The sequence below is a fragment of the Sulfitobacter sp. SBS6 genome (assembly GCF_048285585.1).
GTDB lineage: Bacteria > Pseudomonadota > Alphaproteobacteria > Rhodobacterales > Rhodobacteraceae > Sulfitobacter > Sulfitobacter pontiacus.
The window spans coordinates 230,687-287,029 of sequence record NZ_JBLWBA010000006.1; the positions used below are offsets into that span (position 1 = coordinate 230,687).

At 58.7% G+C, this 56,343-nt stretch carries 51 protein-coding genes and 2 tRNA genes (2 of these 53 only partly in view); 21 read left to right on the forward strand and 32 right to left on the reverse strand.

The genetic code is table 11. The features are described 5' to 3' along the window. Positions 1-672, reverse strand: the 5' portion of a protein-coding gene (locus tag ACNQ62_RS09970) for a glycine--tRNA ligase subunit alpha (protein WP_005854198.1). 267 nt of this gene lie to the left of the window's left edge; 672 of the gene's 939 nt are visible here — the first part of the coding sequence; the start codon lies at positions 670-672; its stop codon lies beyond the left edge, outside the window. 157 nt (positions 673-829) lie between these two features. Between ACNQ62_RS09970 and ACNQ62_RS09975 the strand changes: the two genes are divergently transcribed. Then, entirely contained in the window at positions 830-2,659 is a 1,830-nt protein-coding gene (locus ACNQ62_RS09975; RefSeq protein ID WP_418094805.1) for a serine protease, read from the forward strand. Between the two features lie 271 nt (positions 2,660-2,930). Here the strand turns inward: ACNQ62_RS09975 and ACNQ62_RS09980 are convergent, their stop codons facing one another. The 7 genes from ACNQ62_RS09980 to ftsY form a co-directional block, all read right to left on the reverse strand. Continuing rightward, entirely contained in the window at positions 2,931-4,379 is a 1,449-nt protein-coding gene (locus ACNQ62_RS09980; RefSeq protein ID WP_037945061.1) for a TrkH family potassium uptake protein, read from the reverse strand. Between the two features lie 113 nt (positions 4,380-4,492). Next, complete coding sequence (locus ACNQ62_RS09985; RefSeq protein WP_005854202.1) at positions 4,493-4,729, reverse strand: hypothetical protein; 237 nt, start codon at positions 4,727-4,729, stop codon at positions 4,493-4,495. Positions 4,730-4,956: 227 nt separating this feature from the next. Beyond that, a complete protein-coding gene (gene folE2, locus ACNQ62_RS09990) occupies positions 4,957-6,045 on the reverse strand; it encodes a GTP cyclohydrolase FolE2 (RefSeq protein WP_418094806.1) in 1,089 nt (362 codons plus the stop codon). A gap of 93 nt (positions 6,046-6,138) precedes the next feature. After that, the gene (locus tag ACNQ62_RS09995; RefSeq protein WP_074634519.1) at positions 6,139-7,323 is read right to left on the reverse strand and encodes an aminotransferase class V-fold PLP-dependent enzyme; all 1,185 of its coding nucleotides are present in this window, start codon (positions 7,321-7,323) and stop codon (positions 6,139-6,141) included. A 263-nt stretch (positions 7,324-7,586) separates the two neighbouring features. Next, positions 7,587-8,192, reverse strand: coding sequence for an inner membrane-spanning protein YciB (locus tag ACNQ62_RS10000; RefSeq protein ID WP_418094807.1), 606 nt, complete (start codon positions 8,190-8,192; stop codon positions 7,587-7,589). A gap of 12 nt (positions 8,193-8,204) precedes the next feature. Further along, complete coding sequence (locus ACNQ62_RS10005; RefSeq protein ID WP_005854206.1) at positions 8,205-9,107, reverse strand: DMT family transporter; 903 nt, start codon at positions 9,105-9,107, stop codon at positions 8,205-8,207. Between the two features lie 22 nt (positions 9,108-9,129). Continuing rightward, the gene (gene ftsY, locus ACNQ62_RS10010) at positions 9,130-10,326 is read right to left on the reverse strand and encodes a signal recognition particle-docking protein FtsY (protein WP_418094808.1); all 1,197 of its coding nucleotides are present in this window, start codon (positions 10,324-10,326) and stop codon (positions 9,130-9,132) included. A 144-nt stretch (positions 10,327-10,470) separates the two neighbouring features. Between ftsY and ACNQ62_RS10015 the strand changes: the two genes are divergently transcribed. Beyond that, the gene (locus ACNQ62_RS10015) at positions 10,471-11,322 is read left to right on the forward strand and encodes a lytic transglycosylase domain-containing protein (RefSeq protein ID WP_418095010.1); all 852 of its coding nucleotides are present in this window, start codon (positions 10,471-10,473) and stop codon (positions 11,320-11,322) included. Positions 11,323-11,352: 30 nt separating this feature from the next. Here the strand turns inward: ACNQ62_RS10015 and ACNQ62_RS10020 are convergent, their stop codons facing one another. Continuing rightward, the gene (locus tag ACNQ62_RS10020) at positions 11,353-13,065 is read right to left on the reverse strand and encodes an NAD(P)H-dependent oxidoreductase subunit E (protein ID WP_418094809.1); all 1,713 of its coding nucleotides are present in this window, start codon (positions 13,063-13,065) and stop codon (positions 11,353-11,355) included. Positions 13,066-13,235: 170 nt separating this feature from the next. On the opposite strand from ACNQ62_RS10020, the gene ACNQ62_RS10025 reads away from it, so the two are divergent. Together ACNQ62_RS10025 and ACNQ62_RS10030 are read left to right on the forward strand one after the other, a co-directional pair. Further along, entirely contained in the window at positions 13,236-14,249 is a 1,014-nt protein-coding gene (locus ACNQ62_RS10025; protein ID WP_418094810.1) for an alkane 1-monooxygenase, read from the forward strand. Positions 14,250-14,281: 32 nt separating this feature from the next. Beyond that, on the forward strand, positions 14,282-14,677 hold the full coding sequence (locus ACNQ62_RS10030) for a hypothetical protein (protein ID WP_418094811.1): 396 nt from the start codon (positions 14,282-14,284) through the stop codon (positions 14,675-14,677). Positions 14,678-14,680: 3 nt separating this feature from the next. Here the strand turns inward: ACNQ62_RS10030 and xseA are convergent, their stop codons facing one another. Beyond that, a complete protein-coding gene (gene xseA / locus ACNQ62_RS10035) occupies positions 14,681-16,216 on the reverse strand; it encodes an exodeoxyribonuclease VII large subunit (RefSeq protein ID WP_418094812.1) in 1,536 nt (511 codons plus the stop codon). A gap of 84 nt (positions 16,217-16,300) precedes the next feature. Here xseA and purD point away from each other — a divergent pair, with 84 nt between their 5' ends. Further along, positions 16,301-17,566 (forward strand): phosphoribosylamine--glycine ligase, encoded by a 1,266-nt coding sequence (gene purD, locus ACNQ62_RS10040; protein ID WP_132997351.1) that lies wholly within the window; start codon positions 16,301-16,303, stop codon positions 17,564-17,566. A gap of 86 nt (positions 17,567-17,652) precedes the next feature. Here purD and ACNQ62_RS10045 read toward each other — a convergent pair whose 3' ends face one another. Both ACNQ62_RS10045 and ACNQ62_RS10050 read right to left on the reverse strand, forming a co-directional pair. After that, the gene (locus ACNQ62_RS10045; protein WP_184581735.1) at positions 17,653-18,405 is read right to left on the reverse strand and encodes an FG-GAP repeat domain-containing protein; all 753 of its coding nucleotides are present in this window, start codon (positions 18,403-18,405) and stop codon (positions 17,653-17,655) included. Next, positions 18,405-18,728 carry a 2Fe-2S iron-sulfur cluster-binding protein gene (locus ACNQ62_RS10050; protein WP_005854231.1) on the reverse strand — a complete coding sequence of 108 codons (324 nt, stop codon included), beginning with the start codon at positions 18,726-18,728 and terminating at the stop codon, positions 18,405-18,407. The genes ACNQ62_RS10045 and ACNQ62_RS10050 overlap by 1 nt, the downstream gene beginning before the upstream one ends. Positions 18,729-19,112: 384 nt before the next feature. On the opposite strand from ACNQ62_RS10050, the gene ACNQ62_RS10055 reads away from it, so the two are divergent. Next, positions 19,113-19,481, forward strand: coding sequence for a peptidoglycan-binding domain-containing protein (locus ACNQ62_RS10055; RefSeq protein ID WP_244268797.1), 369 nt, complete (start codon positions 19,113-19,115; stop codon positions 19,479-19,481). On the opposite strand, the gene ACNQ62_RS10060 is transcribed toward ACNQ62_RS10055, so the two are convergent. Further along, positions 19,478-20,236 carry an ABC transporter ATP-binding protein gene (locus tag ACNQ62_RS10060; RefSeq protein ID WP_418094813.1) on the reverse strand — a complete coding sequence of 253 codons (759 nt, stop codon included), beginning with the start codon at positions 20,234-20,236 and terminating at the stop codon, positions 19,478-19,480. The genes ACNQ62_RS10055 and ACNQ62_RS10060 overlap by 4 nt on opposite strands. Next, positions 20,233-21,225, reverse strand: coding sequence for a FecCD family ABC transporter permease (locus tag ACNQ62_RS10065; protein ID WP_418095011.1), 993 nt, complete (start codon positions 21,223-21,225; stop codon positions 20,233-20,235). Before ACNQ62_RS10065 ends, ACNQ62_RS10060 begins: the two co-directional genes overlap by 4 nt. A 248-nt stretch (positions 21,226-21,473) precedes the next feature. On the opposite strand from ACNQ62_RS10065, the gene ACNQ62_RS10070 reads away from it, so the two are divergent. After that, entirely contained in the window at positions 21,474-22,571 is a 1,098-nt protein-coding gene (locus ACNQ62_RS10070; RefSeq protein ID WP_005854243.1) for an AI-2E family transporter, read from the forward strand. Here the strand turns inward: ACNQ62_RS10070 and ACNQ62_RS10075 are convergent. From ACNQ62_RS10075 to dctP, 3 genes are all read right to left on the reverse strand, one after another. Further along, entirely contained in the window at positions 22,557-23,957 is a 1,401-nt protein-coding gene (locus tag ACNQ62_RS10075) for a TRAP transporter large permease (RefSeq protein WP_005854245.1), read from the reverse strand. The genes ACNQ62_RS10070 and ACNQ62_RS10075 overlap by 15 nt on opposite strands. A 2-nt stretch (positions 23,958-23,959) precedes the next feature. Continuing rightward, positions 23,960-24,589, reverse strand: a complete 630-nt coding sequence (locus tag ACNQ62_RS10080; protein WP_005854247.1) for a TRAP transporter small permease subunit — start codon at positions 24,587-24,589, stop codon at positions 23,960-23,962. Between the two features lie 81 nt (positions 24,590-24,670). Then, complete coding sequence (gene dctP / locus ACNQ62_RS10085; protein WP_005854249.1) at positions 24,671-25,687, reverse strand: TRAP transporter substrate-binding protein DctP; 1,017 nt, start codon at positions 25,685-25,687, stop codon at positions 24,671-24,673. A gap of 380 nt (positions 25,688-26,067) precedes the next feature. Between dctP and acs the strand changes: the two genes are divergently transcribed. Then, a complete protein-coding gene (gene acs, locus ACNQ62_RS10090) occupies positions 26,068-28,023 on the forward strand; it encodes an acetate--CoA ligase (RefSeq protein ID WP_418094814.1) in 1,956 nt (651 codons plus the stop codon). 64 nt (positions 28,024-28,087) lie between these two features. Here the strand turns inward: acs and ACNQ62_RS10095 are convergent, their stop codons facing one another. Continuing rightward, entirely contained in the window at positions 28,088-28,603 is a 516-nt protein-coding gene (locus tag ACNQ62_RS10095) for a DUF992 domain-containing protein (RefSeq protein WP_418094815.1), read from the reverse strand. Positions 28,604-28,884: 281 nt separating this feature from the next. Here ACNQ62_RS10095 and ACNQ62_RS10100 point away from each other — a divergent pair, with 281 nt between their 5' ends. Continuing rightward, positions 28,885-29,403: a flavin reductase family protein gene (locus ACNQ62_RS10100; RefSeq protein ID WP_051577585.1), complete on the forward strand. Its 519-nt coding sequence runs from the start codon at positions 28,885-28,887 to the stop codon at positions 29,401-29,403. Positions 29,404-29,512: 109 nt separating this feature from the next. Here ACNQ62_RS10100 and ACNQ62_RS10105 read toward each other — a convergent pair whose 3' ends face one another. The 3 genes from ACNQ62_RS10105 to acnA all read right to left on the reverse strand — a co-directional run bounded on the left by ACNQ62_RS10105 (position 29,513) and on the right by acnA (position 38,563). Further along, on the reverse strand, positions 29,513-33,670 hold the full coding sequence (locus tag ACNQ62_RS10105; RefSeq protein ID WP_418094816.1) for a translocation/assembly module TamB domain-containing protein: 4,158 nt from the start codon (positions 33,668-33,670) through the stop codon (positions 29,513-29,515). Beyond that, positions 33,667-35,490, reverse strand: a complete 1,824-nt coding sequence (locus ACNQ62_RS10110; RefSeq protein ID WP_064215629.1) for an autotransporter assembly complex protein TamA — start codon at positions 35,488-35,490, stop codon at positions 33,667-33,669. The genes ACNQ62_RS10105 and ACNQ62_RS10110 overlap by 4 nt, the downstream gene beginning before the upstream one ends. 298 nt (positions 35,491-35,788) lie before the next feature. Next, on the reverse strand, positions 35,789-38,563 hold the full coding sequence (acnA, locus tag ACNQ62_RS10115) for an aconitate hydratase AcnA (protein ID WP_037944577.1): 2,775 nt from the start codon (positions 38,561-38,563) through the stop codon (positions 35,789-35,791). Positions 38,564-38,797: 234 nt separating this feature from the next. On the opposite strand from acnA, the gene ACNQ62_RS10120 reads away from it, so the two are divergent. Continuing rightward, the gene (locus ACNQ62_RS10120) at positions 38,798-39,496 is read left to right on the forward strand and encodes a DUF1223 domain-containing protein (protein ID WP_037944578.1); all 699 of its coding nucleotides are present in this window, start codon (positions 38,798-38,800) and stop codon (positions 39,494-39,496) included. 28 nt (positions 39,497-39,524) lie between these two features. Here ACNQ62_RS10120 and ACNQ62_RS10125 read toward each other — a convergent pair whose 3' ends face one another. From ACNQ62_RS10125 to purB, 3 genes are all read right to left on the reverse strand, one after another. Next, positions 39,525-40,427 (reverse strand): lysophospholipid acyltransferase family protein, encoded by a 903-nt coding sequence (locus ACNQ62_RS10125; protein ID WP_306285024.1) that lies wholly within the window; start codon positions 40,425-40,427, stop codon positions 39,525-39,527. Positions 40,428-40,553: 126 nt separating this feature from the next. Further along, on the reverse strand, positions 40,554-41,078 hold the full coding sequence (locus tag ACNQ62_RS10130; RefSeq protein WP_243250452.1) for a tetratricopeptide repeat protein: 525 nt from the start codon (positions 41,076-41,078) through the stop codon (positions 40,554-40,556). A 178-nt stretch (positions 41,079-41,256) separates the two neighbouring features. Then, positions 41,257-42,561, reverse strand: coding sequence for an adenylosuccinate lyase (gene purB, locus ACNQ62_RS10135; protein ID WP_180827910.1), 1,305 nt, complete (start codon positions 42,559-42,561; stop codon positions 41,257-41,259). 254 nt (positions 42,562-42,815) lie between these two features. Here purB and ACNQ62_RS10140 point away from each other — a divergent pair, with 254 nt between their 5' ends. Further along, positions 42,816-43,964: a trans-sulfuration enzyme family protein gene (locus ACNQ62_RS10140; RefSeq protein ID WP_418094817.1), complete on the forward strand. Its 1,149-nt coding sequence runs from the start codon at positions 42,816-42,818 to the stop codon at positions 43,962-43,964. Positions 43,965-44,032: 68 nt separating this feature from the next. Here ACNQ62_RS10140 and ACNQ62_RS10145 read toward each other — a convergent pair. Beyond that, a tRNA-Leu gene (locus ACNQ62_RS10145) sits at positions 44,033-44,118 on the reverse strand. A gap of 173 nt (positions 44,119-44,291) precedes the next feature. Here ACNQ62_RS10145 and ACNQ62_RS10150 point away from each other — a divergent pair. From ACNQ62_RS10150 to ACNQ62_RS10165, 4 genes are all read left to right on the forward strand, one after another. Then, positions 44,292-44,963, forward strand: a complete 672-nt coding sequence (locus ACNQ62_RS10150; protein ID WP_418094818.1) for a DsbA family oxidoreductase — start codon at positions 44,292-44,294, stop codon at positions 44,961-44,963. A gap of 36 nt (positions 44,964-44,999) precedes the next feature. After that, positions 45,000-45,677 (forward strand): lipoyl(octanoyl) transferase LipB, encoded by a 678-nt coding sequence (gene lipB / locus ACNQ62_RS10155; RefSeq protein ID WP_418094819.1) that lies wholly within the window; start codon positions 45,000-45,002, stop codon positions 45,675-45,677. A gap of 298 nt (positions 45,678-45,975) precedes the next feature. After that, entirely contained in the window at positions 45,976-47,649 is a 1,674-nt protein-coding gene (gene ctaD / locus ACNQ62_RS10160; RefSeq protein WP_005854284.1) for a cytochrome c oxidase subunit I, read from the forward strand. 237 nt (positions 47,650-47,886) lie between these two features. Beyond that, positions 47,887-47,961 (forward strand) — tRNA-Gly (locus tag ACNQ62_RS10165). A 679-nt stretch (positions 47,962-48,640) separates the two neighbouring features. Here the strand turns inward: ACNQ62_RS10165 and ACNQ62_RS10170 are convergent. Next, positions 48,641-49,366 (reverse strand): hypothetical protein, encoded by a 726-nt coding sequence (locus tag ACNQ62_RS10170; RefSeq protein ID WP_037944583.1) that lies wholly within the window; start codon positions 49,364-49,366, stop codon positions 48,641-48,643. A 252-nt stretch (positions 49,367-49,618) separates the two neighbouring features. Here ACNQ62_RS10170 and ACNQ62_RS10175 point away from each other — a divergent pair, with 252 nt between their 5' ends. Continuing rightward, positions 49,619-50,563 (forward strand): response regulator, encoded by a 945-nt coding sequence (locus tag ACNQ62_RS10175; RefSeq protein ID WP_340269608.1) that lies wholly within the window; start codon positions 49,619-49,621, stop codon positions 50,561-50,563. Between the two features lie 2 nt (positions 50,564-50,565). Here the strand turns inward: ACNQ62_RS10175 and ACNQ62_RS10180 are convergent, their stop codons facing one another. Together ACNQ62_RS10180 and ACNQ62_RS10185 are read right to left on the reverse strand one after the other, a co-directional pair. Further along, positions 50,566-50,796, reverse strand: a complete 231-nt coding sequence (locus ACNQ62_RS10180; protein ID WP_340244058.1) for a hypothetical protein — start codon at positions 50,794-50,796, stop codon at positions 50,566-50,568. A gap of 101 nt (positions 50,797-50,897) precedes the next feature. After that, complete coding sequence (locus ACNQ62_RS10185) at positions 50,898-51,137, reverse strand: Lrp/AsnC ligand binding domain-containing protein (RefSeq protein ID WP_005854294.1); 240 nt, start codon at positions 51,135-51,137, stop codon at positions 50,898-50,900. 150 nt (positions 51,138-51,287) lie between these two features. Between ACNQ62_RS10185 and hisB the strand changes: the two genes are divergently transcribed. Then, positions 51,288-51,875, forward strand: a complete 588-nt coding sequence (gene hisB / locus ACNQ62_RS10190) for an imidazoleglycerol-phosphate dehydratase HisB (protein WP_005854296.1) — start codon at positions 51,288-51,290, stop codon at positions 51,873-51,875. A gap of 2 nt (positions 51,876-51,877) precedes the next feature. Further along, complete coding sequence (gene hisH, locus ACNQ62_RS10195; protein WP_418094820.1) at positions 51,878-52,516, forward strand: imidazole glycerol phosphate synthase subunit HisH; 639 nt, start codon at positions 51,878-51,880, stop codon at positions 52,514-52,516. Between the two features lie 15 nt (positions 52,517-52,531). Here hisH and ACNQ62_RS10200 read toward each other — a convergent pair whose 3' ends face one another. Both ACNQ62_RS10200 and ACNQ62_RS10205 read right to left on the reverse strand, forming a co-directional pair. Further along, positions 52,532-52,924, reverse strand: coding sequence for a DUF2147 domain-containing protein (locus ACNQ62_RS10200; protein ID WP_005854300.1), 393 nt, complete (start codon positions 52,922-52,924; stop codon positions 52,532-52,534). 130 nt (positions 52,925-53,054) lie between these two features. Beyond that, complete coding sequence (locus tag ACNQ62_RS10205; protein ID WP_005854302.1) at positions 53,055-53,444, reverse strand: DUF2147 domain-containing protein; 390 nt, start codon at positions 53,442-53,444, stop codon at positions 53,055-53,057. Between the two features lie 143 nt (positions 53,445-53,587). On the opposite strand from ACNQ62_RS10205, the gene hisA reads away from it, so the two are divergent. From hisA to ACNQ62_RS10220, 3 genes are all read left to right on the forward strand, one after another. Then, positions 53,588-54,304, forward strand: a complete 717-nt coding sequence (hisA, locus tag ACNQ62_RS10210; RefSeq protein WP_064215638.1) for a 1-(5-phosphoribosyl)-5-[(5-phosphoribosylamino)methylideneamino]imidazole-4-carboxamide isomerase — start codon at positions 53,588-53,590, stop codon at positions 54,302-54,304. Positions 54,305-54,394: 90 nt separating this feature from the next. After that, complete coding sequence (hisF, locus tag ACNQ62_RS10215) at positions 54,395-55,156, forward strand: imidazole glycerol phosphate synthase subunit HisF (RefSeq protein ID WP_064215639.1); 762 nt, start codon at positions 54,395-54,397, stop codon at positions 55,154-55,156. Continuing rightward, on the forward strand, positions 55,153-55,458 hold the full coding sequence (locus ACNQ62_RS10220) for a phosphoribosyl-ATP diphosphatase (RefSeq protein WP_037944588.1): 306 nt from the start codon (positions 55,153-55,155) through the stop codon (positions 55,456-55,458). Before hisF ends, ACNQ62_RS10220 begins: the two co-directional genes overlap by 4 nt. 50 nt (positions 55,459-55,508) lie before the next feature. Here the strand turns inward: ACNQ62_RS10220 and ACNQ62_RS10225 are convergent, their stop codons facing one another. Continuing rightward, positions 55,509-55,976, reverse strand: a complete 468-nt coding sequence (locus ACNQ62_RS10225; protein WP_037944589.1) for a CoA-binding protein — start codon at positions 55,974-55,976, stop codon at positions 55,509-55,511. 231 nt (positions 55,977-56,207) lie between these two features. Continuing rightward, positions 56,208-56,343, reverse strand: partial view of a hypothetical protein gene (locus ACNQ62_RS10230; protein ID WP_418094821.1) — the final stretch only. Its footprint extends 182 nt past the window's final position; only the last 136 of its 318 coding nucleotides appear in the window; its start codon lies off the right edge, out of view; it ends in the stop codon at positions 56,208-56,210.

Sequence of the window (56,343 nt, forward strand, 5' to 3'; positions counted from 1 at the left end):
GTCCAGCAGCACGTCGGTATTGGCGACATCAAAGTTCCAGCGGGCGTATTCTTCCTCGGTCTGTTTGAACACATCACCATAGGTCAGCGGGATCGGCGCGTCGGGGCTGTTAAAGGGCATGTCCATCACGTGATCGACGCCCAGAACATACATCGCCAAACGCTCGAGCCCGTAGGTCAGCTCGCCCGATACAGGGTGGCAATCATGGCCGCCGACCTGCTGGAAATAGGTAAACTGCGACACTTCCATGCCGTCACACCAGACTTCCCAGCCCAGTCCCCATGCGCCCAAAGTGGGGCTTTCCCAGTCATCCTCGACAAAGCGGATGTCATGCAGTGCCATATCGATCCCGATCGCCTCAAGCGATCCGAGGTAGAGCTCTTGCAGGTTGGGCGGGCTGGGTTTGATCAGTGCCTGAAACTGGTAGTAATGCTGCAAACGGTTGGGGTTTTCCCCATAGCGCCCGTCGGTCGGGCGGCGCGAGGGCTGCACATAGGCGGCGGCCCAAGGGTTGGTGCCAAGCGCGCGCAGGGTCGTTGCCGGGTGGAACGTACCCGCACCGACTTCCATGTCATAGGGCTGCAGGACCGCACAGCCCTGACGTGCCCAATAGGACTGTAGGGCGAGGATGATTTCCTGAAATGAACGGGGGCGCTGGACCGGGTCGGACATAAGATTTTGCCTTTGCTGCTGCGCGCCTTTCCTAAGGTGCTGTTGCGGTAGGGTCAATTGGCAGCTTTGTGATGATTTGCGCTGTCTCAAGCATGGTATTTTGCACAGGTTCCTGCTTATCTACTGCAAGTTTAAATCCTTGAGAGCACCCATACCTATGACGCGACTGTTTGCGGCCCTGATCGCCGCCTTGTTTATTGCCCCGTTTGCCTTTGCACAGTCTGCCGATGATGTGGTTTGGATACAGGTTGAAGCCCAGCCCAATCTGGCCGCGGCGACAGATCGCGCACGTGCCTATAGCGCCAATCTTGAGGATGTGAACGGCTTTGCCTTGGGCGGCAGCTGGTATGGAATCGCGGTCGGCCCCTATCGCCGTGATGACGCAGAGCTGTTGTTGCGCCGCTACCGCCGGGACGGGGTGATTCCGCGCGACAGCTTTATCCAGCTTTCTGAACGGTTCCAGCAGCAGTTCTGGCCCGTGGGCGCGAACGTCCTGAACATTCCGCTGATCGCACCGGTTGACCCTGCATCCCCCACCGATACGCAGACAGACAGTGAGATCACGCAAACCACCCTGCCCCCCGCCAGCGAAGCGCTGGAGCAAGAGAACACCGCCACCGTAGAGGCAGAAACCACGCAAGTCCCCGTCCTGCCAGAACCACCACGTGACGAAACCCTGGCCGAAGCGCGCGCCAGCGAACGAGAGCTTGACCGCGAGGCGCGCGAACAGCTGCAGGTCGCGCTGAAGTGGGCCGGGTTTTACAATGCCTCTATCGACGGTGCCTTCGGGCGGGGTACGCGGGGATCTATGGCCGATTGGCAAGGGGCCAACGGCTATGAGGCCACCGGCGTGCTGACAACGCTGCAGCGCGCCGCCCTTCTGAAACAATATAACGCCGTGCTCGAAGGTCTGGGCCTGCAGGTCGTGCGCAACGCCGACGCCGGGATCGAGATGGTGATGCCGACCAAGATCGTGGGGTTTGACCGGTTCGAGCCCCCCTTCGCCCATTACAATGGCACCGGCGACATCGACGCGCGGGTTCTGCTGATCAGTCAGGCGGGCGATCAGGATACGCTTTTCGGCCTGTATGACATCATGCAGACCCTTGAAATCGTCCCCGAAGAAGGCCCGCGCGAGCGGAAGTCCGACAGTTTCGAGCTGATCGGCGAGAACGGCCGCATCGTTAGCCAGACGCAGGTGTCGCTGCAGAATGGCGAGATCAAGGGCTTCACCCTCATCTGGCCCGCCGGGGACGAAGACCGCCGCCGCCGCGTGATTGCCGAGATGACGAAATCCTTCACCCGCCTGCCCGGTACGCTGGATGCCGCAGCGGGGGGGGGCGACCGTCAGGCTGTCGATCTGGTGTCAGGTCTGCAAATCCGGTCGCCGAAAATCTCGCGCTCGGGCTTCTTCATTGATGGGCGCGGTACTGTTGCCACCACATCCGAGGGGGTGCAAAGCTGTGGTCGGCTGACGCTGGACGACGAGACAGAGCTTGATGTGGTTGTTGACGATGCGGCCAGCGGGATCAGCCTGCTGAAACCCCGCGCAGCGCTTTCGCCCCTGGATGTGGCGGCGTTCAACACCGTGCCCCCCCGTTTGCAATCCGAAATCGCGGTTGCGGGTTTCCCCTATGAGGGCGTGCTTGGATCAGCGACGGTGACCTATGGCACGCTGGCCGATGTGCGTGGGCTGCAAGGCGAAGAGAACATCGCCCGCCTCGCGCTAGAAGCCCGCAGCGGTGACGCGGGTGGCCCGATTCTGGATCGTGACGGGCGGGTCTTGGGCATGTTGCTGCCCCGTGCCAATGGCGCACGCGAATTGCCCGAAGATGTCGCGTTTGCGGTTGAATCCAAGGTCATCGCAGAGCTCGCGCAAAAGGCCGGTGTCACCGTGGATACCACGGCCAGCAGCACCACGATCAAGCCGCAGGACCTGCGTGAAAAAGCCAAGGGCATGACCGTACTGGTCAGCTGTTGGGAATAAAGAAAACCCCCGATCTCCCGTTTAACGGGGGATCGGGGTCAGTCGTTTGAACCGCTTCGGGCAGCGCCCTTGATCAGACTGCGGTCTGGGGTGTCAGATAGATCAACGTCGGGCGGTCGGCCTTGAAGGCTTGCGCCAAGACCTCTGGCAACTCCTCCAGCGATTTCGGTGCCTCAGCATAGGGCTGTGCGCAGCGGCAATTCCGAAGCAGCCCTAGTCTTGAGCATATGAGAAATCTGTGCCCCCAAAGGACGGGTTTGTACTGCGCTCATTATGCTCTCCAGAATTTGAATGTCAGAATGACGTATACCGCCATAAGCTCCAGCCGCCCGACCAGCATTGCGGCGGTCAGGATCCATTTGGCTGTGTCGTTAAGGGTGCTGAAATTGCCCGCCGGCCCGATGATCTTGCCCAGACCCGGCCCGATGTTCCCCAAGGCCGCCCCCGCCCCCGAGATCGAGGTCACGAAATCCAGCCCCGTCATGCTGAGCGCCACGGCCACCAGCCCTAAAGTCAGCGTGAAGAACATGAAAAACGACATGACCGAGATCATGACATCGCCGCTGATCGGGCGACCGTCATAGCGCGGGGTAAAGATGCCGTGGGGTGACCGGATTCGCTGCAACTGCGCACGGATGGATGCGAACAACAGCTGATAGCGGAAGATCTTGATCGAACAGGCGGTGGACCCCGCGCAGCCGCCAATCAGCCCCGTAAAGAAAAACAGCGCCACGGGAAACGGCCCCCAGGTCATATAATCGACCGAGGCAAAGCCCGTGCCCGAAATGATTGAAGTGATGTTGAACAGCGCCTCGCGCAGGGATTGCTCCCAATGATGCGGAAAGACCGACTGGATAGAGATAAAGATCAGCCCCACCAGCACCGCAATCGTCAGCAAGAAACCCTTTACCTGCGGATCACGATGCAGGGCCAAAGGGTTGCCGTTCAGCAGTTGCACATAGCGCACGAAAGGCAGCGCCGCGAGCACCATGAAGATCGACGCCGCATATTCCGCATTGCCGCTAAAGGTACCGAAAGAGGCGTCATAATTTGAAAACCCGCCCGTAGACACGGTGGTCAGCGCGTGGACCGTCGCGTCAAAGACGTTCATTCCCAAGGTCAGATAGGTCAGCGCGCAGGCGAAGGTCAGCCAGACATAGATGACCGAGATCTGGCTGGCGATCTGCCCGGCCCGCGGGAGGATTTTACCAAAGGTATCAAAGGCTTCCGACTTGAAAATCTGCATACCACCGACGCGCAGTTCGGGCAGGAACACCATCGCCACAACAATGATACCGATGCCGCCCAGCCACTGCAGGATCGCGCGCCACAACAACAGCCCCTTGGGCAGATCATCAAGACCGGAAAACACCGTTGATCCGGTGGTGGTCATGCCCGACATGGCCTCGAACACCGCATCGACGAAACGCGCCTCTGTCGCGCCCAGCATGAACGGCAGCGCGCCGAACAACGGCAGCATCAGCCACACGGCCGTCGTCAGCAAAAAGGTCTGCTGGATCGTCAGCCCTTCCCTGACCCCGTTGGCACAGGCCAGCGCGATCATGCTGCCCCCCAGCATGGTGATCAGCCCGGCCTCGACGAAGACGGGCCAATGGCCGCGCCCTTCGGCAATATCGACCAACATTGGCACGATCATCGCGATGCCAAGCACCGACACCAAAAGGCCGATGACATATCCAACTGGGCGCAAATCCAACATCTGCGCAGCGTTGGCGCGGCGGCGCGCCGGTGTCAAGGACGCGCCCTGCGGTAAAACGCAAAACGGCCCGGGCAAGACACACCCGGGCCGTCAATAATCAACCTGTGAACCGATCAGACGTAATATGTGTCGCGGAAAACATGGTGCACGATGTCATCACGTTTGATACCCATCGCGGCCAGCTCTTCGTCGGTCTTGGACTGCAGGAATGTCACCTGACGCATCCGGCCCGAATTCGCACCCGCTGCGATCAAACCGTTCCAGATGGCAGCAAAAAACCCGCCGATGACGGCGAAGGGGGCTTTGATGGTGGGGACGTTGCTTTGCGAAATTGTGCTGTTGTAAGCCATAATAAACTCTCGATTTATCTTGGCATTTCTGCCGGTTACCTTGTTCTGCATCTTAATATAACGAAGCAATCCCCAATGAGAACCGACGTTTCTGCATAGCAGCATCCCGAAGATGCCGCATCGCAGCATGGCTTTGTGCATGTTTCAAGCAAGCACCACAAACCTCCGCGCAATAAATACGCAGAATGAAAACATGTCAGAGTAACTGCCCTAAAACCGTGCGAACATCAGCCGACGTGAAACAGCGTGCTGAACAGTCTGGGGTCGATGCTTTGAGCCGCAAAGGTATCGCCCTGCGTCAGAACAGAGATCGCATCATGACTGTGCAGGCTTTCTTGGTGGCTGGCTACAACGCGAAAATCACGCACCCGCGGTTCGGCTTGCAACTGCTCGCAGAACAGCCGCGCCGCGTCTTCGACAAAGATCGGGTTAGCGGCGTTCAGCTCGGCAAACGCCTGTTCGTCCTCGCGTTTGACCATCACCTGCGTTTCTGTCGGCACCGCGCGCCGCGCCGCGTCGATCAGGTCTTCGAACCACAGGCAGCTTTCCTCGCAGTTCACCTCGACCGAGATCCGCGCGACAGAGCGTTGTGAATGCGGCGTGGCAAGCTGCCCCCGTGTCGCACGGGCATGCTCGGACAGCTCCAGCGAACAGGGACAGGTAGAGGAATAGACGTAATCAAGGTGGATGATCTTCTTGCGCGCGCCTTCGGCCTCGACCAGCTCAAGCGCAATGTCGTAATACTGGTAGCCCGACAGGCCCGACCGCAGGCTATCAATCTGCACCGGAAAAGAAAACCGCATCTGGATGCGGGCATCATAGCTTTCGAGGTCGGACTTATAATCATCCAGCGCAGCTTCCATCACCTCAAAGCTGAACACCTCATCCGCATGTTTATAGAAACTGCGCATGATGCGGGACATGTTGATGCCCTTTTTATCTGCCTCAAGGCTGACCGATCCGGTGACCGATGTCTCGAGCGTCAGATCGCTGCCCTCGCGGGTGTGAAACTGCATGGGCAACCGAAAGTTCGATATCCCCACATGCTGGATCTGCTGTTTCGCACCACGGATCAGGCTCGACGGTCCGTTTTGCAGATCGGGCAGCGTGGCCTTGTAATTGTCACCCACGGCAAAATCACTGGGGTAATCGCGGCTGAACTGCGGGTAGCTTTCGGCGCTTTGCAGCAGACGGGCCAGCGACGGGTCCAGCGCCTCAATCTCGGCGGTGCTGGCCTTGCGCGCCCAGGCCCGCAACGTATCAAGTGCCGCAACCGCGTCATCACGGTCCGGTATCACTGTCGCGGCGATATTCATAGCAAGGCCCTTTCGCAAGTTGCCCCCTATATAGGCGATATCGGGGGCTTTACCAATGCTCCGTCCAGCCAAGCAGGCAAAGCCCCCAAGTGATCACTTCAATGTGTCCAGCGCCTGACGGATATCGGCGATCAGATCATCCACATCCTCAAGCCCCGCAGACAAGCGCACAAGGCCGGGGCTGATCCCCAGCGTGGCCTTCTGGTCATCCGGCAAACGCTGGTGCGTGGTGGTCGCCGGATGGGTCGCAATGGATTTCGCATCGGCGAAGTTGTTCGAGATGGTGATAATCTCGAGCGCATTAAGGAATGCAAAACACGCGTCCTTGCCGCCCTTGACCTCTACCGCCAAGACAGTCCCCGCCGACGGCGCATGAGACGTGGCGAGCGCGTGCTGCGGATGGCTGGGATGTGTCGGATAGCGCACAGCGCTCAGCTTGGGGTGCCCGTTCAGCGCATCTGCGATCTTATAGGCGGCATCCGCTTGGGCACGCACACGCAGGTCGATGGTTTCAAGCGCCTTGAGGTGGGTCCAAGCGGTAAACGGGTTCATCGCGCCGCCGGTGTGTTTCATATAGGCTTCGATGGGTCCGCGGATCAGCTCTTTGGGGCCGCAAATTGCACCGCCCAGCATACGCCCCTGCCCGTCCACATGTTTCGTGGTCGAGATAATGGCGATATCCGCACCACATTCCTTGGCATAGGAAAATACCGGCGTCGCCATCGCGTCATCCGCCAGCACCAGCGCGCCGACGGCATGGGCCGCTTTCACCACATGGCGCATGTCAACGACTTCCAGGGTGGGGTTCGAAATGCTCTCGAAGAAGACCATGGTCGTGTCAGGGCGAATGGCCGCATCCCACGCCGCGTTATCCGTGCCGTCGATCAAGGTCACTTCGACCCCGAAACGCGCCAGGATATCCTCCAGCACATAGAGGCACGACCCGAAAAGCGCGCGCGCGGCGACCACGTGATCGCCTGCTTTCAGCAGCGATGTCAGCGCGCCGCTGACCGCCGCCATACCAGAGGTACAGGCGAAACAATCCTCATACCCCAAAAGGCCCGAGATCCGGTCCTCGAACATGCGCACCGTGGGGTTGCCATAGCGGGCATAGATAAACTCGTCATCCCCCAGCGACTGGAACCGCGCCTCGGCCTGTTCGGCGCTGTCATAGACAAAACCCTGTGTCAGGAACACGGCCTCGGACACTTCGTTATACTGGCTGCGGCGGGTGCCACTGTGAACAGCCTTGGTCCGTGGTTTCCAATCAACGCTCATTCTCTCATCCTTCCTGTCCCGCCGTGCAGCGGGCGTAAAAAAACCCCAGACGCGGTCAAGCGAAAGGGGGCTTTCATCCTGACCTTTTAGCGGAATTTGGCAGGTCTCTCTGCCCGTGGCCCGCAATCCGGTATCAAATCGCCACGTGTCATCTGCTACGCCCCTCGCCCGCTCGCGTCAACTATAACAGCAAGCCGCCTTCCAAATGGCCGTAAATCCCGGGGGTGCTGCCCCATACGGGGCAGCGGGGGCTGGCCCCCGTCCTAGTTTTCGTCTTTTTCCAAACCATAGGTCTGGAACAGCCGCCCTTGCGTCATGAAAAACACAAACACCGCCGCCGTCAGCCCGAATGTCTTGAAATACACCCAAGTCTCAGTGCTGGCAAAGCGCCAGATCAGCTCGTTCGCGAGCGCCAGACCGAAAAAGCACAGCATCAGCCGCTTGGTCAGGATCATCCAGCCGGCGTCATTCAGAGGCATCATCTCTTCCATCACGAACTTGAGATAGGATTGCCCCCGTGCCAGACCGATCGCCAGCAGCACTGCAAACAAAAGGTAGATGGCGGTCGGCTTCATTTTAAAGAACCTCTCGTCATTCAGCCAAACCGACAGGCCCCCGAACAATGTCACCAGAATGACTGTGGCAACCTGCATGCGGCTGATCTTGCCCGTCAGCGCCCACAGCGTGCCCGTCGACAGGATCAACAGCGGTACAAAGGCCGCCGTGACCACGATAAAGCCGCTGTAGTCGGTGCCCCAAAGGGTGAAGGTCTCGTCCTTGAAGCGCAGATAGGCGACAAAGAATATCAGCACCGGCCCGTATTCCAGCGCCGATTTGACGAAAGGGTTTATCTCGCGTGTCGTGCTCATCTTGCTCTCCAGTTATCCGCCCATTTCGACGATCACCGCGCCAAGCGCGATCAGCGCCATCAGGGCAATACGGCGCGGGCCTACGGTTTCTTTCAGCACCAACCATCCGATCAGCGCCGCAAACACGGTCGAGGTTTCACGCAGCACGGCGGCCTCGCCCACTTTGTCCAGACGGGTCGCCAGCATGATCGAGCCAAAGCTGAAAAAGGCGACAAAGCCACCCGCCACGCCGCGGGTCATCAACGGGCCAAGCTCGGGGCGATCCTCCATCCGCAGCCAGCGGCGCGCGGCGATCACGGGCATGACCAGCCCGTCGATCATGAAAAACCACGCCAGAAAGGTAAACGGGTTGTCCGTCGCGCGGATGCCATAGGCGTCGAACGTGGTATAAAGCGCCACGAAAAGCCCCGTCAGCACCGCCAGCCCAAGGGCCGCGTTCAGCGTATCGCGTTCGGACACGAGGTAGACAAAGTTATACAGCGCCAGCCCGAAGATGCCGGCCACCAGCACCGCAACGCCCAACCATTGCACGCCCGAAAAGCTCTCTCCAAAAATGAGGTAGGCGCCGATCACGGTGAACAAGGGCCCCGTGCCGCGCACCACAGGGTAGACGACCGTATAGGCCCCCTTGGTGTAGGCCCAGGCCTGTAACAGCTTGTACACAATATGGATCGCCCAAGCCCCGGCAAAAATGACCCACATATGGGGCTCGGGCCATGGAACGACAAACAGTGCAAAGGGGGCTGCCATTAGGCAATAGGAAAAGTCGATCGCCCCGCGGGTCAACCACGGATCATGCCGCCCTTTCTGAAGCGCGCCAAAAACGGCGTGCAGAAAAGCCGCGGCCAGCGCAAGCCAAAGCGCCGCTTGGTGCCCCGCTGCGGTGCCTTCAATTTGGCTGATCCATTCGGTCATGTCGCCGAACCTTTATGCTGCGTCACTGCGGGTCCAGCCCCATCAAGGCATCCGCAAACTCCTGCGGGTCAAAGGGCTGCAGATCGTCGATCTGTTCGCCCACGCCGATGGCATGGATCGGCAGCCCGAACTTATCCGCAAGCGCCACCAGCACACCGCCCTTGGCCGTGCCGTCCAGCTTGGTCATGACCAGACCGGAAACATCTGAAATTTCCTGAAAAACCTTCACTTGGTTGAGCGCATTCTGCCCTGTCGTCGCATCCAGCACCAACAGTGTGTTATGCGGCGCGCTTGGGTCTTTCTTGCGAATAACGCGCACGATCTTGGCCAGTTCTTCCATCAGGTCGCCCCGGTTCTGCAACCGTCCGGCCGTGTCAATCAGCAGCAGATCAGCGCCGTCACGCTCCGCCTGTGTCATCGCGTCAAACGCAAGGCTCGCCGGGTCCGACCCCTGCCCTGCGGTCAGTACCGGCACGTCGGCACGGTCGCCCCAGACCTGCAATTGTTCAACAGCGGCGGCGCGAAATGTGTCACCGGCGGCGATCACGACGTTCTTGCCTGCGGCTTTGAACTGGCTGGCCAGCTTGCCGATTGTGGTCGTCTTGCCCGACCCGTTCACCCCCACCACAAGCACCACCTGCGGTGTCTTGGCATAGATCGGCAAAGGCTTGGCAATCGGGTCCATGATCCGCGCGACCTCTGTCGCCATGAGGCGCTTGATCTCGTCCACAGACAGACGCTTGCCAAAGCGCCCCTCGGCCATATTCGCGGTGACGCGCAGGGCCGTATCCACGCCCATATCGGTCGAGATCAGCAGCTCTTCGAGCTGTTCGAGCATCTCGTCATCCAGCACACGCCGCACAACAGGGGCCGCGGCGCTGCGTCCCATCAAGCGGCCCATCAGACCGGGCTTGGCCGGTGCAGGCTCGGGGGGTGCGGGCACCGGATCTGGGGCCACGGGGGTCATCGTCTCGCGCAGCGGCACGGGCGCGGGCGTATCCTCTTCATCCGCGGGCATCGGTGCGGGTTCATCGTCCACCGCTTCGGGCAAGGCTTGGGCCGCGGCCTGCGGCGCATCCATCACCTGATCGACAGGAACTTCATCCACCGTTTCAGGGGTATCCGTCGCCCCGCCATCTTCGACAATCGCCTCAAGCCCCTCGTCGATCTTGGACGAGGATTTGAACATTTTGGATTTCAGCTTTTGAAAAAAGGCCAAGCGCGCTCTCCGAATTGTCAGGCGTTTTCTATGATCTATAGGCTCGACCCGCGGGATGGAAGGGCGACAAGAGCAATTGACAGCAAGGGGCCCGTCGCGCACCAAGTCTGCATGCGGTTTTTATGGGTGCTCTGGGTGATACTGATGGCAGGGGCGGCGCAGGCCGAGCCGGACCAGCGCTACTGTTCCAGCACCAAATGGGGCCATGCCCACTGCATCCGCCCTGCGCATTTCGTGTATGACACGTGCAACGCGATCAAGGTCTTTTCCGAGCGGCACGGGCTAGACAGCGGATTTTTCGCGCGGCTGATCTGGCAAGAAAGCCGGTTTGACCAAAACGCGTTGAGCCATGCCAATGCGCGCGGCATTGCGCAGTTTATCCCCTCCACCGCCGCGCGGCGCGGGCTGAAAGACCCGTATAATCCAGCTGATGCATTGGAACACTCTGCCCAGTATCTTGCTGAAATGACGCAAAAATACGGGAACGAAGGGCTGGCCGCGATCGGTTACAATGGCGGCGAGCGACGTGCAGAGGGGTTTCTGGACGGCAAGGGGCTCGCCCCCGAGACGGTCGCCTATGTCCCCATCATCACCGGTCTGGACGCAGAGCAATGGCGCGATGCCCCGCCCAAAACGCCCGATTTCCGGCTATCAAAAACGCAAGCTTTCCTGCCCGCCTGCTACGAGATGGCGCGCAATCGCCGGCTGACCGCCCTAAAGGTGACACCCCCTGCCCCGGTGATTAAACCCTGGGGTGTTCAGGTATCCTTCGGGACCAGCAAGGACCGCGCGCGGGATAAAGCCAATGCCCAGACAGCAAGCTGTCGCAGCGCGGTAAAAGGACGGCGTCTGGATTTCCTGTTCAAGAAAAACCGCGTGTCGCGCCGCAAGGGATTCTACTTTGGACAATACGGCAGCAACACCCGCACCGACGCCCAGCGCCTGTGTGATAGGATGCGCACGACCGGGTGCACCTGTTTGGTGGTGCAGAACTAATTCCCCCTCTGGCGCGGTGGCTATCCCGTTCTAAACCTCGTCCGCGAAGTGTTTGATCACCAGGCGGATCGGGTTCGGCGCTGCCTGCCCCAGCCCGCAGATAGAGGCATCGACCATAGCGGTCGAGAGCTCTTCCAGCAGGGATTTATCCCAGCGGTCCGCCTGCATCAGCTTGACGGCCTTTTCGCAGCCCACGCGACAGGGGGTGCATTGCCCGCAGCTTTCATCCTCAAAAAAACGTAGCATATTCAACGCTGCGGCCTTGGCGCTGTCTTGGTCCGACAGCACCACCACAGCGGCAGAGCCGATGAAAGACCCGTGCGGCTGCAACGTATCAAAGTCGAGTGGTATGTCATCCATCGCGGCGGGCAGCAGCCCCGAGGATGGCCCACCCGGTTGATAGGCTTTGAACCGGTGCCCGTCGGCCATGCCACCCGCAGCCTCGATGACATCGGTGATCGTGGATCCCGCAGGCAGTTCATACATCCCGGGTTTGGCGACGCGCCCGGATACCGAATAGCTGCGCAGGCCCTTGCGCCCGTTCTTTTCCGTGCTGCTCAGCACCTCGGGCCCTTCGCGGCAGACGCGCGCCACCCAATGCAGGGTTTCAACGTTATGCACCAAGGTGGGGCAACCAAAGATACCCACCTGTGCCACATAGGGGGGACGGTGCCGTGGGAGCCCTCGCTTACCCTCGATGCTTTCAATCATCGCGGATTCTTCACCGCAGATATAAGCCCCCGCACCGCGCCGCAGATCAATGTATCCTGCGGGAACAATGCCTGCAGCCTCGAGCGCCGCAATCTCAGTCCGAAGGAGCGCGAGCACCTGCGGGTATTCGTCCCGCATGTACAAGAACACTTTCTCTGCCTCTACGGCCCAGGCGGCGATCAGCATCCCCTCCAGGAAAAGATGTGGTACGCGTTCCAGGGACCAGCGATCCTTGAAGGTGCCGGGCTCCCCCTCATCGCCGTTGACCGCCATATAGCGCGGGCCCGCATTATCCCGCACGAACCCCCATTTCTTACCCGACGGGAAACCAGCGCCGCCAAGACCCCGCAAACCAGCGTCGAGCAGGTTTTGCTGCACGTCCTCCCAATCGCCGTCACGGCGCAGTTTCGTGAGCACCTCATACCCCCCGTCAGCGACATAGGCGTCGAAGGCTTCGTAATCGGGCATATGCACATGGGTATCGCCTGCCGCGATGACCTGCTTCACCTTTTCCAGCGTTGCGTGGTCGACAAAGTTATGCCCGATCTCAAGCGCCGGTGCCGTATCACAACGCCCCATACAAGGCGCACGCACGACACGCACCTCTGACGCGTCCAACCCGTCTTCCAGTGCGGTTTTCAACGCCTGCGCACCGGCTAATTCGCAGGACAGAGAATCGCAAATCCGTATGGTCAGCGCGGGCGGTGGTGTTTCCCCCTCTTTCACCACGTCAAAATGGGCATAGAACGTTGCGACTTCGTAAACTTCGGCCATGCTCATGCGCATTTCTTCAGCCAAAGCGCGCAGGTGCGCCGCAGAAAGATGCCCGAATTTATCTTGAATAAGATGCAAATGCTCAATCAGCAGATCGGCGCGTCGCGGTTTATCCGCCAATAGGGCGCGCACCTCATCCCACGCGTCCTCTTGCAGCTGGCGACCCTTGGTATGGCTGCGCCCCTTACCCTTGCCGGATTTCCACACACCTTTGCGCGGTGCGTTTGCATCTGAGGTATCGTGATTATCCAACGCCATCGGGCTGCCCTTTTGTATCGCTTTCGCATCACGCTATCAAAGCCGCATCAGCTTGCGCAGAGTAAAAGCGACCAATCCGCAGCACTTTACGCGGTAGCTGCGGCGACCTAGGCCCTTTTTCACGCGCCATTTCGCGTATAAGAAACACGCATCCCCAGCGGAGCCGCCCTATGTTCTGGTACAGCATCGCCAGCCTGACCCCAGCGATATGTCTGTTTCTCGCCTGTCTACGCGGCGGCCCCTGGCCCTTGATCGCGCTGCTGTCGATGACTGTGGTCGTGTTTTGCCTTGATAGGCTATCTCGCCGGCTGCCAGTGCGAAACTCTTCGGGTCGTGCCCTAAGCCTGACACTGGGCGCTGTGCATTTCATGCTTTTACCGCTTGGGGTCTGGGCACTAGGCGCAAGCGACACGTTGAACGTGACCGACAAGCTGTTGATTTATATCGGGCTTGGTCTGTTTCTTGGCCAGATCTCGAACTCCAACGCGCATGAGCTGATCCATGCCGCATCGAAATGGCCCCGACGGATCGGCACCGCGATTTATTGCAGCCTTTTGCACGGGCATCACGTATCGGCCCACCTGCGCGTGCATCACATCTACGTCGCAACGGAGCATGATCCGAATTCGGCCAGATTGGGCGAAGGCTTCTATACCTATGCCCTGCGCGCCCTAAAAGGCGAGTTTATGGCCGGGCTGCGGGCTGATACGCGACAGCGGCGTGGAAAACGGCATCTGTTCTCGCACCCTTATGTCACCTATGTCACCGGTGCGTTGATCACCCTCGCCGCCAGCTTTGCAGTGGCCGGAGCGCGCGGGGTCGTTGCGATGCTGGCGCTGGCGGCCTATGCGCAAATGCAGCTGTTGCTGTCCGATTATGTGCAACACTACGGCCTGCGCCGCAAAACATCTGAAAATGGCAAGCCCGAGCCCGTGGGCCCGCAGCATAGTTGGAATGCGCCTGCGTGGTATTCCTCGGCGATGATGCTGAATGCGCCGCGCCATTCGGACCATCACATGCGCCCCTCGCGCGCGTTTCCGGCGCTAAGGCTGACACCTGGCACCATGCCGATGCTGCCGCGATCCCTTCCGGTGATGGCAGTGCTGGCGCTGGTCCCACCGCTGTGGCGTCGGGTGATGGACCGCCGTGTTGCGCGTTGGCAGCCGGTTCGCGATCAAGACTAGATCACGCCTCGGGTTTCTGGCACGCTGCGGCTATGAAACAGCTTGCCCTGATCCTCGCCCTGACACAGGCCTCCCCTTTGGCCGCGCAATCCATGATGTCGGCGGCAGAATTTGACGCCTATACACGGGGCAAAACCCTGTTCTACGCCCAAAACGGAGAGACCTACGGTGCGGAGCGGTATCTGAGCAACCGGCGCGTCGAGTGGTCCTTTCTGGACGGTGAATGCAAGTCAGGTAGTTGGTATGAAGATGCGGGAAAGATTTGCTTTACCTATGACGAGAACCCGACACCCCAGTGTTGGCGCTTTCGCGAAGGGTCGTCCGGGTTGATCGCGCAGTTCGAAAACGCCCCGACCACCACCGAGCTTTACGAGGCGCAAAACAGCGGTCAGGATTTCACCTGCCTCGGCCCGAAGGTAGGGGTCTAAGACCTAGAAGAGACTGCCTTGTTCGGGCGCTTTCTTGGGGGTCTTTTTGGGGGCCGCCCCGCCGCCGATCTTCATTTTGCCGTCGATAAATTCAATCTCGAGCGCCGAGGCATCCTGCGCCGCCTGCTTGGTTGTCACCACGCCCCCGTCGCCGCGTACCACGGCGTAGCCCCGTGCCAACGTCGATTTATAGCTCAACATTTCATGCAGTCGGTCAAGCCCTGAAATCTGTTTGTGCCAGCCTTGGGTCTGCCGTTGCCCGGCATCTGAAAGTCGCCGCGCAAGCGATTGAAAGGCTTCCTCTTTCCGCTTGCGGTCCTGCTCTAACGCGTCGGGGCGGAAACGGGCGATCAACCCCTCAAGACGGCGCTTTTGCTCGCGGCCCAATGCCTCGGGGCGGAAGCGATCGGCCAGGGCGGCCAGCCTGCGTTGCTCTGCCTGAAGGCTGCGGCGCAGGCTGGCAGGGCGCAACGCGCCAGAGATGTCAGAGAGATGCACCTTGCGTTTCTGCACACCCGCGGTCAGCGCCGGACCCAGACGGGCACCGCGCATATCGAGCCGCTGGCGCGGACCATCAAGCAGGCTGTCGGGCCGAGGCAACGCGCGCGCCATGTCGCGCAACCGCTGGTCACGGCGCGCAAGGCCCTGGCTGAGCGCTTGGGTCATCCGTGCCTCCTGCCCATCAAGCAGGGCCACAAGTTCATGGCGCACAGGCACCGCAAGCTCGGCTGCCGCCGTCGGTGTGGGCGCGCGCTTGTCAGAGACATAGTCGATCAGCGTGGTATCGGTTTCATGCCCCACCGCCGAAATCAGCGGAATGTCGGATGCTGCGGCTGCCCGAGCGACGATCTCTTCGTTGAACCCCCATAGATCCTCGACCGAACCGCCGCCGCGCGCCACAATCAACAGATCAGGCCGCGGCAAGGCGCCGCCCGGGGTCAGCGCGTTGAACCCCGCAATGGCGCGCGCGACTTCTGGCGCGCATTTCGCCCCCTGTACGGCGACGGGCCAGATCAACACCTTGCGCGGAAACCGGTCGCGCAGACGGTGCAGGATATCGCGGATCACCGCCCCCGAGGGCGAGGTCACGACGCCGATCACCTCTGGCAGGTAGGGCAGCGGGCGTTTGCGTTCAGGGGCAAACAGCCCCTCGGCCGCCAGCGCCGCCTTGCGTTTTTCCAGCAACGCCATCAGCGCGCCCATGCCCGCGGGTTTGATATCCTCGATCACGATCTGGTATTTCGACTGCCCGCCAAAGGTGGTGATGCGCCCCGTGGCAATCACCTCCATCCCCTCTTCGGGTTGGGTTTCAAGCCGTGCTGACACGCCTTTCCAGATCACACCGGAAATAACCGAACTGTCGTCCTTGAGATCCAGATAGATATGCCCTGAACGTGGCCGGCTGACACGCCCCACCTCGCCGCGAATCCGCACATGGCCAAATTCGCCCTCGATCACCCGTTTGATCGCGCCCGAAAGCTCGGTCACGGTGAATTCGGGGCTGTTCTGCCCCTCGCGCGGGTCGTCGATCAGATCCATCAGCGGTGTCTTTCCGTGTTTATCTTGTGTCGGGCTCAGTCCCAGCTTAGAACGCGCAGCAACCAAGGCCAAGGGAGTGCAACCATGAACATCCTCATTCTGGGCAGCGGCGGGCGCGAACACAGCCTGGCCTGGGCCGTATTGCAAAATCCTAAATGCGACAAGCTGATCGTGGCACCGGGCAATGCCGGAATCGCCGCCATCGCGGATTGCGCCAGTTTCGACATCAACGACGGGGCGGCGGTGGTCGGTTTTGTCGATGAAAACAACATCGATTTCGTCATCATCGGGCCAGAAGCCCCCCTTGCCGCAGGCGTTGGCGATGATCTGCGCGCTGCCGGCGTATTGGTGTTTGGCCCGTCAAAAGCGGCCGCGGCGCTGGAAGCCTCCAAAGCCTTTACGAAAGAGATTTGCGACGCCGCAAACGCCCCCACTGCCGCCTATGGGCATTTCACCGACGCAGAGGCTGCGCGGGCCTATCTGGCCGACCACCCTGCCCCGATCGTGATCAAAGCCGACGGCCTTGCAGCGGGCAAAGGCGTGATCATCGCCGAAACCGATGCCGAGGCGCTGGCCGCCGTCGATACGATGTTCGACGGTGCCTTCGGCGACGCGGGCGCAGAGGTGGTGATCGAAGAGTTTATGGACGGAGAGGAAGCGTCCTTCTTTGTTTTGTGTGACGGTGACACCGTACTGCCGATCGGCACCGCCCAAGACCACAAACGCGTCGGCGACGGCGATACCGGCCCCAACACCGGCGGCATGGGGGCCTATTCGCCCGCGCCGGTGCTGACCGACGAGATCGCCGAACGTGCGTTGGCAGAAATCATCCGCCCGACCATGGCCGAAATGGCCAAGCGCGGCACGCCTTACCAAGGGGTGCTTTATGCCGGTTTGATGATCAAGGACGGTGCCCCCCGTCTGGTCGAATACAACGCCCGCTTTGGCGACCCTGAGTGTCAGGTGCTGATGATGCGCCTTGGCGCGCAGGCTTTTGACCTGATGCATGCCGCCGCGGAAGGGCGCCTGAACGAGGCCCGCGTGAACTGGGCCGACGATCACGCTGTCACCGTCGTTATGGCCGCGCAAGGCTATCCCGGAATCTATGACAAGGGCAGCGTTATCAAAGGGTTGGATGCCCTCCCCGAAGACAGCCGCAACATGGTGTTCCATGCGGGCACCGCCAAGAAAGACGGAGCCATAACGGCCATCGGCGGGCGGGTTCTGAACGTCACGGCACGCGGCGACACCCTGGCCGAGGCACAGGCACGCGCCTATGAGATGGTCGAGGCGATTGACTGGCCGGGCGGGTTCTACCGCCGCGATATCGGCTGGCGTGCGCTGTCCTGAGGGCGCGGCCTGCTGGTTTGACGAGACCGACCGGGGGCTCGCCCCCGGACCCCCAGGATTTTAACCATTTGGAAGCAGGTCTGTGCTTAGTTTGGGCTGAGCGTACACGCTTGGGCGGCGGCGGTATTGCTGGCGGTGAAGGGCACGTCGAAGCTTCGCGGGCTTAGTGTTTTGCCGTCAAGCTGAAGGGCCACCATTTGCGATGGCGCACTGCGCTGCCACGGCATCTGCGCAAGGATCAATTCGGGGTGTGGGCCGCATGTGCGGATACCCCCCGCGATTTCCGGATCACCGATGCGGTGGTTGGTGAACCCCTCTGCCGTAGCAATGACGGTGAGGCCGCTGTTATCGTAAGCGAGCAGCTGCACCGAACCGGACAGATGCGGAGTGACGACGATCGCGATCTCGAGCCGCCCATTGCCGGTGAAATCCGCGGCACCAATCGGGGCAAGCCAGCGGTTTTTCCGCCCTATAAAAGGCGTCTGCGCGATGCGCCCGGACGCGCCATAGACCGCAAGCCGCGCGCCTTTGGACTGATGGCTTTCAACCACGATCACTTCGGGTCGGCCATCACCATCCAGATCCGCAATCCGGGGCGATGTGTCTTCGAATACAAGGGCTTGGGGCAAAATTATGCGGCGGCTGGTGCCGTCAGCCAACCCCAGCGTGAGGCTGCCCCATTCGACCGCATCGCCCAATACGCCGTGATCATAGCGTGTGGTCGGATCACCAAAGCTAGCGCGGGCGATGTCTTGCGCTGAAGCGGGCAGCGCATTGATCACGCATGCCGCAACGATCGGCAAAAGGCGCGACGAGATATGTCGCGCCAGCCGTCGCATCAGATTTGCTTTTCGGGCATTTTCACGCGCAGGCCGTCCAGCGCGTCTGTGACCTTGATCTGGCAGGTCAGGCGGGACGTGGCGGGATCGGGCTCGAACGCGAAGTCGAGCATATCTTCTTCCATGTCGTCCTTGGCGGGCACTTTTTCGACCCAGTCGGGATCCACATAGACGTGGCAGGTGGAGCATGCGCAGGCACCGCCGCAGTCGGCCTCGATCCCGGGGATGTTATTGTCACGGGCCCCTTCCATGACGGTCAGGCCATTGGCCACATCGACGACATGTTCGGTGCCATTGTGTTCTACATAAGTGATCTTGGCCATCTGAATGCCCCTTCGAATTTAGAATTTCGACATATGTAAACAGCAGCCCGCGGCTTCGCCAGCCCCTTTTCACGGCTCAGGCAGGGGGATGGCATTATTCACATCCCTATGGGCCTATGATCTAGGCATTGCTGCGAAAAGCCGCTAGCCTGCGACGGACCCTTTGACCCGCAAGGCCCGGCTGTGCAGTATTTCTCCCGATCACATTTAGTTCAATTTGCCTGCGCATTTACGGTTCTCGTCTCGCTCGGAGCGTGTAACACCCCCTCCCAAGACGCAGAAGTACCCGAGCCTGGCGTTCGCGAGGCGACAACCAAGGGCCCGGCAGGGGCTGCTCCGGGCAGCTGTTGGGGGCGGACCGTATCACCTGCAGTGATCGAAACGGTGACGGAGCAGGTACAGGTGCAGCCGGCGCAGATCAGCTCTACCGGCGAGATCCAGTCGCTGCCGATCTACCGCACGGAAACACGGCAAAAGATCGTCTCCCCCCGTGTGGACAATTGGTTCGAGACCCCCTGCACCAGCGCGCTTACGCCCGACGTGATCGCAACGCTGCAACGTGCGTTAGAGGCGCGAGGGTTCTATGGCGGGGCCATTAATTCAGAGCTCGACGACGCGACACGGCGGGCAATGCGGGCGTATCAGATCAGCACTGGCGGGCCCGATAGCCCCGTTCTCGCACTGGCCACCGCGCGATCATTGGGTGTCATCGCTGTGGACATCCCCGGTGTTTCTCGGGACAGCAGCGGTTAAGAAACGACCTCAAGCGGTTGGAAAACAAACCCTTTGTCGGTGACTTTACTGAACGCAGTAATGCCAAAGACGGCTTTGACAATCTCTGTCGTCAGTGCCGCCTGCGACAAGTCGTCTGCGACAACTGCGCCGTTGTGCAACACGATCAACCTTGTGCAATGCCGCGCTGCCAGTCCCAGATCATGAAGCGAGACGAGCACCCCACGCCCTTGGCCCGCTGCTTTGGAAAAGCTTTCCATCGCGGCGATTTGATGGGCGGGGTCTAGCCCGGCGGTGGGCTCGTCCGCGATCAGCAAGGGTGCCTCTTGCGCGAGGCTACGGGCGATCAGCACGCGCGCCTGCTCCCCACCCGATAGCTGTGTGGCGGGACGATTGCGGAAGGTGTCCAAACCCATCTGCGCAATGGCACGATCTACGGCAGCCTGATCTTCTGCCTGTATTTTCTGCCCGCCCCGTAGATGGGGTGTGCGGCCCAGTCGGATGATCGTTTCAACCGTGACCGGCCATGCAATCTCGCGCGATTGGGGCATCCACGCGGCGGCGCGCCCGCGCATGCGCGGGGCAAGTGCGGCGATTGAACTTTGACCCTCAGCGGGGATCAGGCCCAGGGCCGCGCGCATCAAGGTGGTCTTACCGCCACCATTCGGCCCGACCAGGCCTACGACCTCTCCTTCACGCAAGGTCAGGTTGATGTCGGATAAAACGGTTTTCCGCCCCCGATGAACGGAGAGGCTTTGCAGTGATAGCAGGGTCATAACCCCTCCCTCCGCGTGCGATAAATCAGGTGGAGAAACAGCGGCGCGCCCACCAATGCCGTCACAACCCCAAGCTTGAGATCACGGTCGGGCACCACAAGGCGCACAAGGATATCCGATGCGAGGATCATCGCCGCGCCGCCAAGTGTTGCGGCCCATAGCAGCGCCCCCGGTCGCGCGCCAACAAAGCCACGTAGCAGGTGCGGCATGACCAGCCCCACAAACCCGATCGCCCCCGCCACGGCGGTAGAGGCACCAACGACCGCCGCCGTACCGATAATGACCGTGAGGCGAAGCCGGAATAGGTTGATCCCCATCGCCTCTGCCGCGTCTTCGCCCAAGGTCAGCGCGTCAAGCCCGCGCCCGAGGGTCGCCAACAGGACACCGCCCCCAAGCAGAAAGGGCATCGCGATCCAGACATGGGTCATGGACCGGTCCGCCAGGGAGCCCATCATCCAGAATACGATCTCATTCGCCGCATAGGGGTTCGGCGACAGGTTCAGCACCAGCGAGGTCAATGCCGCAGCAAAGGCCGAGATTGCGATACCAGCGAGGATCAGCGCCAGTGACGTGCCCCGAGGGCCTGCCATCAGCAGCACCAACAACACCCCCAGCAGGGCACCGCCAAGCGCCATCGCGGGGAGCGCGAGCGCTGCCAGCGCGGCCAATCCGGTCTGTATCGCCAGCACAGCCCCCAACGCCGCAGAGCCCGAGACCCCGATCAGCGCCGGATCCGCCAACGGGTTGCGCAGATAGCCCTGCATCGCAGCCCCGGAAAGCCCCAAAGCACCGCCGATCATCACGCCCAATAGCGCACGCGGGAGCCGTATCTCGCGCATGACGGTGGCCAGCGGGCCGCCTTGCCCGGTTACCAACGCATTCAAACTGTCGCCCACGGAAGCGCTGGACGGGCCAATCAACAGCGACCCGACAAATAGCACGCACACAAGGCTGCCGAGACCAAGCGCCAGGACCGCTGACCGCCCCATCAGCAACCGACCCCGGCACATCGGCATTTCATCTGCCCCCCTGCATAGGGCGCAACACTTAACATTGGGTGAATGGATATGCTCATCGTTCCGCTCATAATTTATATCCGACCCTCCTAGTCTCATCACAGTTGCGCGCAACCTTCGAGGGGCGTTTGGATACTGCCCGAATATAAGCTCACACACCCGTGAACTTTTCCACGCGCTACGGCGTTGAGGTTTAAATCCTTCAACTGCTGGAGCCATATTTGGAACATCTGCCCTCAATCCGGCGCTCGCTTCAGTTGCTGGTCCTGATTTCGCTTTTCGTCACCGCGTATTTCGCCAAGGACTTGATATTGCCCATTGTTCTGGGCTTTTTGCTTGCCCTGACCCTGTCGCCCGTGGGCCGTGCGCTTTATCGGATCGGCGTGCCGCATCCTGTGTCGGCCTTTTTGCTGGTGACCGCGACGAGTTTGGTGATTGCTGCCGTGGTTTTACTGTCCGCGGGCACCGTGGCGATCTGGAGCGACGAGATCCCGGAAATGGGCCGCGAGATCCAGATAAAGCTGAGCGGCGTGAGCAATGCGGTCGAAACGATGCGATCTGCCTCGGAAGAGGTAGAGAAACTGGGCACCGAAACCGGCGGCAAACCGCAAGAGGTCGTCGTGCGCCAACCTGGATTGCTCGATACCGCGATGGATACGGTTAGCAAAACAGGGGCGTCGCTGGCGGTGATCCTGATTCTGGCGCTGTTCCTACTTGGCTCCGGCGAGCTGTTTTACTTAAAACTTGTCCAATCCATGCCGACGTTAACGGAAAAAAAACGTGCGCTGCATACGGTCTATGACGTGGAGAAGCGGGTGTCGCGCTACCTGCTGACGATTGCCACGATCAATGCCGTGCTCGGCATATTAGTCGGGACCTATCTGACAGTGCTGGGCTTGCCGTCGGCCTATATCTGGGGGATCGCGGCGTTCATGCTGAACTTCCTGCCCTATATCGGCGGGTTTGCGGGGGTGCTCTTGGTCGCGGGTTTCTCTCTCGTGACGTTTGATACCATCGGCTATGCGATGTTGGCCCCGATCGGTTACCTGACGCTGACCCTCTTAGAGGGGCAGATCATCACCCCGTGGCTGGTCGGGCGCCGGTTAGAAATGAATACCGTTGCGGTATTTCTAACGGTCGTGTTTTGGGGCTGGCTATGGGGCATCCCCGGCGCATTGGTCGCGGTGCCCTTTCTTGTGGTGTTCAAAGTCGTTTGCGAGAACTTTGAACCGCTTCATACCATCGGGAATTTCCTGTCCGCAGAGCAGGTTAAACCCGATGATATGAAGGATCAGGAAGTCATGTCAGCCAGCGAGTGAGGGCAGCCACAACACGATGGACGGGAAGGCCACCAACAATGCGATTGTCACGGCATCCGCGATAAAGAACGGTGTCACGCCCTTGAACACGTCCTGAACGCTCAGGTCAGGGCGTACCCCTGCAACCACAAAGCAGTTGAGGCCAATGGGAGGCGTGATCAGACAGAACTCTGCCATCTTCACCACCAAGATTCCGAACCAGATCGCACACATCGGCCCCGACATGCCAAAGGCGCTATCCGCGGCAGAGACGAACTCGCCCCCGTTCAGCGCCATGACGGCAGGATAGACGACCGGAAGTGTCAGAAGCAGCATGCCAATCGCATCCATGAACATCCCCAGCACCGCATAGGCCAGCAGGATGCACACGAGGATCAGGATCGGCGAGGCCTCAAGCCCCGAAATCCAGTCAGCGAACGCGCCCGGCAGATCGGCGAAGCCCAGGAACCGAACATAAATCAGCACGCCCCAGATGATGGTAAAGATCATCACCGTCAGCTTCGCCGTTTCAAGCAGCGCGTCCTTGAGCTCGGCCCACCGCATGCCGCGATAAAGCGCCATCAGGAACACGATAAACGCGCCCACGGCCCCGCCCTCTGTCGGGGTGCCCCATGCGTCGCCGAAGGGATTGTAAACAAAGAAAATAATGATGATCACAACCGCAAAGATCGGCATGGCGGCAGGGAGAGACGCGAACCGTTGCTTCCAGGTAAAGCCGCTTACAGGGGGGCCGACGCTTTTCCAGATGGTCGCAATGCCCACGATCAGGACGGCATATACGATGGCCGAAAACGCACCGGGGATAAAGCCCGCAAGAAGCAGCTTGCCCACGTCTTGCTCAACGATGATCGCATAGATGACAAGGATCGCCGATGGCGGGATCAACGAGGCCAAAGTGCCCCCGGCCGCCACGACGCCCGCCGCGAATTTCTTGTTGTACCCAATCGCCAGCATTTCGGGGATGGCGATACGGGCAAAAACCGCTGCCGTCGCGACCGAAGCACCGGAAACCGCCGCAAAGCCCGCGGTTGCAAAGACAGTCGACACAGCAAGACCACCGGGCAGCCAAGCAATCCAGCGTTTTGCGGCCTCGAACAAGGCGCGGGTCAGACCGGCGTAATAGGCAAGAAAGCCGATCAGAATGAAGGTGGGAATCAAGCTTAGCGTCTGGCTCGACACTTTGGAGTGTGGCACCTGCCCCGCGGTCTTGATCGCGACCGTCAGCGCCCAGTCCAGTTCGGACCACTGCATGCCTTTCTTGGACCAGAAAATCCAGATCAGGCCGACCAGACCCGCCATTGCCGCGGCAAAAGCCACGCGCATACCGAGCACCACCATAAGCAGCAGCCCGCCCGAGACCCATAGGCCAATTTCAATAGGATCCATAATCAGTCCCGCCCGTCTAGATGTTCAGCTTCCGCCATCGCCTGTTCGGCTGCGGATTGTACCAAAGGTACGGCAACGGGGTTTTCCAACCCCAATACAAAGGCCCGCCCATAGCCCCAGATCTGCAGCAGCAACCGCAGAGCCAGCACCGTAAAGGCCATTGGCACGATCAGTTTCGCAGGCCAGATCGGCAGACCGATATCGATGGAGCTGTCACGGCTCCACATCGGGGCGGCGAAGTCAAAGCTGCGCTGGAAATGCGCCCAAGAGCCCCAGATCAGCGCCAGCATAAGGATAAAGATCAGCACGACCGAGAATGTCTCGGCTGCCCATAGCGCGCGGCCTTTAAGCTGGCCGATCAGGATGTCCATGCGCACATGGCCGCCGTTCCGCTGGGTATAGGAAATGCCCATGATCGCGATCAACGGCATGGCGAATTCAATCCAGTCCACATACCCCGCCAGCGGCGTGCCAAAGAACTTGCGGCCGCCAACGGACCAAACGGCAAGCACCATCAGCATGAAAACGGCAATACCAGAGACCAGAGCAAACACGGTTTCAAGGCGTAAAAGCCCTTTGTCGATACGGCTAAGCAGACTGCCGTCTTCGAGCACGGCGGAGGAACCGGCCATGATGCTTTCCTTTCAAATGAGTGGGAGGGAGATCGTACAAACAAAGGGGGCCTGCATCGGCAAGCCCCCTCCTCGCGCCAATTAGTTGGACGCGCGTTTTTCTTCAAGCGTTTTGACGACCAGGTCATAAAGCTCTTGGCCAGGGATGCCTTGGGCTTCCATATCCTTGATCCAGGCTTCACGCGCAGGGTCAGCCGCCTTGGATTTGAACTCGGCCAGAACTTCGGGCGTGAACATCACTTTTTCAACGCCTTTTTCTTCCAGCACGGCGTCCCAGCGGTTCAGCAGCTCGCCATAGTTCGCCAGATAGTGATCCAGCGCCTCATCGACAGAACCGTCCAGCGCTTCTTTTTCCGCGTCCGACAGGGCCTCATAGGCATCGATGTTCACCACAACAGGGCAGTTCACCGTGCCGGGGTTGAGGTTCGCGGTCCACCAATCGGCCTTGTTGATCGTCCCAAAGCTCAGGTGGGCGTGCTGCGCGAACGCCACGGTATCCACAACACCGGATTCCATTGCGTTATATGCCTCGGAGGAGGTCACGGAGGTCGGCACAGCGCCCACGGTTTCGAAGGCTTTGCCCAGACCACCTGTCGCGCGCACGCGCATGCCGTCAAAGGATTCCAGCGTATCGCGAGGCTCGCCCGTGCCGACAAGATTGTACTGCGGCATTGGCGAGGTCATCAGCATCTTGGCGTTCCACTGTGCCATCTCTTTGGCCACGGCGGGGTGTGCATACACAGCGCGGGATACGGCGACTTCTTCTTCAAGGTTCTGAACCCCAAGGAAGGGCAGTTCTAGCACGGTGATCGCGCGGTTCTTGTCGGCGTGGTAACCAGCACAGAATTGCGCCATCTCGAAGGCACCGATGGAAATACCATCGAGGTTGTCAGAGTTCTTGGACAGACCGCCATAGCTGACATTGATGGTGAATTCGCCATTGGTCTTTTCGGACACAAGCTCGGCAATCTTTTCGACATGCTCGGTGAAGGCACGACGTTTACCCCAGACAGAGGCATTCCATTCCGTCGCGGCCGCCTGCGAGGCAAAAGCAAAAGTCAAAGCGCAGACAGCTGCGCCGTTCAGTAGATTGTTCATTGATATCTCCCTTATGCGGGCTGTTTGGGGCCCGCTTGGGCGAAATACTATCCTTAGGGCAACTTGCTGCCAACCCCTGAACATATCTCTTGATTGCCCCTGTGGGAGCCTTCGGCGAGGATTTTTCACCATTTGGAACCATGCCCCGCACGCGATCAGCCCCGTTAACAGGCAATCGGTGCTGTTTCCTAGGGTTTTGGCAGGGTTGTCAGTGAAATTTACTAGTCCGCGCAGCAGACGGAAAAATATTTACAGACAAACCGCGTGTTTCCATATGCTTATTTCCTTCTTTTCACTTCCCGTTATGATCTGCCAAGGGAGAGCCGCCACGCCCATGCGTCCGAGCGGCAGAAAACGAACAGAGTTCTGAGGGAGGAACCATGTCCAACGTCGCCACACAGACCTATCCGCCATCCGACGACATGGCGGCCAATGCCCATGTGAACGCCGCGAAATACGACGCGATGTATCATGCCTCTATCGCGGACCCCGAAGGGTTCTGGCTGGAGCAGGCGCAGCGCATCGACTGGATGAAGCCGTTTACCAAGGTCAAGGACGTCGATTTCACTTTCGGTCAGGTCAAGATCAACTGGTTTGCCGACGGTGCGCTGAACGTCAGCGCCAATTGCATCGACCGTCATCTTGAGACGCGCGGCGACCAGACCGCGATCATCTGGGAGCCGGACAGCCCGGACGAAGACGCGCAGCACATCAGCTATCGCGCCCTGCATGCCAAGACTTGTAAAATGGCCAATATCCTGCGCGATATCGGCGTCGGCAAAGGCGACCGGGTTATCATCTACATGCCGATGATCCCCGAAGCCGCCTATGCCATGCTGGCCTGCGCACGCATCGGTGCGATCCATTCGATCGTCTTCGCCGGGTTCTCTCCGGATGCGCTGGCGGCACGGGTACAGGGGTCGGACGCCAAGGTTGTGATTACCGCAGATTATGCGCCCCGCGGGGGCAAAGCGACACCGTTGAAGGCCAACGCGGACAAGGCTTTGGCAGGCTGCGACCCATCGGTCAAATGTTTGGTTGTGCGGCGCACTGGCGGTGATGTGGCATGGAATGATGCGCGCGACGTGGATTATACCGCGCTTGAAAAAGAGGCTTCTGACACTTGCGCGCCGGAAGAGATGACCGCCGAGGATCCGCTGTTCATCCTCTATACCTCTGGTTCGACCGGTCAGCCCAAAGGGGTCGTGCATACGTCGGGTGGCTATCTGGTCTATGCCGCGCTGACCCACGAGGTCACGTTTGATTACCACGATGGCGATGTCTATTGGTGCACGGCCGATGTGGGCTGGGTGACGGGCCACAGCTATATCGTCTACGGTCCGCTTGCCAACGGGGCCACAACGCTCATGTTCGAAGGCGTGCCCACCTACCCCGACGCCAGTCGCTTTTGGCAGATCTGTGAAAAACACAAGGTAAATCAATTCTACACGGCCCCGACCGCCATTCGCGCGCTGATGGGCAAGGGGCGCGCCTTTGTTGACGGTTGCGATCTGAGCAGCCTGAAACTGCTTGGCACCGTGGGCGAGCCGATCAACCCCGAAGCCTGGAATTGGTACAATGACGTTGTGGGCAAAGGAAACTGCCCCATCGTTGACACATGGTGGCAGACGGAAACCGGCGGTCACCTGATGACGCCGCTGCCCGGTGCCCACGCCACCAAACCCGGCGCTGCGATGAAGCCCTTCTTTGGGATCAAACCGGTCGTACTTGAACCCACCACCGGTGCCGAGATCGAGGGCAATGACGTCGAGGGGGTTCTGTGTATCGCTGACAGCTGGCCAGGCCAGATGCGCACGGTCTGGGGCGATCACGAGCGGTTCGAGCAGACCTATTTCAGCGACTACAAGGGCTATTACTTCACCGGTGACGGGTGCCGCCGGGACGCGGATGGCGATTACTGGATCACGGGCCGCGTGGATGACGTGATCAACGTCTCCGGTCACCGTATGGGCACGGCCGAAGTCGAAAGCGCTTTGGTCGCGCACCCTAAGGTGGCAGAGGCCGCAGTCGTCGGGTTCCCCCATGATATCAAGGGACAGGGCATCTATTGCTATGTCTCTCTGATGAACGGCGAAAGCCCGAGCGAGGACCTGCGGGCCGAGCTGCGCAACTGGGTCCGCTCGGAGATTGGCCCGATCGCTTCGCCCGATATGATCCAATGGGCCCCTGGCTTGCCCAAAACCCGTTCAGGCAAGATCATGCGCCGCATCCTGCGCAAGATCGCAGAAAACGACTATGGCACGCTTGGCGATACATCTACCCTGGCAGAGCCCGAGGTTGTCGACGATCTGATCGCGAACCGGATGAACCGCTAGGACCACATAACGCGAAAGGGGCACCAAATGGTGCCCCTTCTGCATATCGACCTATTGGCCTGAATTAACCTTCGACGCGTTGCAGTGTAATTTCACCCACGCCAATGGCAAAGTTTACGCCGTTCTGCGTGTTGACGCTCACCGGTTGCAGCGCCAGCGTGTCTTCCGAACCGCCGACCATGACATTGGCACCTAGGCCCACACCAACAGTGGCTTCAGCAGAAACACCCTGATAGTCGCCGTTCAACCCGCCTTCGTAATATTCGGATTCAGTTGGCGCCAACACCAACCAGGACATCTGACCATTCTGGGTCTTACCGATATCAATACCGTAGCGTTTGATGTCGCCGATGTACGTCTCGTTAGCCAGACCCTCTTGCACGGGATTGAAGGTGCAGGTCAGTTCACGGGTAGACCCGAAGATGAAGCCCGTGCCATCACCTACGTCACAGCTCAGCGAGCCGACCTCGGTGTGGTCCACAGTCTCGCCGTCGTCGGCCAGTGCAGGCGTGGACAATGCAGCGCCGGTGACAAGGGCTGCGACAGTCAGCTTGATGGGGGCAAAACGATTCAGTGTCATAGTTAATCCTTCCGGCGGGAAACCCGCCAATAACAGTCGTGAGCGTCGGCATTCGGGTGCCTGTTGGCGGTAGCTGGAACCTCATATCCCAACACCCCTTCTCCGACAGGCAGACCGAAATTTCGCGGTCATGCCTCTCAGTGGGGGAACAACACGGCAGGCGCTATTCGGTTCCAAACAGCGGATTTTATCAGCCACCATCGCCACTCGCAGAGGGCGTGCCGCAACGGGCCGGGGTTTGCTGTCTGGACAAATCCGGCTCCCCGTGGCACCGCTGCGGCATGGCTGATCCTTTGCACCACTTCATCCCCCTGCCCGATGCCACAGTCGAGCTACGCCGCGCCTTTGGTCGTTTTGGTACGGGGGTCACGATTGTGACGGTGCAGACCGCGAATGGCCCATTGGGGATGACCGCGAACTCCTTTTCCTCGGTTTCGCTGGACCCGCCCTTGGTGCAGTGGTCCCCCGCGCTCAGTTCCAAACGTCATGACGCATTTACCAACGCGGCGCAGTTCGCTGTGCATATTCTGGGTAGCGGTCAGCGGGCACTGGCAGATGCCTTTGCTGTCTCTGGCGACGCGTTTGACCAATTCGACTGGACGATTGGCCCCAATGGCGCGCCGACACTGGCAGGCTGCCTCGCCAGCTTCCACTGTGACACCTACGGCGTGCATCCGGCGGGTGACCATTCCATTGTCCTCGGGCAGGTCACGCACGCCGCTTATGACCCAGATGACAGCGTTGCGGGCCTGATGTATGATCAAGGCCGCTATGGCCGTTTTACACCGCTGACGGAATAGCCCGTAAGCCTTTCCAATTGGTCAAAATCCCGGGGGTGTCCCGGCATCGCCGGGACGGGGGCTGGCCCCCATCCTAGCTGAACCGCAGAACAAAGCGCTTAATGGCGGATCAATAATCCTTCTCGAAGAAGATACCGATCCCGGTGTTCCCATCGGACCCGACCGTCCCTTTCGCCGTCAGATTCTTGGTCAGATCAAGGTTGATAGACACATCCGCTGTCCCGTCAGAGGCGGCGGTCACATCGGTGTAGACATTCTCGGAAATGTATTTACCCGCGCGGACAGCCGTGGCACCGCTGTCGGTGGTGGTCACATCCAGATCGTCCAGCCCGAACCCTGTGCGCAGGTTAGAGATCACCCCCGCGCCACCCCGTCCGGCAAGTGTCGCCACCGCGCTGGCGAGTTGCAGCGCCTGAAACGCCGAAATTTCAGAGATGTTTCGCCCAAACAGAAGCTGTGCCAGCACCTCGTCCTGCGGTGCATCGGGTGTCGATTCAAAGGAAACCTCGGGCGATGTGGCTTTGCCTTCGATCACGATACGAACCTCGCCCGTGTTGGTGGTCGTCGAGGTTACAAACCTCAGGTAGGGTACCAGATCGCCTTGGAAGCGCACGGCCCCTTCGTCCAGCTCGAACCGTTTGCCAAGAATATCCAGACGACCACGGATCAGGTCGAAGCGACCGGCCGAGATGATGCGATTGGTCGATCCCGTCAGCAACAGGCTACCGCCCAGTTCCGCATCCAGACCACGGCCGCGCACGAAAATCCGCCGTGGCGCATTGATGCGGACGTTCAGGCCAAACCCCGGCCCGCTGTCGCCACTTGCCGCGGGATCCGTGCCCGCGTCGGCACCGGTCAAACCGGCCTTGCGACGGGTCGCCACAACATCTGCTGGCGCGCCGATGAAATCGATCTGTGGAATATCACCGATGCTGGTCATACCGGTTGACGGCACGCTTACCTCGGTCTCGCCCACGTCGATCTGACCGCTGATATTCGCCCCCCCCGAAAGCGGTCCCGCAAGACGCAGGTTGCCATCAAGCGACGTGCGATACAGCGATGGATCGATCAGCACGAGGTTGTTCAATCCGATCTGGATATCGGCGGGCAGTGATCCGGTCAGGGTCACCGCCCCGCCCGCCTTGATCTGCCCCCCGTCCGCGCTGCGCGCAGATAGGTCGATTTGCGCGCGGTTATTGGCCAGCCGGATATCCGCTGCGATGTCCTGAAGTGTCACCCGAAGGTTGGGGGCGGACAGCGACGCGTTAGAGGTTTGAATGCTCCCGTTGACCGACCCAAGTGCCGGCGGCCCGTTCACCGTCAAATCGAACCGTGCCTGACCTTGCAAGCTCCGCGGCGCAATGAACGGGGCGGACAGCCCCAATGGCGCGTTCCCGTTCACGTCAAGGTTCAGATTGCCATCGCTGCCCACAAGCCCCACGATCGTGGCACGGGTGCCCGCTGGTCCGGTGGCGTTCGTATTGACCCGCCAGCCAGCGCTTTCCTGCTGTGCGGTACCGGTTACATTCAGCGGGCCGGACAGTTTTGGCACCACGGCGCCCAGATTGGGGATTGTGACATCATAATTCAGCGCGGGCGCATCCCCCGTGACAACCCCCTGCACAGACGCCCGGGCGGCATAGGGGCCCGTCGCGTTTGTATCTACGGCGATGCCGGCGGGCGTTTGCCGCACCGATCCTTTTGCCGCCAGCGGGCCGGACACGCCCGGCACTAGCGGCTGTACATTTGGCACCGACACGTCAAACGTCAGCGACATATCGGGGCCAGTGGCCAAGCCTTCCACCATCGCGCGCGCGCCATATGGGCCTGTCGCGTTGGTATCGACGAAGAACCCCTTTTCCGTCTGACGCACGGTCCCTGTCGCCGCAAGTGGCCCGTTCACCTGTGGCACCACCGCCTGAAGATTCGGGACCGATGCGTCGAAAGAGATATCGACCATAGGTGTTAACATCCCCTGAACGGCAACCTGCGCGGCGTAGGGGCCACTGGCTTTCGCGTCGATCTGGAACCCTTCCTCCAACTGCTTGAGGTTGCCCGACGCCTCTACCGCGCCGGTCACCTGCGGTGCAAAAGCCTCTACCCGCGGGATCGAGGCGCTAAAGTCCAGATCCAGCGGCGTCAGCAGCCCCTGGACCGAGGCGGTAACATCTTCGGGGGCGGAGGCTTTGGTGTCGACCTGCCACCCGTCCGGCGTCTGGCGTAGCACGCCATCCAACGCGATAGGGCCCTCGACCGGCGCGTCGGGCACAAAGTCACGCAGTTCGGGCACATCGGCGGTGAAGTTGAGCACCGCATTCTCGCCCGTTGCCAGCCCTTTGGCGGTCAGCGCGGCACCGTAGGGGCCGTCTGTCACGGCATCAACAGTCCAGCCACGGGAGTCCTGCTCGGCCTCGGCCTTGATCGTGATGGGACCGGAATATTGCGGCAGCACGGTCGCGATATCATTCAGTTTTGCATCAAATCGCGCTTGCGAATTGTTGCTACGCAGCTCGACGCCACCACTGGCGTTCAATGCGTCGTTTTCCAGCAGCAGGTCACGCACGAAGGTGCCCGTCTCGTCACGCGATGCGCCAAGGCTTAGCGTCGTGTCGCCAGCCAGCAATGCGTCCGCCTGTTCGATCCCCACTTTCAAATCCTGCGTCAGGCCAGAGATATTCAGGTCGAACGTCCCGTCCAGTGGCGTAATCTGACCCGCGATCTCTACATTCGCGGCCCCGTCCATCTCGCGTCCGGCAAGAGCGGAAAAGCGGCTGATGTCAGTGGCTTCAAGGCGGGCTTTCAACTGGGTAAGAAAGCTATCGGCTGGCCCGCTAATCGTGACATCGCCGGTCAGACCATAATCCGCGCCAGAAAGATCAAGCCCCGTGATCTGAACCGGTGTGCCTTCGGTATAGGCGATGGTTGTACGTCCCTTGATGGACCGGCCGACCGCTTCGGAAACCGCGGCGTTGGTCAGCGTCAGCCCGTCAGCCGAGAATGCCAGATCGCCCATGAATTCGCCGACCGACCCTGCCGCGCCTTGCAACGTCCCGTTCAGCGTCAGTTGCGTCGCGTCAATCGCCAGCGCGTCTGTGGCCAGTTCGGTCACGTCGAAGGTGGCGTCAATCGCATCGCCATCTTGCGCGTTGTAATTCACATCAAGCCCGACGCGCCGCACGTAGGTATCGCCCCCGGCCACTGGCAGCAAAACGCGACTGCCATCGGCGCTGGCGACAGTGCCCGTGATGTCGATCAGGCTGGGCCAGTTGTCGCTGTTCAGCGTGACCTTGCCCTGCAGTTCTGCGGATTGCGCCTTGAGGGCAAAATCGCTGACCTCGACACCGCCTTCGGCCTGTACCAAAGCATCCACGGTCAGCGCGACATCGGGGCCAAAAAATTCGCGGTACTGCGACAGGATCAGCGCGGTCACGTCGCCGTTCAGATCAGCCTGAATACGGCGGTCGGGCGCTGCGCTATCGCCTTGGGCGGCAACGATAACCTGACCGGCGAGCCGTTGTTCGCCGTCGGTCGACAGGTTGATATCCGTCGCGAAATCAGAAAGCGGCCCCTGCCCCGCGATCACCAGATCGACAGAGGGCTCATCAGGCAGTTTAAGCGTGCGCGAGATGATGCCTTTGGCTTCCTCTGAAAGGGTCACGGCCATGTCCAGCAGGCTGTCATTGCGATCAAGATCAGCGGTGATTTTGAACTCGCCCTTCTTGCCATCGGTGCGCGCGGCCAGAATATCGACCGTCGCCGTGTCGTCATTCAACAGCGCGGTGGCTTGAACAGTCAGTGTGGCCGCTTCGCCCAGAATTGGCGCGCCCAGATTGATCTCGTCGACCGAAAAGTCAGCCACATCAATGGCGACGGGCAGATCGGGGATCGCCGGGAAGGTAAACGGTTTCGCCTCGGGATCGGGGAGCGTTTCTTCCTGCGCCACGGGCAATCGCGGCACGCTCAGGCGTTTTGCGGTCAGGGCCTGCACCTCCAGCCGGCCGCGCAACAGTGCGGATCGGTTCCAGTCCAACTCCACCTCTTCCAGCGTCAGCCAGACCCCTTGGTCGTCGGCGATGGTCATCCGGTCGAACCGCGCGCGCGAGCTGAGCGCACCAGCGAAACCGTCAATACTGACCGTGCGGCCCGCGCCGCTGAGGGCGTCTTGGATCGTGCGGGTCAGGAAGCCTTTGTCATCCTCTTGGGCCGAAGCGACAGAGCCGACAAAGATCAGGGCGAAAACCAGAAAGCTGCGCATGAAGTGGATCAAAACGATTGTCCAATACCGATATAAACTTGAAAATTCTCATCTGTTTCGGGGCCCGACACAGGCACCGCGAGGTCGACGCGGATGGGGCCGATGCCCGTGGCATAGCGCAGACCAAGCCCTGCACCTGACTGCCAAGTGCCTGACCCGTCGTAGAATTCCTCGGCACCGATGTAGCCCGCGTCGGCAAAGGCCACGACGCCGATCTTGTCGCGTACCTGCCAACGCGCCTCTGCGGACAGGCCAGCAAAGCTGCGACCGCCTACTGTATCGCCACTGGCCAGATCAACGCCAAGCGATTGGTAGGGTTGCCCGCGCACGGTGCCGCCGCCGCCGGAATAGAACAGATAGTCCGCGGGCGATTCAGCCAGTGTCGGGCCATAGACCGACCCAAGCTGTCCCCGCAGGGCAAAGGTCACGGGCCGCGTGGTGCCAAAGGTTTTATAGCCGCGCACGTCGATGTAGGTGCGCACGCCGTTATCCGACCCCGACAGCGCCACAAAAGGGGTCACGCTGGCCTTGGCGTAGTAGCCATCTTTCGCATCAAGCCGATTGTCGCGGTAATCATGTTCCGCGCTTAGGGGCAGCGTCAGCAACGTATATTTGTTCTCGCCAAAAGCGTCGCGGGTTTCAGCCGTCCGCAAACCGACGCCAAGCGTATAGGTCCGTTCCTCGCTGGCGATGCGTTCGATCCCGGCCTCAAGGTCGAGCTGACGCGAGAAATAGTTCACCTCGTCAAGCTGTTCGATCTCGGCCAGCGCGTAGAAATTCGTGTCGGCGTTAAAGGTCGCAGGGCGTTCAAAACGTGTGCCAAGACGATAATCCGTGCCGCCGGAATCGCCGCCGATCCCCGACACCTCGCCTTCGACACGTAGGCTTTCGGCCCCGCCCAGCAGGTTACGGTGCAGCCAGTAGGTGCTGACGCTAAGCCCTTCAAGCGACGACAGTTCCCCGCCGAAACCAAAGCGCCGCTTGGGCGCGTCAGTGATCTGCGCTGTAATCGGCAGAACATCGGGCGCGGTGATCTGTTCGGCCTCGATCATCGCGACAGAGCTGAAAGCGCCCGTGCGCCGCAACCGTGTGGCGGCCAGATCCAGTTGCTCTTGTGAATAGACCTCTCCGGTGGGCAGTCCGGCGATTTTGACGATCCGGCGCAGGCGCACATCGCTTTTTCCCTTTACCGTCAACTCTCCGAAACGCAGGCGCGGTCCCGGACGTAGACGCAGGGTTGCCGCCAGCGTGGCATCGGGCACGCGGGCGGTCAGCTGCTGGTCGGCCAGTTCGGCTTTGGCGTGGCCCTGATCGCGCCAGCCTTCGATACCGGCGGCGACGGCCTCTTTCATGACGCCGAGACTTGCGGTTTCACCTGCGGCGAATTCATCGGGCAGCTCGGTTTCGGGGGCGACAGGGGCGATTTCGGCTTTGGAAAAGCTGAACTTGCGACCGGTTTCGATATTGATCACAGCGCGGTTGATCTGGCGCGGCGGGGCGACCGGCGCGATGGCAGAGGCGTCTACACCGTCGATGGTAATCTTGATGACCGCAGCAAAATACCCTTCGTCATAGAGCACGGCCAAAAGGCGGGCATAATCGGCCTGCGCGGCGGCCAAAAGCTCTTGCGTGGTGGGGTCAGCATCTTCGTCCGTTTGTTCGCGCAGAAGCGATCCGCCGAGCACCGTCTCGTATAGATCAGAGTCCTTATCGATGCCGGTGATGTCGAGCGTCGCCGCGAGACCCGCCGTGCATCCTCCCCAGACCAAAGCTGCCGCGGCCGTAGACGCCCGCAAGAACTTTGCAAAACTGTCTGATTGAAAATGCCCCATGCGGTGCTCCCTGTACTCATAGAACGACGTGCCGTTGGGTGAGACATAGAGCGCGCGACCGCAACGTCAGCAAACTTGTTTATTATTCCCTTGTGCATAGCGGAAACCGCCTGCCATCGGCAAACAGTCTGTTGGGCAAAATCGCGATTGTGAACCGCAAAACACATCCGGTTATGTCATTTTACGCAAGCAGGCGGAAGTTTGCCGTGAAAATGGGGGCGCGTATGCAAAACGCCCGCCAGGGGGAACCTGACGGGCGTTCTTTTCAAGGCCGTGCGAAACGGCCAGTGGCCGGTGGTTAGGCCGATTTCGCGAGGTTGCGCAGCACGTAGTGCAGAACGCCACCGTGTTCGATGTATTCAATCTCGATCGCGGTATCGATCCGGCATTTGATCATGATCTCTTTGACCGAGCCATCTGCCATTGTGATCGTGCAAGGCACTTCTTGCAGCGGCTTGATGGTGTCCAGACCGCTGATCGAAACGGTTTCCTCGCCGGTCAGGCCCAAGCTCTTGCGGGTGTCGCCGTTGGTGAATTCGAACGGGATAACACCCATGCCAACCAGGTTGGAGCGGTGGATACGTTCAAAGTTCTCGGCGATGACCGCCTTGACGCCCAGCAACGCCGTGCCTTTGGCCGCCCAGTCACGGGACGAACCCGCGCCGTATTGTTCACCACCGAAGATGACCAGCGGCGTGCCGTTTTCCTGATGCGCCATAGCCGCGTCAAAGATCGAGGTCTGTTCGCCATCGGGGCCTTTGGTATAGCCGCCCTCAACACCGTCCAGCATTTCGTTCTTGATACGGATGTTGGCGAAAGTGCCGCGCATCATGACTTCGTGGTTACCACGACGGCTACCGTACGAGTTGAATTCACGCACAGGCACCTGACGTTCCACCAGATACTGACCCGCTGGCGTGGTTTCCTTGAAGGAACCGGCAGGCGAGATGTGGTCGGTCGTGATCATGTCACCCAGAACGGCAAGCACTTTGGCGTTCTCGATGTTGGTGATCACACCCGGCTCTGGCGACATGCCTTGGAAGTAGGGCGGGTTCTGCACATAGGTCGAGGTTGGTGGCCAGTCATAGGTTTTGGCGTCGGTGGTTTCGACGGACTGCCACTTTTCGTCGCCCTTGAAGACGTCGGCATATTTTTCCTGGAAGGCTTCGCGGGTCACGGTCTGCTCGACCAGATCAGCGACTTCCTTGGATGTTGGCCAGATGTCTTTCAGATAGACGTCGTTGCCGTCCTTGTCCTGACCCAGCGGGCTGTTGGCCAGATCGACGTTCATGTCACCGACCAGCGCGTAGGCCACGACCAAGGGAGGCGACGCCAGATAGTTGGCGCGCACGTCAGGCGAAATCCGCCCTTCAAAGTTCCGGTTACCCGAGAGGATCGATGTCCCGATCAGGTCGTAGTCGTTGATCGCCTTGCTGATCGGTGCTTCGAGCGGGCCGGAGTTACCGATACAGGTGGTGCAGCCATACCCGACGAGGTTGAAGCCGATGGCGTCCAGATCCTCTTGCAGGTTTGCGGCCTCAAGATAGGCGGACACAACCTGGCTACCGGGGGCGAGCGATGTCTTGACCCAAGGTTTGCGTGTCAGGCCCAAGGCGCGGGCTTTACGCGCCACAAGACCCGCACCGATCATCACATAGGGGTTGGATGTGTTGGTGCAGGATGTGATCGACGCAATGACGATGGACCCGTCATGCAGCTGGTAGTTGCCATCTTCGGTCTGGACGTAGCCACGCTTGTGGTTGCCCTCGTCACCGGGGATGTCTTGAGGCTCGGGCTGGCCGCCCTCACCTTCCCAACGAACTTCGGCGTTGGCTGTGGTGTCTTTACCTTCGCGCACGCCTTTCACGTATTCTGCAAATGCCGTGTGTGCCGAGGTCAGTGCAATGTAGTCTTGCGGACGCTTCGGACCCGAGATCGCAGGCACGATGGTGCCCATGTCGAGCGACAGAGTGTCGGTGTAAACCGGCGCATAGTCATCGCCGCGCCACATGCCGTTTTCCTTGGCATAGGCTTCGACCAGCGCGATGCGGTCTTCATCACGGCCGGTGGTGCGCATGTAACGCAGGGTTTCGGCATCGATCGGGAAGAAACCGCAGGTCGCACCGTATTCGGGGGCCATGTTGGCAATTGTCGCGCGGTCCGCCAGGGGCAGGCTATCAAGGCCGGCACCGTAGAATTCGACGAATTTACCAACCACGCCCTTTTCGCGCAGCATTTCGACCACTTTCAGCACCAGATCGGTCCCGGTGGTGCCTTCCATCATGGCACCGGTCAGTTCAAAGCCGATCACCTCGGGGATCAACATCGAAATCGGCTGACCCAGCATCGCGGCTTCGGCCTCGATCCCGCCAACGCCCCAGCCCAGAACGGCCATGCCGTTTACCATTGTGGTGTGGCTGTCGGTCCCGACGAGCGTGTCAGGATATGCGACTTCGACGCCGTCCTGATCCTTGTCGGTCCAGACGGTCTGCGCCAGATATTCAAGGTTCACCTGGTGGCAGATGCCGGTGCCGGGGGGCACAACGCGGAAGTTGTTAAACGCCTTCTGGCCCCACTTCAGGAAGGTGTAGCGTTCGATGTTGCGCTCGTATTCGCGGTCAACGTTCATCTGGAACGCGCGCGGGTTGCCGAATTCGTCGATCATGACCGAGTGGTCGATGACAAGATCAACAGGGTTCAGCGGGTTAATCTTGTCGGCATCGCCACCCAAGGCAACCAGCCCGTCGCGCATCGCCGCAAGGTCCACAACTGCGGGAACGCCGGTGAAATCCTGCATCAACACGCGTGCGGGACGGTAAGCGATCTCGCGCGGGTTCTGGCCGCCCTTCGCACCCCATTCGGCGAAGGCCTTGATGTCATCGACGGTGACAGTTTTGCCATCTTCGAAACGCAGCATGTTCTCAAGCACCACCTTGAGCGCGGCTGGCAAATTGGAGAAATCACCCAGACCGGCTTCCTGCGCTGCAGGAATCGAATAATAAGCGATGGATTGGCTGCCCGAAGATAGAGTTTTGCGGGTTTTGGCGGTGTCCTGGCCAACGAAGATGGTCATGGATGGCTCCCTTTATGGGTTAAAAAAGGTCGGTGACTTGGGGCCTAAATGCCTTATTGCGCGGGTCGTTTCAACTGCAAACACGCGCTTCTGGCGCTTTTGTATACCGTTGTGTACTGGATTGAGGTATTTCATACGCAATCCCGTGACGTTACAGCGCCTCAACAAAGGTTGAGTGGTAATTACAACGGGTGCAGTCTACGAATTGTGCATCCAAACCGAAAGTACCCTGCGATGCCCCGCCTGTTTACGTCCCTGATCGCCGCTGGCCTGCTGTCCATAGCGCCCGCCTTTGCTCAGGACCGCCCCGTTGTCGTCGAACTCTATACCTCGCAAGGGTGCTCTTCCTGCCCTCCTGCTGACGAGATGTTTGCCGAGCTGTCCAAACGGGACGACGTGATCGCGCTGGCGCTGCATGTGGATTATTGGGACTATATCGGCTGGCAAGACCCCTTTGGTGCGCCTGAGCACGCCGAACGCCAGCGCGCCTACGCGCTGACCGGTGGGCGGACGTCGATTTACACGCCCGAGATGATCGTCAACGGCCAGTCCGATGTGGTCGGTGCCAAACCCATGAAGCTGATGGAGGCGATCAACAAGCACAAAGAAGACGCCCCACAGGTCGACCTATCTATCGCACGCGACGGGGAAACCCTGCGCATCAACGCGCATACCGTATCGGGTGCCGCCGGACCGTTCGACGTGCACATGTTGCGCTATCACCCGATGGCGGTCACGCAGGTCAAACGCGGCGAAAACGCGGGCCACACGTTCGAGAATTATAACATCGTCGAAGGCTGGCAGACGGTTGATCAGTGGGACGGGCAAGCGCCGCTATCACTCTCTGCCGCCATCACCGGCGATATGCCGGTGGTTGTGCTGGTGCAGCGCAGCAACGCGGGGCCAATCGTGGCAGCGGCGCGGATCAAGTAGTCACTCAAAACACCTAGATGTTTAGGCATTAATTGTCGTGGATGCGCCAGCGACGATGGACCCAGAACCATTGCTCGGGATCCGCTTTGACCCGTGCGGTAAGACTGTCATTCAAAGCCTGGGTCATCGTGACAGCATCGCTGTGTGGCACAGGTGCCTCCAGCACCGTGTCGAATGACACCCCATCAGCTTGTCGAATGCCGTAGAACGGGATCAACAGCGCATCATAGCGCAATGCCAGCTCGGCGGCAGAAAGCGCTGTATTGGCAGGTTGCCCCAAGAAATCGAGCGCCGGCGCGCCAAAGACGTGTTGATCAAACAGCAGTACCAGCTGCCCGCCCTCTTTTAGATGCCGTACGAAACCCGCCGTGCCGCGTCGGCCTTGCGGGAAGACAGGGCCGCCGAAAGCCTCCATCGTTTGGACGTAATGCGCGTTGAAATAAGGGTTTTTCATGTTGCGGTAGAGCCCGCCAATGTCATACCCTCGCGCCACAAGACAGGCACGCATCGCTTCGTAGTTGCCATAGTGGCCCGTCACCAGAATGACCGGTTTGCCTTGTTCTGCCGCTTTTTCCAGCGCCGCGACGCCTGCGCCGGTCGGCGTATTCTTTGCCATACGCTTGGGGAAGTCGCGCGCTGAATAGTTTTCGATAAAGCTGCGCCCCACGTTGTTAAGGCACTTTGAGGCAATTTCTGCGCGCCGTTCTTGCGGCATCTGCGGCCAAATCATCGCAAGATTTTCAAGCGCCCGCGCCCGATATCCCGCGACCGGCCCGATCACATGTTGAACGACCCATCCGACGAAGGCTATGCGCGTTTTATAGGGCAGCACCAAGGCCAGTCGAATAAGGCCGACGATAAAGGCATTGGTCAGGTAGTGCCCTGCACGTCGGCTAAATCGAACGTTCTTGGGATATTTGGGACTGGCCATGCGCATCTGCCTGCAAGGAAAAGCGCCCTTAAGGGGCGGGGCCTGCCGTTCATACCGCGCAGGGCCCCGCGCAACAAGCGTGTTTCACCCGGGCGGCAATGCGCCACCGGATGCAACAGCGGCTGGTTAATAGCTAAACGTCTGACCGGTTGCGATCGCTGTCCGCAAGGAGGTTTCGGCCCATGTCCCTGCCCCGCCATGCGCACGAATGGCACGAAGTTCGGCCAAAGCTTCGGGGATATCGCCCTGCTCTACCAAAGCTTGCCCGCGATAGGACCGCGCGAGAACATTCGCAGGGTTGGCTGCCAGCGCACGCGCATAGAACGCCATTCCGCCAGCTTGGTCGCCCATTTTGCGCGACGTGAACCCCATGTAGGTCAATCGACGATCGTCCTGCTCAGGCATAGCGGCAAGTACGATCTGCGCATCCGAGTATTCGCCTGCATAGGCCAGTTCACGAACAGTTTGATAAAGGTCATCCGGTGTGAGCCGGCTATCCTTTGCATCGATACAGGTCTTTGACTTCTTGTCATACACCTGCCCGTCTTCGCATTTCACAACGGGCTTCGGTGGGGACGTATCATTGGAGCCAGCGGCAAAGGCCGCGAAAGGAATAGCCAATGACAGGATGGACGCAAACACAACACGCATAGTCAAACACTCCTGAACTAAATACACGGCTGATGTTAGACGATCCACGCCATAGGTAAAGCACTAGGTTCAAACCTACCGTCTCGATGTAGCGCGAGATAGGGCCGGAATACGCAGCTTTTGAATCAAAAAGGCTGCACCGCCGTCAAGCGATGCAGCCCAAATACCTGCGCGTGTATCAGTCCTTAAAGACGCGCCTAAAGATCGTATCAACATGTTTGGTGTGGTAGCCCAGATCGAATTTTTCTTCGATCTCTTCTGCACTTAGTGCGGCCAGGACTTCTTCGTCAGCGAGCAGCTCGGTCTTGAAATCCTTGCCGTCTTCCCAGACCTTCATGGCGTTGCGCTGAACCAGCTTGTAGCTATCTTCGCGGCTCACGCCGGCCTGCGTGAGCGCGAGCAAAACACGTTGCGACATCACAAGACCGCTAAACTTGTTCATATTTGCCAGCATGTTGTCAGGATAAATCAGCATATTGTCGATGACGCCGGTCAAACGATGCAGCGCGAAGTCAAGAGTGATGGTGGTGTCGGGGCCGATCGCACGCTCAACGCTGGAATGGGAGATATCGCGTTCATGCCACATGGTGACGTTTTCCATTGCTGGAATCACAGCCATGCGAATTGTACGGGCCAGCCCGGTCAGGTTCTCGGTCAGCACAGGGTTTTTCTTGTGCGGCATCGCCGAAGACCCCTTCTGACCCGCCGAGAAAAACTCCGCCCCTTCCAAGACTTCGGTCCGTTGCATGTGCCGCACTTCGGTCGCAACGTTCTCGATAGAGCTGGCGATCACACCAAGTGCTGCGAAGAATGCCGCGTGACGGTCACGGGGGATGATCTGCGTGCTCACGGGTTCGGGCGACAGGCCCAGCTTTTCGCAGACATGTTCCTCGACCCGCGGATCGATATTCGCAAATGTCCCCACAGCGCCGGAAATCGCACCGGTAGCAATCTCGGAGCGTGCTGTTTTCAACCGCGTCAGGTTGCGGTCCATCTCTGCATAAAAGCGCGCAAAGGTAAGGCCCATTGTTGTGGGTTCAGCGTGGATCCCGTGGCTGCGCCCGACGCGCACAGTATTTTTATGTTCCATGGCACGGCGCTTCAGCGCGGCCAGCAGCAAGCCCATGTCTTCGATCAGAATATCAGCTGCGCGGGTTAATTGCACGTTAAAGCAGGTGTCCAATACGTCAGAAGAGGTCATCCCCTGGTGCACAAAACGCGCCTCGTCGCTGCCCACATGTTCGGCCAAATGGGTCAAAAAGGCGATAACGTCATGTTTTGTAACGGCTTCAATCTCGTCAATGCGCGCGACATCGAACTCGACATCTTTGGCTTTCCAAACCGCCTCCGCATTTTCGCGCGGAATCACCCCAAGGTCGGCCATGGCGTCACAGGCATGCGCCTCGATCTCGTACCAGATGCGGAACTTGGTTTCAGGGGACCAGATCGCAACCATCTCGGGGCGGGAATAACGGGGAATCATGTGGTGATACCTTTGTTTTGGGGTGTTTTGATGTACGCGCGGGATAGACCGCGGGGGGGTAAAGAACAAGTCTGAACCCTTGCGCCACCAAGGCAGGGACGCTTGCTGCCTCGCCCATAGGCGCCTCCGGCGGGAGTTTTCAGAGCAAAATGAAGAAGGGGCGGGTTTGTCCCATTCTGGTCTGGCAGTTTACCTTCGGACAGGCAAAGGTGCCGCAAATTGAATATATTACGCCATTAGGGAATCGCTAAGAAATGTCTGATACGTCTCGCTTAAGCCCCGCTACGATTGCTGCCCAAGCAGCGGGAGCGGTTGATGCGCAAACCGGCGGGGTGGTCCCGGCGCTGCCTATGGCCACGACCTATTTGCGGGATGAAGCATACCAACCGCTGCGTGCAGACAACATCTATCTGCGCGATCAGAGCGATATTGTACGCGTTGCAGAAAAAGTGCTCTCTCAACTGGACGGGGCGAAAGAATCGCTGCTGTTCCCGTCAGGCATGGCAGCGCTTGCCGCCGTCTTCCGTACCGTCCCAAATGGCGAGCGCGTGCTGGTGCAAAGCCAGATTTACTGGGGCACCACCAAGTGGATTCGGGATTTCTGCACCCGGCGTGACATTGAACTGCGAGAGGTCGAAGCCTCTGACAAGGCGGCGTTTGCCGCCGCCTGCGAGAGCTTTAGACCAACCTTGGCGCTCATCGAAACGCCATCAAACCCGTGGCTTCGCATGGTCGATATCCAAGCTGCGGCTGATGCGGTGCATAGCGCGGGTGGGTTGCTCGTGGTGGATAGCACGGCCGCGACGCCGATTTTGCAACAGCCGCTTAAACACGGTGCCGACGTTGTAATGCATTCTGCCACAAAGGGCATTAATGGCCATTCGGACGTATTGGCGGGCGTTCTGGCGACCAATGACGTCACGGGCCACGTGTGGGAAGATATCAAAGCGGACCGGCATGATGCAGGCGCGGTTATCGGCCCGTTTGAAGCATGGTTGCTGGTCCGCGGGATGCGCACCCTGCCCCTGCGCGCCAAGCAAATGTCGTGCAACGCCATGGAATTGGCAGAATTTTTGCAAAATCACCCGAAGATTGAAAAGGTTCTCTATCCGGGTCTTGCCTCACATACAGGCCACGAATTGGCGACGCGGCAAATGTCAGGAGGATTTGGGTCGCTTTTGTCTTGCATTGTAAAAGGTGGCGGCGCAGCGGCGCTGGAGGTTGTCGGTAAGCTGGAAGTTTTCCATCGCGCAACGTCTTTGGGCGGGGTCGAAAGTCTTGTCGAACACCGCCACACGATCGAACCCCACACCGGGATTCCCGAAGGGTTGCTGCGTTTATCGGTGGGGATTGAAGATATCGAAGATCTAAAACGCGACTTGAGCCAAGCGCTTGATGCATAACGATACTTCGGGGCGCTCGCGCCCCGGGACCCCATGTCTTTCGAAGATGATTTGAAGGATACAACCAGTGGTGCGGTCGGAGAGACTCGAACTCTCACGGGTGTTACCCCACAGCGACCTCAACGCTGCGCGTCTACCATTCCGCCACGACCGCACGCCATGGTTGGTGAGGGTCGTTTAGACAAACTCTTTCACAAAGTGAAGAGCAAAATTGCGCAGATTAAGTCGTTGTTCAGATTCGTGTGATTTATCATTCAATCGGGCGGGGTGGCTTGAAAAACAGTGCGAAGACGTAAACTTAAAGGAGGATATGAATCGAGGAACAATATGACCCAAGCGCCCATAGATCCCCCTGCCCTGCAGATTGACATCGTTTCTGACGTGATGTGCCCTTGGTGTATTGTCGGGTACCGCCAGCTAGAGCAGGCGTTAGCCGCCTTGAATATCGGCGCGTTCATCCGCTGGCACCCTTTCGAGCTTAACCCCCAAATGGGCCCCGAAGGTCAGAACCTGACCGAACATATTGCCGAAAAATACGGTGCTTCGCCTGAGCAATCGGCGCAAAACCGTGCGCATCTTGTGCAGCTTGGCACTGAACTTGGAATCGACTTCAATTTCAACGCCGATAGCCGCATCGTCAACAGCTTTGCCGCGCACCAACTGCTGGACTGGGCTCAAGATCAGAACCTGCAGCACCCACTTAAGCTTGCGTTGTTTGAAGCACATTTTACGAAGGGATTGGATGTTTCAGACCATAGTGTCCTCGTTGATGTCGCTGCAGATGTCGCATTGGATCGCAGTTCTGCGCAGGACGTTCTCGACAGCGGCAGCCATGTAGAACGTGTTCGCGAACGCCAGTCGGTTTGGACATCGCAGGGAATTTCTGGTGTGCCTTCCATGATTTTCGCAGGCAAATACCTTGTGACTGGTGCGCAGGGTGTCGATAACTATGTGCAAATTATCCAAAAAGTAATTCAAGAGGTAAGCGCCGCGGAATGACTGTTTCGTTTACCTCGGCTCAACGGTGCGCACAGAATGGTTGAATGGATCACCTCCAAGGGGCTTGTCGATTACCGGGAAGCCGAAGCATGGATGGAGGAACGCGCGTCCCTTATCGCCGCGGGGAATGCCGATGAATGCGTCTGGCTTGTAGAGCATGCTCCGCTATATTCTGCCGGCACCTCAGCAAAATCGGAAGATTTGACTGACCCAAAGCGGTTTCCGGTATATGAAACGCGCCGCGGCGGACAGTACACATACCATGGGCCGGGGCAGCGGGTTGTTTATGTGATGCTGGACGTCGGTAAACGCGGCCGGGACATCAGACGTTTTGTTCAAGACCTTGAACATTGGGTGATCGCGACCCTTGCAAGCTTTACCATCAAAGGCGAGATCAAGGAGGGGCGCGTCGGCGTCTGGGTGGAACGTCCCGAGAAACCGCTCGCGGCGCAGGGCGGCATTCGCGAAGATAAAATCGCGGCGATCGGTATCCGGCTTAGAAAATGGGTCAGTTTTCACGGAATCAGCATAAATGTTGATCCAAATCTTGAGCATTTTTCCGGGATCGTCCCCTGTGGGATCCAAGAACATGGCGTTACGTCTTTAGTTGACCTTGGCCTGCCAGTTATGATGGAAGACGTTGATATCGCCCTGAAAGCGCAGTTCGACACGGTTTTCCCTCCGCTGTCTGAATACGCGCCCAAAGACGGATAATGTTCCTCGCCGCTCAAACGTTTCACTGCGCTCGTGCTATTTCCGCCGCGGCTTTACGGTTTCTTCATCGCTAGAGGCGTATGTCATCCAGCATGATGAGCACTTCTGACACCTCCTCCCCCCGTGACTACAAGGCTGTGCGCCTCCGACACAGTTTGATAAATGATCTGTCTTTTTTCGTGCCCTGCGTCAAAGGCGGCCATTGCCCATATTGGCAAGCCGCACTAGAACGAACCTTAATTCAATGCGCGCCCCCTGTCGGGGCGTGAGTTGACAACCCAATCTCAGGAGGCACCGCATGGCAGACGCAGCCATTCACGGGCAAGACCATCACGACGAGCGCGGATTTTTCACGCGCTGGTTCATGTCCACAAACCACAAAGACATCGGGCTATTGTACCTGATCGTTTCGGCCCTCGTTGGCTTCATCTCTGTATGTTTCACCATATATATGCGCTTGGAGCTTATGCACCCAGGCGTGCAATATATGTGTATGGAAGGCGCGCGGTTTATCGCTGATAGCGCAGCGACCTGTACGCCAAACGGCCACCTTTGGAATGTTCTGATCACCGCGCACGGCATCTTGATGATGTTCTTCGTGGTTATCCCCGCTTTGTTCGGTGGTTTCGGTAACTATTTGATGCCATTGCAAATTGGCGCGCCTGACATGGCGTTCCCGCGGATGAACAACCTCTCTTTCTGGCTATATGTCGGCGGCACAACGCTTGCAGTCTGCTCCGTGCTGACACCCGGCGGCAGCGGCCAGCTTGGGTCAGGTGTGGGCTGGGTTCTCTATCCGCCGCTCTCTGTTCGTGAAGGCGGCATGTCGATGGATTTCGCGATTTTCGCTGTGCACGTATCCGGCGCATCGTCGATCCTGGGTGCGATCAACATGATCACAACATTCCTCAACATGCGCGCCCCTGGCATGACGTTGTTCAAAGTGCCGCTGTTCAGCTGGTCCATCTTTGTTACAAGCTGGTTGATCCTTCTGTCCCTGCCCGTTTTGGCCGGTGCCATCACCATGCTTTTGATGGATCGCAACTTCGGATTCGCATTCTTTGACCCAGCAGGCGGTGGTGATCCAGTTCTGTATCAGCACATTCTGTGGTTTTTTGGTCACCCCGAAGTGTATATCATTATTCTTCCAGGCTTCGGCATCATCAGCCACGTCATCGCGACCTTCAGCCGCAAGCCTATCTTCGGATATCTTCCGATGGTTTGGGCGATCATCGCGATTGGCGCATTGGGCTTCGTCGTTTGGGCGCACCACATGTACACCGTTGGTATGTCTCTGAACCAACAAGCTTACTTCATGTTGGCCACCATGGTTATCGCGGTGCCGACGGGCGTTAAGGTATTCAGCTGGATTGCGACCATGTGGGGTGGTTCGGTTGAATTCAAAACACCTATGCTGTGGGCCTTCGGCTTCCTGTTTCTTTTCACCGTTGGCGGTGTGACAGGTATCGTTCTCTCGCAGGCAGCTGTGGACCGCTACTACCACGACACATACTATGTGGTTGCGCACTTCCACTATGTGATGAGCCTTGGTGCCGTCTTCGCGATCTTCGCCGGTATTTATTTCTACCTGCCGAAGTTCACGGGCCGCATGTATCCCGAATGGGCTGGCAAGCTGCACTTCTGGGCAATGTTCATTGGCGCGAACCTGACGTTCTTCCCACAGCACTTCCTGGGCCGTCAGGGCATGCCACGTCGCTATATCGATTACCCTGATGCGTTTGCATATTGGAACCTGTGGTCGTCGATCGGCGCGTTCCTGAGCTTTGCGTCCTTTATCTTCTTCTTCGGTGTTATGTTCTACACGTTGACACGTGGGGCCCGCAGCCCAGCTGCGAACCCTTGGAACGAATATGCGGACACTCTGGAATGGACGCTGGCAAGCCCCCCACCAGAGCATACGTTCGAAATTCTTCCCAAGCAGGAAGAATGGGACAAACAGCCTAGCCACTAAGCTAGCACAACATTGAAATGAGAGGCTCCAACGGCGGTTGGGGCCTTTTTTCGTTCTACCCGGGCTCTCGGTACAGTTTCATAAAGACGAATGTTTATCCGCAGTTAGCCAAAATCTTACCGCGTCCCCCCGTAAAATAAGGGCTTCCCAAAATTGTCTGAAATTAATTTCGAAAAATGTTATTTTTCCTCTTGCGGCTCACCGCCGCTATGGGTATTCCACGCCCTACCAGAGGATGCGGGCGTAGCTCAGGGGTAGAGCATAACCTTGCCAAGGTTAGGGTCGGGCGTTCGAATCGCCTCGCCCGCTCCAACTGGTTCTCTGCTTATCCAGCAGGACAGCAAGGCCACCTTCGGGTGGCCTTTTGCTGTTCCGGGCCCCTAAAACAATGAAACTGCTCACAGGCCTACAAAGGGCCAGCACACTTACCAGTTCGGACAAGGGTCCGTTCATTGGTGCCCAGTCTAGAACTCCGATCAGGGTTGAAGCAGGCACGGCTGCGGCGCAAAATATACTGTCGCCACAATGATACGCCCAAGCGGCACGTGACAAAGCTTTCACCGCTGAATGTCCTCACTCTGCGACCTACAAGGGTTCCCTAGGCCTCTCTCTGAGGGCAGCAGCACAAACAGGCCCGATACCCCTCCCCCGTTGCTACGAGAGCACCTGAGGTGTCTCAGGCCTGTACCAACGAAGCTGGGGCAAGTGGATACTCGCGAGGCTCTACGCGCTCTGCCTGTCCTTGCGGATCATCGCTGATGAGTTGGATTAAACGCCCCAGCCGCGTGCGTCAGAGCCAAACACAGAGCATGTTTCAATATGGCAACGAACGAGTTTCTGCCGACGCCTAACGTCAGTCAAATACCGTTGTGATCAAAAGAAAAAGCGGGCGCTGAAAGCACCAGCCTGCGTCGGCTTATACCTGTTCGAATGATGGCACTATGAACACGACCGCCATACAGCTAACGCCGGTGACGCAATTATTGTCTGCTTAAAGAAGAGATATCGTCGATCGTGCTGATAGTGTTTCACGCTCCATCTGCTCGATGGCGCGAATGTGCCACTCCAAACCGGTTTGACCCTGATCGGCCGCTTCGGCAAGGTTGTTCTGCGCCAGCTTCGCCTGGTCGGCCGACAGAACCAACGCCTCGGCAACCTCTGCGCGGCTGGTGCGTATATCGGCAAGCTGCGCGTCATAAGCATCCTCCGAAATCGCCCCTGAGGCCTTGAGCTGATTCAACGTCGCCACATCTTCTTGCTGCTGTGCGAGCATCTGGGGAAGATGTGTCGTGATATCATCCAGCTGGTCATTGGACTTGCGGATACTGCGCACGAGGTCATTCGCGGAAACCAGCTCCATCCGTTGGGCGACTTCTCGTTTGCCAGCGAGATTCCCGCTCACCGCACCAACAACGCCACCGGCCGCAGCGGCTCGTAGGCAGCCCGAGGCATCGGATGCGGCAAGCACCGAGATACCGCAGCCCACCGCGGCACCAACCGCGGCATGCTTGATTGTGGAGTTGCGGACAATATCGCGCATCAACGCGTCAAGCGCGGCGGTTTGCTCCACCATACCGGCGTCATTCTCACGGTTTTCCTTGAAGCTTAGCTTGCCGGACGAAGGGCCGAATTGCGCAGCGCGATCGGCAGTGGGCGCAGCACATCCTGAAACAAGAACGGCAGCGGCGAGGGAAATCGTTAGAACAGTGGTTTTCATTACATGGATCCGTTGAGCTAGGCGTATTCGCGACCAATAGACGAAAATTATGCCGATTTTACGGCATGTTCGCCATGAAGTTTTCCGACGTTAACGTTTATCTATTCACCTTCGTGCCACAAATGCCCATAGTTCCCGCACAGGGTGAATTTTTTAAAAAGTCATATTGTTGCCGGTTTTGTTCACTATCGTTTAGGGAGTTCGACATAGGTTGCCTCGGAGCCCCGAAGCAAATCTTGGAAGGAGACCACATTGAAAATTCTAGCAGTCGACGATGATCCATTCATTCTAGAACTCCTTCCCGCGATGTTTGAACAGGCAGACCTGAACGATCTGCACACGGCCCCTTCGGGTCCGGCTGCTCTCGACATGATCAAAGCTCAGAAGGTGCCATTCGATTGCATGCTGCTGGACGTCGATATGCCGGAAATGGACGGGATCGAGCTTTGCCGAAGAATTCGCACTGTCCCCGGGTATGAGGATAAACCGATTTTGATGCTGACGGCGAAGACAGATTCGATCTCTATCGAGAAAGCGTTTGCCGCCGGTGCGAATGACTACATCGCCAAGCCATTTAACCTGAAAGACATCTACAACCGCATTCGCGTGGCCGAACGCCTGTTGGTGTCGTCCAAGACCATCAAACGCATCGACGCGAGCGACCTGTCCAAAGAAGGCACACAGGTAGCTGAAGATATCACACTGACCGATAAGGTCTTTTTGGCGAATGTCGGCAGGCTGATCCTGTCATTCTCCCTTGGAAACTACATCACGCAGCTCGATCGGAGCGAACTGGACAACTATCAGGTTTTCGGCGTGTCGATTGATGATGCGGAACGTATTTTCGAACAAACGTCACAACAGGGTTTTCTTCACCTCCTTACCAGCGTGGCAGAAACCCTGACCGACCTCATCACTTGCCCCCATCTGCTGATGTCCTACGAAGGCAACGGTGCCTTCCTGTGTATCACGCGCGACCCGAACCTGCCCGAATGGGACCGGATGGAGGCTGGCCTACAGGCCAAGCTGGATGCGCTGAACTTGCTAAGCGATGATCTGAAGCAAGAGAGCATCAGCCTGTCAGTCGGCACGCCCATAGCGCCGAATGCGAACCGGACCCAACGGGTGAAAAAGACCTTTGAAAGGGCGCTATCGCGGGCTGAAATGCGCTATGCGAGCAAATGCGCCGCCGCCTGATCCTAGTTGATCGGGAATTGCACCAGACACTGCGCCGCATGTTTGCGGTAATCCTCTAGCGTCTGATCGATCGAGCGGCGGTCGCGCATTTTACCCATGGCCGATTTCTTTTGCGCCCGCGTGCCGCTCACATGGCGTTCTAGGATCAGGACCGTCACGCCCAGCATGATGGTCTTTTCATCCTCACCGATCATGTCCGCACGCGACAGCGTTACCGCCGTATAGGCGATCATATTGGCGCAGCGCAGCGCCGCAGCCTCTTCCCCTTCATAGGTAAGCGCATGCGCTGGCCCCCAAAGAACAGATCCGCAAAGAAGCGCAGAAAGCAGGAGCCTCAAAACGCTTTGAACGTCATCGTTGTAAGCGAACGTTCAATCCCTTCGATGTCCAGAAGGTTATCGTTGATGTAAACGCCAATATCTTTTCCCGAAGGAATATAAAGCTTCATCAAAAGATCGTAATCACCAGAGGTTGAATACAGCTCGGAGTGTATTTCCCGCAGCGCGACCTCTTCGGCAACGCGATACGTACTGCCGGGCCGGCACCGGATCTGGATAAAAACGCAGGTAGACATGGACAGGCCTTAGGCTGGTTACAACACGTCCAAGCTGACATAAGGGGGCAACAGCCGCAATCGCTGATTGGGACCGATCGGCATCGAAACGCTTTGTCTTGGCGCGACGGCCTGCCCTGCTATAAGAGCCCGAAAGACGGAGATATTCATATGCGCCAGACCACCATCAATCGTTCGACCGCAGAGACCGAGATCAGCGTCGAAATCAACCTCGACGGGACAGGGTCCTACGCCAACCACACGGGCATCGGGTTCTTCGATCACATGCTGGATCAATTGGCGCGTCATTCGCTGATCGATATGAAAATCAGCGCAAACGGCGATCTTCACATTGATGACCACCACACCGTCGAGGACGTAGGCATCACACTTGGCCAAGCGCTAAGCACCGCATTGGGCGACAAACGCGGCATTCGCCGCTACGGCGCGTGCCTGCTCCCAATGGACGATGCCTTGGTGCGTACCGCGCTTGATCTGTCGGCGCGGCCTTTCTTGATCTGGAATGTGGACCTGCCGACCGCAAAAATCGGGAATTTCGACAGCGAATTGGTACGGGAGTTTTTCCAGGCGCTCAGCACGCATGGCGGGATCACCTTGCACATTGATATGCTGCATGGCCTGAACAGCCACCACATCGCCGAGGCCGTCTTTAAATCTGTCGCCCGCGCCCTGCGCGAAGCGGTAGAAACCGACCCTCGGAAATCTTCTGATATCCCCTCGACCAAGGGTGCGCTGTAACAATGTTAACTGCGATTATCGATTACGAATCGGGCAACCTTCATTCGGCGCATAAGGCGTTCGAACGGATGGCGCGTGAGTGTAATGCTGGTGAAGTAGTGGTCACTGCTGACGCCGATGTCGTGGCGCGCGCCGACCGCCTTGTCCTGCCCGGCGACGGTGCATTCCCCTCCTGCATGGCCGCGCTGAAAGGTCAAAGCGGCATCTATGCCGCAATGGTTGAATCCGCCGTCGACAAGGGCCGCCCCTTCCTCGGGATCTGTGTGGGCATGCAGTTGATGGCATCCATGGGGCGCGAGTATGAAGACACAGCAGGCCTAGGCTGGATCAGTGGCGAAGTGACCAAGATCACGCCACGCGACCCATCCCTAAAAGTACCGCATATGGGATGGAACGACCTTGTCATAGACCACCCTCACCCCGTTTTCGACGGAATCGAAACCGGGGATCACACGTATTTTGTCCATAGTTATCATATGGATGTACACGATGAGACCGAGCGGTTGGCGCATGTCGATTATGCTGGTGACGTCACTGCTGTTATCGGCCGTGACACCATGATCGGCATGCAATTCCACCCGGAAAAAAGCCAGACAACCGGCCTTCGTATGATTGCGAACTTTCTGAACTGGCGCCCCTGAACCGGGCACCGCCTTCTACCGAAGGCGGGTCCAGATCATTTCGTCGCAAGCATTTCCTGTGCAGGTCTGTAACCGCATCGCATTGCCGTCGACCAACATCTTCGCCTTATGTTTTTTTGAGGCAGAAGGCTCCAGCAACGTGCCGACATAGCTCCCGTCAGGTTGCGGCTTCATATCCCAGAAGACCCGTTTGCCAACCGCTGTAGAGCGTTTGTCATATCCACGCCGATCCTTGGCACGCTCGACTGTCCCGCATAACGCAGGGCCGCAGGGCTTCGCCCGCACGTGAACAACCAATCCGTTAACATCCGGCGCAGATTTCCAGACACCTTCAACTACATCAGCAAATACAGTCGTCGAAGAAGCTGCAAAAATAGCAGCATAGAAAATATATTTTGTTAAAAACATCGTATCACTCCCCCAAGCGACACATGCCTTACAGCTTTTTAGCAACGCACCAAAAAACCAAGGCGCGGGCATATTCTACACCCGCGTCCCGATTCGCGCAAATCCCACTCATTTGGGAGGGAAATGAAGCTTACTGGACCCGCTGCCAGTCCTGCTTTGAACACAGCAACCCGCCCGCGACACAGCCCGACAGTTTCAGGCTGTTACCGGCGACGGTCATCTTGCCGATGTAGATTTTGTTGTTTGAAGGTCGCCAAACCTTACCTGCATATTTGCCGCTCCCGTCAGGTTTCATGTCGATGACCAACTGCTTTCCGATATTTTCAGACTTATATTCGCCGGACGCGTTGAACGTCCGCTGAATCGTGCCGCAGATCGCCCCACCACAGGGGGTCATTTTGACATGCGCATAAGCCCCGTCATCCGGTTGCGTTTTCCAAACGCCAACCGCCGGGTCGGCAGCCATGGCTGTTCCTGCAAAACCAATGCCAACGATGGCCGCAATAATCGTTCTTTTCATGATATATCCTCCCGATATGCTCTCAGATTGAAGCCAATACGACGATTCAGGCAAGCTTGACGTAGGGGACACCTCTGCCGCGTTGCAAAAACCCGCCCGCCGTGGCAATTGAAACCAACTCCCCCAATGCCAAGGGCAACACTATGATCCTCTACCCCGCTATTGACCTTAAAGACGGCCAAGCCGTTCGTCTTGTGCACGGCGACATGGAAAAATCCACTGTTTTCAACGATGACCCCGCGGCGCAGGCCCGTGAGTTTGTGGATGCGGGCTGCACTTGGCTTCACTTGGTGGACTTGAACGGTGCCTTCGCAGGGACGCCGGTCAATGCCGCCCCGGTGGAAGCGATTTTGAAGTCTTGCAACGTCCCCGCCCAGTTGGGAGGCGGCATTCGCGATATGGCGACGATCGAAGCTTGGCTGGACAAGGGTCTCGCACGCGTCATTCTGGGCACTGTCGCGGTCGAAAATCCCGCTTTGGTGCGTGAAGCAGCGCGAGCTTTTCCTGGCAAGGTCGCGGTCGGCATTGACGCCAGAAATGGTCGCGTGGCAACCAAGGGATGGGCTGAGGAAACCGACGTAATGGTTACAGATCTCGCTAAATCTTTCGAAGATGCAGGTGTCGCGGCGCTGATCTACACCGATATCATGCGAGACGGGGCCATGGGCGGTCCAAACATTGACGCCACCGCCGCTTTGGCGCGTGCCGTGAATATTCCTGTCATCGCCTCCGGAGGCGTCAGCTCCCTTGCCGACCTTGAGGCGCTGAAAAAAACTGGCGTGATATCCGGTGCCATTTCCGGCCGGGCGCTTTATGATGGCGCGATCGACCTGAGCGAAGCTTTGAAGGCCCTCGCCTGAGTTTCCAAATGGTTTCAAATCCTCGGGTGGCTTGGAGGGCAGACAGCCCTCCAACGGTTTTTTCCGCTGCCCCGTCGCGAGAAAGAAGACATGCTTAAGACCCGTATTATTCCCTGCCTCGATGTCGCCGATGGTCGCGTTGTCAAAGGCGTTAATTTTGTTGGCTTGCGCGATGCCGGTGACCCGGTTGACGCAGCGATCGCATATGACGCTGCAGGGGCGGACGAGCTTTGTTTCCTTGATATCCACGCCACGCACGAAAACCGTGGTACCATGTTCGACCTGGTCACACGCACAGCCGAACACTGCTATATCCCGCTTACTGTAGGTGGCGGTGTACGCACCGTTGCAGATGTTCGCGCCCTGCTTTTGGCTGGCGCCGACAAGGTCAGCTTTAACTCTGCCGCGGTGGCTAATCCGGACATTATTGCGCAGGCAGCAGACCAATTCGGCAGCCAGTGCATCGTCTGTGCCATCGATGCGAAAACCGTCGCCCCCGGGAAATGGGAGATTTTTACCCACGGTGGCCGCAAACCCACGGGCATAGATGCCGTCGAATTCGCAAAGACGGTGACAGAGAAAGGCGCGGGAGAGATTCTGCTTACCTCCATGGATCGTGACGGTACCAAGCAAGGGTTTAACATTCCGCTAACGCGCGCGATTTCCGACGCGGTTTCTGTGCCTGTCATCGCCTCTGGCGGTGTCGGAACGCTGGATCATCTTGTCGATGGCGTCGTTCAGGGCGGCGCTTCAGCGGTGCTCGCAGCCTCGATCTTTCACTTCGGCGAATTTACGGTCGCTCAGGCGAAACAACACATGGCTGATGCCGGTATCCCAATGAGGCTCTCATGACGCTCGACGATCTATTTGAAACAATCCAATCAAGAAAAACTGCTGATCCATCAAGCAGTTGGACGGCGCAGCTTTTGGCAAAAGGTCCCGAGAAATGCGCCGAAAAATTCGGTGAAGAAGCGGTCGAAGCGATCATCGAGGCCGTGAAGGACGATAAAGCTGGCCTGACGTCGGAAGCCGCAGATGTGCTGTACCACCTGCTTGTCATGCTCGCATCCCGCGACGTCGCGCTGTCAGATGTACTGGATGAACTGAGCCGCCGACAGGCGCAAAGCGGCCTCGCTGAAAAAGCCGCCCGCTAACACGGGGCACGTTTACCACAGTATATTTTGTGACGCGTAGCAAACTGGGGTCAAAGCTTGCTAGAGATTATTCCCGTTGCAAAGCCTCCCATGCGCAATTCGCCGAAAAGGCGCTGATATTCAATCTTCGGGCATCTGTTTTGAATAACGGTCACGCCCTTTGCTTCCGCTTTTGCGGCAGCTTCAGAATGCTGCACCCCGATTTGCATCCAGATCGTCGCCAGATCAGGAAACACCTGTAATGCCTCGTCAACGATTTCTGGCACAGTCTCTGACCGTCTAAAAATATCGACCATGTCAACGCCACCCTCGATGTCTGACAGCTGCGAAACCACCGTTACCCCCAATAGTGTCTTCCCCGCATGCGCCGGATTTACCGGAACAATATCGTAGCCCTTGGTCTTCAAATATCGCGTGACATAATAGCTTGGCCGAACCGGGTTCAACGAAGCTCCCACGACCGCGATACGCTTCGTCTGCGTCAGAATATTTTTCAATTGGGTATCGGTGTAGGTCATGCCTCTTACTAAACCCCTAACGGTTCAAAAAAAAGCGCCCTCGACGATAAACGTGAGGGCGCAAAGGTATGGAACGAGGGACAGTTAGGTGATCGGCGAGAGTTCCAAACTCGCCGTCATACACGATAGGTAGGAACGATTTGCTCCATTCAAAGAGCATGTGACAAATCCGTGAAGAAACGATGAATGCGCCAGCCATTTTCCGCCGAATCTCGCTCCTGACAGCGTAAACTAGTCAAATATATCGTCGATCACCTCCGCGACCTCACTCGCGATCTTTGTGATCCAGGTTTTCTTTTTCTTCACTTTTCGATGCTTAGGCTTGCGAATAGCAGCTGCCGCTTGGGCATGTGGAAATTTCCGCAGC

What these genes read in the sequence shown, in the direction of transcription:
- ACNQ62_RS10100 (WP_051577585.1), top strand. Translation starts at nt 28,885, where the DNA reads ATGGCTGATCCTTTGCACCACTTCATCCCCCTGCCCGATGCCACAGTC.
- lipB (WP_418094819.1), top strand. Translation starts at nt 45,000, where the DNA reads ATGGTTGAATGGATCACCTCCAAGGGGCTTGTCGATTACCGGGAAGCC.
- ACNQ62_RS10000 (WP_418094807.1), bottom strand. Translation starts at nt 8,192, where the DNA reads ATGAGCACGACACGCGAGATAAACCCTTTCGTCAAATCGGCGCTGGAA.
- ACNQ62_RS10200 (WP_005854300.1), bottom strand. Translation starts at nt 52,924, where the DNA reads ATGTTTTTAACAAAATATATTTTCTATGCTGCTATTTTTGCAGCTTCT.
- ACNQ62_RS10080 (WP_005854247.1), bottom strand. Translation starts at nt 24,589, where the DNA reads ATGGCCGGTTCCTCCGCCGTGCTCGAAGACGGCAGTCTGCTTAGCCGT.
- ACNQ62_RS10045 (WP_184581735.1), bottom strand. Translation starts at nt 18,405, where the DNA reads ATGCGACGGCTGGCGCGACATATCTCGTCGCGCCTTTTGCCGATCGTT.
- hisA (WP_064215638.1), top strand. Translation starts at nt 53,588, where the DNA reads ATGATCCTCTACCCCGCTATTGACCTTAAAGACGGCCAAGCCGTTCGT.
- ACNQ62_RS10185 (WP_005854294.1), bottom strand. Translation starts at nt 51,137, where the DNA reads ATGTCTACCTGCGTTTTTATCCAGATCCGGTGCCGGCCCGGCAGTACG.
- ACNQ62_RS10095 (WP_418094815.1), bottom strand. Translation starts at nt 28,603, where the DNA reads ATGACACTGAATCGTTTTGCCCCCATCAAGCTGACTGTCGCAGCCCTT.
- ACNQ62_RS10075 (WP_005854245.1), bottom strand. Translation starts at nt 23,957, where the DNA reads ATGGATCCTATTGAAATTGGCCTATGGGTCTCGGGCGGGCTGCTGCTT.
- hisF (WP_064215639.1), top strand. Translation starts at nt 54,395, where the DNA reads ATGCTTAAGACCCGTATTATTCCCTGCCTCGATGTCGCCGATGGTCGC.
- ACNQ62_RS10020 (WP_418094809.1), bottom strand. Translation starts at nt 13,065, where the DNA reads ATGGCGTTGGATAATCACGATACCTCAGATGCAAACGCACCGCGCAAA.
- ACNQ62_RS10205 (WP_005854302.1), bottom strand. Translation starts at nt 53,444, where the DNA reads ATGAAAAGAACGATTATTGCGGCCATCGTTGGCATTGGTTTTGCAGGA.
- ACNQ62_RS10060 (WP_418094813.1), bottom strand. Translation starts at nt 20,236, where the DNA reads ATGACCCTGCTATCACTGCAAAGCCTCTCCGTTCATCGGGGGCGGAAA.
- xseA (WP_418094812.1), bottom strand. Translation starts at nt 16,216, where the DNA reads ATGGATCTGATCGACGACCCGCGCGAGGGGCAGAACAGCCCCGAATTC.
- ACNQ62_RS10015 (WP_418095010.1), top strand. Translation starts at nt 10,471, where the DNA reads ATGGCAGGGGCGGCGCAGGCCGAGCCGGACCAGCGCTACTGTTCCAGC.
- ctaD (WP_005854284.1), top strand. Translation starts at nt 45,976, where the DNA reads ATGGCAGACGCAGCCATTCACGGGCAAGACCATCACGACGAGCGCGGA.
- ACNQ62_RS10220 (WP_037944588.1), top strand. Translation starts at nt 55,153, where the DNA reads ATGACGCTCGACGATCTATTTGAAACAATCCAATCAAGAAAAACTGCT.
- ACNQ62_RS10005 (WP_005854206.1), bottom strand. Translation starts at nt 9,107, where the DNA reads ATGACCGAATGGATCAGCCAAATTGAAGGCACCGCAGCGGGGCACCAA.
- hisH (WP_418094820.1), top strand. Translation starts at nt 51,878, where the DNA reads ATGTTAACTGCGATTATCGATTACGAATCGGGCAACCTTCATTCGGCG.
- ACNQ62_RS10140 (WP_418094817.1), top strand. Translation starts at nt 42,816, where the DNA reads ATGTCTGATACGTCTCGCTTAAGCCCCGCTACGATTGCTGCCCAAGCA.
- ACNQ62_RS10130 (WP_243250452.1), bottom strand. Translation starts at nt 41,078, where the DNA reads ATGCGTGTTGTGTTTGCGTCCATCCTGTCATTGGCTATTCCTTTCGCG.
- purB (WP_180827910.1), bottom strand. Translation starts at nt 42,561, where the DNA reads ATGATTCCCCGTTATTCCCGCCCCGAGATGGTTGCGATCTGGTCCCCT.
- ACNQ62_RS10225 (WP_037944589.1), bottom strand. Translation starts at nt 55,976, where the DNA reads ATGACCTACACCGATACCCAATTGAAAAATATTCTGACGCAGACGAAG.
- folE2 (WP_418094806.1), bottom strand. Translation starts at nt 6,045, where the DNA reads ATGAATATCGCCGCGACAGTGATACCGGACCGTGATGACGCGGTTGCG.
- acnA (WP_037944577.1), bottom strand. Translation starts at nt 38,563, where the DNA reads ATGACCATCTTCGTTGGCCAGGACACCGCCAAAACCCGCAAAACTCTA.
- ACNQ62_RS10025 (WP_418094810.1), top strand. Translation starts at nt 13,236, where the DNA reads ATGTTCTGGTACAGCATCGCCAGCCTGACCCCAGCGATATGTCTGTTT.
- ACNQ62_RS10180 (WP_340244058.1), bottom strand. Translation starts at nt 50,796, where the DNA reads ATGATCGCCTATACGGCGGTAACGCTGTCGCGTGCGGACATGATCGGT.
- ACNQ62_RS10110 (WP_064215629.1), bottom strand. Translation starts at nt 35,490, where the DNA reads ATGGGGCATTTTCAATCAGACAGTTTTGCAAAGTTCTTGCGGGCGTCT.
- ACNQ62_RS09985 (WP_005854202.1), bottom strand. Translation starts at nt 4,729, where the DNA reads ATGGCTTACAACAGCACAATTTCGCAAAGCAACGTCCCCACCATCAAA.
- ACNQ62_RS10150 (WP_418094818.1), top strand. Translation starts at nt 44,292, where the DNA reads ATGACCCAAGCGCCCATAGATCCCCCTGCCCTGCAGATTGACATCGTT.
- purD (WP_132997351.1), top strand. Translation starts at nt 16,301, where the DNA reads ATGAACATCCTCATTCTGGGCAGCGGCGGGCGCGAACACAGCCTGGCC.
- dctP (WP_005854249.1), bottom strand. Translation starts at nt 25,687, where the DNA reads ATGAACAATCTACTGAACGGCGCAGCTGTCTGCGCTTTGACTTTTGCT.
- ACNQ62_RS09995 (WP_074634519.1), bottom strand. Translation starts at nt 7,323, where the DNA reads ATGAGCGTTGATTGGAAACCACGGACCAAGGCTGTTCACAGTGGCACC.
- ACNQ62_RS10030 (WP_418094811.1), top strand. Translation starts at nt 14,282, where the DNA reads ATGAAACAGCTTGCCCTGATCCTCGCCCTGACACAGGCCTCCCCTTTG.
- ACNQ62_RS10050 (WP_005854231.1), bottom strand. Translation starts at nt 18,728, where the DNA reads ATGGCCAAGATCACTTATGTAGAACACAATGGCACCGAACATGTCGTC.
- acs (WP_418094814.1), top strand. Translation starts at nt 26,068, where the DNA reads ATGTCCAACGTCGCCACACAGACCTATCCGCCATCCGACGACATGGCG.
- hisB (WP_005854296.1), top strand. Translation starts at nt 51,288, where the DNA reads ATGCGCCAGACCACCATCAATCGTTCGACCGCAGAGACCGAGATCAGC.
- ACNQ62_RS10125 (WP_306285024.1), bottom strand. Translation starts at nt 40,427, where the DNA reads ATGGCCAGTCCCAAATATCCCAAGAACGTTCGATTTAGCCGACGTGCA.
- ACNQ62_RS09980 (WP_037945061.1), bottom strand. Translation starts at nt 4,379, where the DNA reads ATGTTGGATTTGCGCCCAGTTGGATATGTCATCGGCCTTTTGGTGTCG.
- ACNQ62_RS10120 (WP_037944578.1), top strand. Translation starts at nt 38,798, where the DNA reads ATGCCCCGCCTGTTTACGTCCCTGATCGCCGCTGGCCTGCTGTCCATA.
- ACNQ62_RS09975 (WP_418094805.1), top strand. Translation starts at nt 830, where the DNA reads ATGACGCGACTGTTTGCGGCCCTGATCGCCGCCTTGTTTATTGCCCCG.
- ACNQ62_RS10170 (WP_037944583.1), bottom strand. Translation starts at nt 49,366, where the DNA reads ATGAAAACCACTGTTCTAACGATTTCCCTCGCCGCTGCCGTTCTTGTT.
- ACNQ62_RS10065 (WP_418095011.1), bottom strand. Translation starts at nt 21,225, where the DNA reads ATGGGGCGGTCAGCGGTCCTGGCGCTTGGTCTCGGCAGCCTTGTGTGC.